The organism is Collinsella sp. CLA-ER-H7 (assembly GCF_040092345.1).
Taxonomy (GTDB): domain Bacteria; phylum Actinomycetota; class Coriobacteriia; order Coriobacteriales; family Coriobacteriaceae; genus Collinsella.
Genome location: NZ_JBBNLT010000009.1, coordinates 57672 through 115342, shown reverse-complemented (window position 1 = coordinate 115342; position 57671 = coordinate 57672). Strand labels below are relative to the sequence as shown.

Annotated in this window: 46 protein-coding genes and 3 tRNA genes (2 of these 49 cut by a window edge); 16 read left to right on the top strand and 33 right to left on the bottom strand. The window is 54.7% G+C overall.

Translation table 11 applies throughout. The features are described from left to right. The 10 genes from AAAX75_RS06770 to AAAX75_RS06725 all read right to left on the bottom strand — a co-directional run. Positions 1-1044, bottom strand: the 5' portion of a protein-coding gene (locus AAAX75_RS06770) for a DUF2142 domain-containing protein (RefSeq protein WP_349091548.1). Its footprint begins 498 nt before the window's first position; only the first 1044 of its 1542 coding nucleotides appear in the window; its start codon is at positions 1042-1044; its stop codon lies off the left edge, out of view. Between the two features lie 213 nt (positions 1045-1257). Continuing rightward, the gene (locus AAAX75_RS06765) at positions 1258-2052 is read right to left on the bottom strand and encodes a glycosyltransferase family 2 protein (RefSeq protein WP_349091547.1); all 795 of its coding nucleotides are present in this window, start codon (positions 2050-2052) and stop codon (positions 1258-1260) included. A gap of 4 nt (positions 2053-2056) precedes the next feature. Beyond that, entirely contained in the window at positions 2057-2410 is a 354-nt protein-coding gene (locus AAAX75_RS06760; protein WP_195520345.1) for a DUF2304 domain-containing protein, read from the bottom strand. Between the two features lies 1 nt (position 2411). Beyond that, the gene (locus tag AAAX75_RS06755; protein ID WP_195520344.1) at positions 2412-3116 is read right to left on the bottom strand and encodes a glycosyltransferase family 2 protein; all 705 of its coding nucleotides are present in this window, start codon (positions 3114-3116) and stop codon (positions 2412-2414) included. 300 nt (positions 3117-3416) lie between these two features. After that, positions 3417-4523, bottom strand: coding sequence for a UDP-N-acetylglucosamine 2-epimerase (non-hydrolyzing) (wecB, locus tag AAAX75_RS06750; protein WP_195520343.1), 1107 nt, complete (start codon positions 4521-4523; stop codon positions 3417-3419). Between the two features lie 127 nt (positions 4524-4650). Further along, a complete protein-coding gene (locus AAAX75_RS06745) occupies positions 4651-5895 on the bottom strand; it encodes a polysaccharide biosynthesis protein (protein WP_195520342.1) in 1245 nt (414 codons plus the stop codon). 3 nt (positions 5896-5898) lie between these two features. Next, a complete protein-coding gene (locus AAAX75_RS06740; protein ID WP_349091546.1) occupies positions 5899-6723 on the bottom strand; it encodes a LicD family protein in 825 nt (274 codons plus the stop codon). A gap of 14 nt (positions 6724-6737) precedes the next feature. Further along, positions 6738-7706, bottom strand: a complete 969-nt coding sequence (locus AAAX75_RS06735) for a hypothetical protein (protein ID WP_195520340.1) — start codon at positions 7704-7706, stop codon at positions 6738-6740. A 267-nt stretch (positions 7707-7973) separates the two neighbouring features. Then, positions 7974-10043, bottom strand: coding sequence for a L,D-transpeptidase family protein (locus tag AAAX75_RS06730; RefSeq protein WP_195520339.1), 2070 nt, complete (start codon positions 10041-10043; stop codon positions 7974-7976). A gap of 43 nt (positions 10044-10086) precedes the next feature. Next, positions 10087-12258 carry an NlpC/P60 family protein gene (locus tag AAAX75_RS06725; RefSeq protein WP_349091544.1) on the bottom strand — a complete coding sequence of 724 codons (2172 nt, stop codon included), beginning with the start codon at positions 12256-12258 and terminating at the stop codon, positions 10087-10089. A 165-nt stretch (positions 12259-12423) separates the two neighbouring features. Here AAAX75_RS06725 and AAAX75_RS06720 point away from each other — a divergent pair, with 165 nt between their 5' ends. Beyond that, the gene (locus tag AAAX75_RS06720; protein ID WP_271733289.1) at positions 12424-14196 is read left to right on the top strand and encodes a phosphotransferase; all 1773 of its coding nucleotides are present in this window, start codon (positions 12424-12426) and stop codon (positions 14194-14196) included. 2 nt (positions 14197-14198) lie between these two features. Next, on the top strand, positions 14199-15140 hold the full coding sequence (locus tag AAAX75_RS06715; protein WP_195520337.1) for a DMT family transporter: 942 nt from the start codon (positions 14199-14201) through the stop codon (positions 15138-15140). 64 nt (positions 15141-15204) lie between these two features. Here AAAX75_RS06715 and AAAX75_RS06710 read toward each other — a convergent pair whose 3' ends face one another. The 4 genes from AAAX75_RS06710 to AAAX75_RS06695 form a co-directional block, all read right to left on the bottom strand. Beyond that, entirely contained in the window at positions 15205-17346 is a 2142-nt protein-coding gene (locus AAAX75_RS06710; protein WP_349091541.1) for a C39 family peptidase, read from the bottom strand. A gap of 100 nt (positions 17347-17446) precedes the next feature. Continuing rightward, a complete protein-coding gene (locus AAAX75_RS06705; protein ID WP_349091539.1) occupies positions 17447-18400 on the bottom strand; it encodes a hypothetical protein in 954 nt (317 codons plus the stop codon). A gap of 1045 nt (positions 18401-19445) precedes the next feature. Then, on the bottom strand, positions 19446-21656 hold the full coding sequence (locus tag AAAX75_RS06700; protein WP_349091537.1) for a hypothetical protein: 2211 nt from the start codon (positions 21654-21656) through the stop codon (positions 19446-19448). An 80-nt stretch (positions 21657-21736) separates the two neighbouring features. Continuing rightward, on the bottom strand, positions 21737-22957 hold the full coding sequence (locus AAAX75_RS06695) for a hypothetical protein (protein ID WP_349091536.1): 1221 nt from the start codon (positions 22955-22957) through the stop codon (positions 21737-21739). A gap of 360 nt (positions 22958-23317) precedes the next feature. Between AAAX75_RS06695 and AAAX75_RS06690 the strand changes: the two genes are divergently transcribed. Both AAAX75_RS06690 and AAAX75_RS06685 read left to right on the top strand, forming a co-directional pair. Continuing rightward, a complete protein-coding gene (locus AAAX75_RS06690; protein WP_035138642.1) occupies positions 23318-23767 on the top strand; it encodes a DUF4869 domain-containing protein in 450 nt (149 codons plus the stop codon). Continuing rightward, positions 23767-24744, top strand: coding sequence for a translation initiation factor 2 (locus AAAX75_RS06685; protein WP_161194746.1), 978 nt, complete (start codon positions 23767-23769; stop codon positions 24742-24744). Before AAAX75_RS06690 ends, AAAX75_RS06685 begins: the two co-directional genes overlap by 1 nt. On the opposite strand, the gene AAAX75_RS06680 is transcribed toward AAAX75_RS06685, so the two are convergent. The 5 genes from AAAX75_RS06680 to AAAX75_RS06660 form a co-directional block, all read right to left on the bottom strand. Beyond that, positions 24741-27227: a glycosyltransferase family 2 protein gene (locus tag AAAX75_RS06680; protein ID WP_195520332.1), complete on the bottom strand. Its 2487-nt coding sequence runs from the start codon at positions 27225-27227 to the stop codon at positions 24741-24743. The two genes, AAAX75_RS06685 and AAAX75_RS06680, sit on opposite strands and share 4 nt — an antisense overlap. Then, positions 27228-28295: a glycosyltransferase gene (locus AAAX75_RS06675; protein ID WP_195520331.1), complete on the bottom strand. Its 1068-nt coding sequence runs from the start codon at positions 28293-28295 to the stop codon at positions 27228-27230. Positions 28296-28307: 12 nt separating this feature from the next. Further along, the gene (locus AAAX75_RS06670; protein ID WP_349091534.1) at positions 28308-29426 is read right to left on the bottom strand and encodes a glycosyltransferase family 2 protein; all 1119 of its coding nucleotides are present in this window, start codon (positions 29424-29426) and stop codon (positions 28308-28310) included. Positions 29427-29500: 74 nt separating this feature from the next. Continuing rightward, positions 29501-30541, bottom strand: coding sequence for a glycosyltransferase (locus tag AAAX75_RS06665; protein ID WP_349091533.1), 1041 nt, complete (start codon positions 30539-30541; stop codon positions 29501-29503). 6 nt (positions 30542-30547) lie between these two features. Then, entirely contained in the window at positions 30548-31651 is a 1104-nt protein-coding gene (locus AAAX75_RS06660; RefSeq protein WP_346978821.1) for a glycosyltransferase, read from the bottom strand. A 256-nt stretch (positions 31652-31907) separates the two neighbouring features. Here AAAX75_RS06660 and AAAX75_RS06655 point away from each other — a divergent pair, with 256 nt between their 5' ends. Continuing rightward, the gene (locus tag AAAX75_RS06655; protein WP_349091532.1) at positions 31908-32927 is read left to right on the top strand and encodes a glycosyltransferase; all 1020 of its coding nucleotides are present in this window, start codon (positions 31908-31910) and stop codon (positions 32925-32927) included. Positions 32928-32951: 24 nt separating this feature from the next. Here the strand turns inward: AAAX75_RS06655 and AAAX75_RS06650 are convergent, their stop codons facing one another. The 5 genes from AAAX75_RS06650 to AAAX75_RS06630 all read right to left on the bottom strand — a co-directional run bounded on the left by AAAX75_RS06650 (position 32952) and on the right by AAAX75_RS06630 (position 38027). Continuing rightward, a complete protein-coding gene (locus AAAX75_RS06650; RefSeq protein WP_349091555.1) occupies positions 32952-34736 on the bottom strand; it encodes an AAA family ATPase in 1785 nt (594 codons plus the stop codon). Between the two features lie 211 nt (positions 34737-34947). Next, positions 34948-36765 carry a hypothetical protein gene (locus tag AAAX75_RS06645; protein WP_349091531.1) on the bottom strand — a complete coding sequence of 606 codons (1818 nt, stop codon included), beginning with the start codon at positions 36763-36765 and terminating at the stop codon, positions 34948-34950. A 128-nt stretch (positions 36766-36893) separates the two neighbouring features. Then, on the bottom strand, positions 36894-37313 hold the full coding sequence (locus AAAX75_RS06640) for an HI0074 family nucleotidyltransferase substrate-binding subunit (protein ID WP_349091530.1): 420 nt from the start codon (positions 37311-37313) through the stop codon (positions 36894-36896). Next, on the bottom strand, positions 37300-37587 hold the full coding sequence (locus AAAX75_RS06635) for a nucleotidyltransferase domain-containing protein (protein ID WP_349091529.1): 288 nt from the start codon (positions 37585-37587) through the stop codon (positions 37300-37302). Before AAAX75_RS06635 ends, AAAX75_RS06640 begins: the two co-directional genes overlap by 14 nt. Before the next feature lie 8 nt (positions 37588-37595). Continuing rightward, on the bottom strand, positions 37596-38027 hold the full coding sequence (locus tag AAAX75_RS06630; RefSeq protein WP_349091528.1) for an Rrf2 family transcriptional regulator: 432 nt from the start codon (positions 38025-38027) through the stop codon (positions 37596-37598). Positions 38028-38207: 180 nt separating this feature from the next. On the opposite strand from AAAX75_RS06630, the gene sufC reads away from it, so the two are divergent. Genes sufC through sufU form a run of 5 tightly spaced genes read left to right on the top strand, consistent with a single transcriptional unit; the run spans position 38208 to position 43453 of the window. After that, positions 38208-39008 (top strand): Fe-S cluster assembly ATPase SufC, encoded by an 801-nt coding sequence (gene sufC / locus AAAX75_RS06625; protein WP_349091527.1) that lies wholly within the window; start codon positions 38208-38210, stop codon positions 39006-39008. 12 nt (positions 39009-39020) lie between these two features. Next, entirely contained in the window at positions 39021-40433 is a 1413-nt protein-coding gene (gene sufB, locus AAAX75_RS06620; RefSeq protein WP_349091526.1) for a Fe-S cluster assembly protein SufB, read from the top strand. Further along, complete coding sequence (locus AAAX75_RS06615) at positions 40433-41704, top strand: SufD family Fe-S cluster assembly protein (RefSeq protein WP_349091525.1); 1272 nt, start codon at positions 40433-40435, stop codon at positions 41702-41704. Before sufB ends, AAAX75_RS06615 begins: the two co-directional genes overlap by 1 nt. Beyond that, on the top strand, positions 41701-43026 hold the full coding sequence (locus tag AAAX75_RS06610) for a SufS family cysteine desulfurase (protein WP_349091524.1): 1326 nt from the start codon (positions 41701-41703) through the stop codon (positions 43024-43026). The genes AAAX75_RS06615 and AAAX75_RS06610 overlap by 4 nt, the downstream gene beginning before the upstream one ends. Next, positions 43019-43453: a Fe-S cluster assembly sulfur transfer protein SufU gene (gene sufU / locus AAAX75_RS06605; protein ID WP_349091523.1), complete on the top strand. Its 435-nt coding sequence runs from the start codon at positions 43019-43021 to the stop codon at positions 43451-43453. Before AAAX75_RS06610 ends, sufU begins: the two co-directional genes overlap by 8 nt. A gap of 661 nt (positions 43454-44114) precedes the next feature. Here the strand turns inward: sufU and AAAX75_RS06600 are convergent. Then, positions 44115-44927 (bottom strand): transposase, encoded by an 813-nt coding sequence (locus tag AAAX75_RS06600; protein WP_349091522.1) that lies wholly within the window; start codon positions 44925-44927, stop codon positions 44115-44117. Between the two features lie 403 nt (positions 44928-45330). Here AAAX75_RS06600 and AAAX75_RS06595 point away from each other — a divergent pair, with 403 nt between their 5' ends. The 4 genes from AAAX75_RS06595 to dinD all read left to right on the top strand — a co-directional run bounded on the left by AAAX75_RS06595 (position 45331) and on the right by dinD (position 49958). After that, the gene (locus AAAX75_RS06595) at positions 45331-46065 is read left to right on the top strand and encodes a nitrogen-fixing protein NifU (protein WP_006235554.1); all 735 of its coding nucleotides are present in this window, start codon (positions 45331-45333) and stop codon (positions 46063-46065) included. Between the two features lie 18 nt (positions 46066-46083). Next, on the top strand, positions 46084-47088 hold the full coding sequence (locus AAAX75_RS06590; RefSeq protein ID WP_006235553.1) for a GGGtGRT protein: 1005 nt from the start codon (positions 46084-46086) through the stop codon (positions 47086-47088). Positions 47089-47409: 321 nt separating this feature from the next. After that, positions 47410-48936 (top strand): FAD-binding protein, encoded by a 1527-nt coding sequence (locus AAAX75_RS06585; protein ID WP_349091521.1) that lies wholly within the window; start codon positions 47410-47412, stop codon positions 48934-48936. 161 nt (positions 48937-49097) lie between these two features. Beyond that, complete coding sequence (gene dinD, locus AAAX75_RS06580; RefSeq protein WP_349091520.1) at positions 49098-49958, top strand: DNA damage-inducible protein D; 861 nt, start codon at positions 49098-49100, stop codon at positions 49956-49958. A gap of 263 nt (positions 49959-50221) precedes the next feature. Here dinD and AAAX75_RS06575 read toward each other — a convergent pair. The 5 genes from AAAX75_RS06575 to AAAX75_RS06555 all read right to left on the bottom strand — a co-directional run bounded on the left by AAAX75_RS06575 (position 50222) and on the right by AAAX75_RS06555 (position 51034). Continuing rightward, positions 50222-50294: transfer RNA gene (locus tag AAAX75_RS06575), tRNA-Lys, on the bottom strand. 43 nt (positions 50295-50337) lie between these two features. Then, positions 50338-50413 (bottom strand) — tRNA-Lys (locus AAAX75_RS06570). 22 nt (positions 50414-50435) lie between these two features. Then, positions 50436-50512, bottom strand: a tRNA-His gene (locus tag AAAX75_RS06565). Positions 50513-50540: 28 nt separating this feature from the next. Then, the gene (locus AAAX75_RS06560) at positions 50541-50858 is read right to left on the bottom strand and encodes a hypothetical protein (protein WP_349091519.1); all 318 of its coding nucleotides are present in this window, start codon (positions 50856-50858) and stop codon (positions 50541-50543) included. Further along, entirely contained in the window at positions 50852-51034 is a 183-nt protein-coding gene (locus AAAX75_RS06555; protein WP_349091517.1) for a hypothetical protein, read from the bottom strand. The genes AAAX75_RS06560 and AAAX75_RS06555 overlap by 7 nt, the downstream gene beginning before the upstream one ends. Before the next feature lie 84 nt (positions 51035-51118). On the opposite strand from AAAX75_RS06555, the gene AAAX75_RS06550 reads away from it, so the two are divergent. Together AAAX75_RS06550 and AAAX75_RS06545 are read left to right on the top strand one after the other, a co-directional pair. Continuing rightward, positions 51119-51859, top strand: coding sequence for an aminotransferase class I/II-fold pyridoxal phosphate-dependent enzyme (locus tag AAAX75_RS06550; protein ID WP_349091554.1), 741 nt, complete (start codon positions 51119-51121; stop codon positions 51857-51859). 141 nt (positions 51860-52000) lie between these two features. Next, positions 52001-52891 carry an ROK family protein gene (locus tag AAAX75_RS06545; protein WP_022094812.1) on the top strand — a complete coding sequence of 297 codons (891 nt, stop codon included), beginning with the start codon at positions 52001-52003 and terminating at the stop codon, positions 52889-52891. Between the two features lie 113 nt (positions 52892-53004). Here AAAX75_RS06545 and AAAX75_RS06540 read toward each other — a convergent pair whose 3' ends face one another. From AAAX75_RS06540 to rho, 3 genes are all read right to left on the bottom strand, one after another. Then, positions 53005-53454, bottom strand: a complete 450-nt coding sequence (locus AAAX75_RS06540) for a VanZ family protein (RefSeq protein ID WP_346978810.1) — start codon at positions 53452-53454, stop codon at positions 53005-53007. A gap of 7 nt (positions 53455-53461) precedes the next feature. After that, positions 53462-54862, bottom strand: coding sequence for a hypothetical protein (locus AAAX75_RS06535; protein ID WP_349091516.1), 1401 nt, complete (start codon positions 54860-54862; stop codon positions 53462-53464). A 311-nt stretch (positions 54863-55173) separates the two neighbouring features. Beyond that, positions 55174-57671 carry the 3' portion of a transcription termination factor Rho gene (gene rho / locus AAAX75_RS06530; protein ID WP_232219741.1) on the bottom strand. The gene runs 58 nt beyond the window's last position, so only the last 2498 of its 2556 coding nucleotides appear in the window; the start codon falls outside the window, past its right edge — the gene reads right to left on this strand; its stop codon occupies positions 55174-55176.

The following is a 57671-nucleotide window of genomic DNA, read 5'->3' as shown; positions in this document are numbered from 1 at the left end:
CCCCGCTTCATGGCCCCGAGAGGAATCTGAAGTCTGAGAAACCAAGCTGCTCATCGATGCCAAACGTAAGGCCAATACAGAAAGCATAACGCAAAAGATCAACAAGAACCTGCTAAAACGCCCGGTCTTCTCATCAATGAACTGCGAAAGAGGGACGAACAATCCAAGTAAAATCAACCCTGAATAGATAACCTTGCACGGAGCCAAAAGAACCGAAATGATTAAATATATAATGATTTCTCTTTTTCCTATCGACCGCTGTTCGCCAAAAAAACCGCGCATCAAACATGCGAATACCAGAAGTGAATAAGCAATGATTCCAGAATCATAGGAATATGAAGCTGCCAAATGAAGCGTCATGGGCAACAATGAAACGAATACAATGACCGATTTGCCTTTAGGTGCGATTCGAAATGCCTGGAAAGCGCAGAAGCAAAAAACGAGAGCCGAACCAATTCGACCCATATAGAACGCGGGATAAGCTCCAAGCCCAAAGAACAACCCTATCTGCAAGCCAATGATAGAGCCCAGTTTTGCAGTAATATTCTCACCGCCGGCACTAAAAGAAAATTCACTGAAAGGAACCAGCTGTCCATTTCCAAATAGTGAAAAACCATCAATAACAGAATCAAATGAAGCTGAATTAATTGCATCGCCCGGTTGGCGGCTATTGTATAGCGCGTAATCAATATCTCGCACCAGAAAAGCACCGTCATTAGACACATGGGCATTAAATGGAAGGCTATCAACCAACCAATAAGTCGAAAAATAATGATGGCCCTCATCGGGCGCGGTGAACGGAGGGAATATAAAGCAAAATATGATTAAAAATGATATGAGCAGTACCAAGAATACCCACTCACTTTTAAGGCGATCCTTATCACTAGCAAATACGCTGCCGAGCGCGAGAATTATAATTAACGAAATCGCAATTGTAAGCAGAACAAGCAATCTAGGATTATTTAAGTACCAAAATACTGAATAGACTGCAAATAAACCAGCAAAAGCAAGAAAAGCAGGTTTGCATCTTACAAAACTCGTCATGCTAGAATCCTTAAATTTCAAAACTCACATAAGCGCAACTAAATATAGTGATAGCAAGTATATCAACAAGTTAATTATTATCTCAGAGCTTGCGTCGATGATATCAACGCAAGAACAGTGCCGTAGCATCCGACTTCGGAGGCTAATATCCGAATTCAGTCATACACGAAGCGCTCGTCAACCGACTCAGAGGAGACGTTCAACACAGAGACGTTAAAGAGTGTTGCTATTCATGCTGACTGAATATAGTCGATGGATTACTTTCGCAACCTTTTTAGGCCAAAATTTTTCAAGCATAGCAAGGTCTTCGGAGCTCCGTGTATTATCTTGGATCAAGGAAGTCGTCTCAGATTCTTTGTGAATTCGATGATGCATAAGAATCTCGGGAGAATAAACAAAAGAGCCTTCAAGTCGCGAAAATCTCTCCCACGCTTCCCAGTCCAAGTCACACTTCATCTCACTCGAAAACAAAGGTGTCTCGAGATTAGGCATAACATACGTGACCGAAGGGCAACAAATCGCAGATCCAAACCGCAAAGTCCGACGCTTGTCCCTGACTATAGATGAATTACCAACTCGAGCGAGTTTTCTTAGTATTATTCTTTTGACTTTAAGAATCGAGATGTCATCGAAATATTCCCCATTACGAATCTCCCCATAATTAGAAAAGAAGATCAGGGGATGATTGGAGGCGTTCACAGAGCGAAGCATTTCAATTGAATAATTAGGGGAATACAGATCATCTTGATGAGCAATGGTGACCAATGGAGTTTGAGCATGGGAAATTGCACAATTCCAGTCATGGCCAATCCCTGGCATCCCATTGTTAATAAATACAGGCAAGTTATAGCTAGAAGCAATCTGCTCAATATGCTTATTCGGAGTAGAAGTAGAGATAAAGATCCTACTGGCTTGCTTCTGGTTCATTAAAGACGATATACAGTCGTTCAAATACGGTGATTCGCCATAGGCGCAAACTACGAATGTATGATCATTGCACGTAAACATAGAACTACTTATCCCTCAGAATGCTCTCGATATCTTTTTCAAGCAATGCAACTCGTTGAGTTAAGTTCTTAATCGCATCGGCCTGTTTGCTGGCAATTAAACTAAGTGAAAGCATGATTAGGATTACAAAGACAAACCCCAGAACAAATATAAAATTGGAAGGCGTGGCAAACCCCATCGCCGACGATAAATAGCACAGGGGCTGCGGAAATAGAGCAGACAGGACTAGGACTAGGACCAGAGCCAGCCACAATAGAGAATACTTAAGTTGGAGCCTGCCACTCACAATAAGCTTAACTACATATGCAGCAAGTAAAATACAGGCCGCTGCGACAGAAACGCGAAGGGTTACCGGCACTTTAACACCTCGTTTTTGAACATGCAGAAATAATAATTGCAAGGGTAACTTTGATCATGTAATAGGCACTCGAAAAGCCCGAAATGGATGATGAGCCCCCTTGTCTCTCTTTCATGACAACGGGAATCTCAGATACAGACAGACCGCGAGCAAGCACTGAGACAATAGAATCGGGTTCAGGGTAATCAACTGGATAGTTCTTACAGAAATAGTCGATAGCTTTCGGTCCGCAGGCCCTAAATCCAGATGTCGGATCAGCTATGTACTTCCCCGTACACATTTTAATCACCCTAGTAAGCCATGAAATACCCACTCGGCGTAAAAACGTAGACTGAAACCCCCCAGTTCGCTCGAGAAACCTAGACCCGATAACCAAGTCATAGCCAGCTTCAATCTGCTCAACCATACTGGAAATAAAACAAGGATCATGCTGTCCATCGCCATCCACCTGAACGTCGATGTTATATCCATATTTTTTAGCGTACTTATGGCCGGCTTGTACAGCCCCTCCAATACCAAGATTCTGCGGTAGATCAAGTACATTGAGATGGTTAGCATGACAAATCTCAAGCGTATTATCAGTTGAACCATCATTGACCACGACATAATCATATCCTGAATCAATCACGGCTTTAACTGTCGCACAAATTGATTCAGCTTCATTATAAGCAGGCACAATAACTAGCACCTTATAAGGATTGCTCATGAACAACCTTTCAATGATAGCCCGTTATCCTTAGCTAAAAGTAAAAGTAGCACCAACAAGACGAACTACATGTTATGCAAGGAGCTAGCGTGATAGGCAACACAGTATCCACAACGGTCCTAGAACATATAAACACTATAGCTGTTATCACCATCGACAATCTGTGGTCTGCGTAGTGACCACTGTGATTGCCGCAAGGTGTCCTGCATCTGCCCTCTTGCAAATGCCACGAATCTTATAGAAAAGAACTAAACAGATGAATTGTTTAATCAAATATAGCTAAGTTTCTACTAGCACGGTTCATCGTAAATGACCGTCAGAAAGAACCGAAGCGATTCTTTCGCTTGCATGGCCATCACCATAAGGATTGGAAGCGTGACTCATCGATTCATACTCTGAGACATCCGAGAGCAACCTGCTAAACTCGTTGTAAATTACATCTTCCTCTGTGCCAACAAGTTTCAAAGTCCCCGCCTTAACGCCCTCAGGACGCTCAGTAGTGTCACGCATGACAAGAACAGGCTTACCAAGGCTTGGCGCTTCTTCTTGAATACCGCCTGAGTCAGTGAGTATCAGATAGCTTTTAGCCATAAAGTTATGAAAATCAAATACTTCAAGGGGGTCAATAATATGCAGTCGATCAAATCCATCTAGCTCTTCATGAGCAGCCTTGCGAACAAGAGGATTCATATGAATAGGGTATATGGCCTTGGTATCGGGATAATCTTCCATTACGCGACGAATAGCACGGAACATGCGATGCATAGGTTCACCAAGGTTTTCGCGGCGATGTGCGGTGATAAGAATCAAACGAGAACCCTTTGCCCAGTCAAGCTCATGATGTGAATACTCCGGATCCACGGTAGTATGAAGTGCATCAATTCCCGTGTTACCTGTAACCCAAATCTTTTCGGGTCTTTTTCCCTCATCGAGAAGGTTTTGTCTGCTCACCTCGGTTGGTGCGAAATAATATTGACTCACGATGTCAACTGCTTGGCGGTTAAACTCCTCTGGCCAAGGACTGCTGATATCATGTGTGCGTAAACCAGCCTCAACATGACCGACCGGAATTTGCAGATAAAAACAAGCTAAGGCTGCAGCAAAGCTTGTCGTGGTATCTCCATGGACAAGCACGACATCCGGTCTTTCCCCCTCAAGAACCTTCTTAATTTTAAGAAGGATGCTACACGTAACATCGAAAAGAGTCTGACCAGGCTTCATGACAGCTAGGTCAATATCGGGTACCACATTAAAGACATGCAAAACCTGCTCAAGCATCTCCCGATGTTGACCAGTCACGACAACAACGGTACTGAAATCATCCGGATGAGATTTGAGCACATTCACAAGTGGGCACATCTTAATTGCTTCCGGACGAGTTCCGAAAACTAGCATTACCTTTTTCATTTCAAGAACCAGCCCCTTAAAAAACCATTGAAATGCACATAGTCATTTAAATAAATAATAATCATTTAAATAATTCAGAGGAAGAAGTCAGGGAGAGAGCAATTCGCCCTGAAATCAAATGATGCAATTAAACGAGATTATTAAAATGACGTCTCAACAAGATAGACAATACGACCACCATATATACAAGTCCAAAAAGACAAGATATTAAGCTACACACTGTAACACCATTTAAATTGAATACTTCTACGGAATACTTCATTGAACTTAGCGAAACGATAAACATCAACACGCCAGCAACAAGGGTATGCGAAAAATACCTAAATGAAATCAACAAATCATTGACAAGCCACATCAGTCCAGTCAAAACAGCAGAAGCTATCAAAGGTGGAACTAAATACATGAAAGGTAGTATTTCCTCACCAAATACAAATGAAAATAAGCTATTTCCAATCACCTCAAAACCAATACCGAACACAACGGCGATGATTAACGCACCAAGTAAGCAGGCAAAGCATAGGCGAAAGAAAGAACACCTGTCTTTATCTGAATAACTTTTCGAGAAATAACCCAGCAGGGGGTTATACAAATATGAAACACCCATTTGAATGATAGCAATAGGAGCCGCAATAGACGAGTAGACCCCAAGAGCAGAATCCCCCAATGCAGAAGATAAATATTGGCGTGGAATTGACGATGACGCGGAAACCGCTATGCCAGCAACCACAGCCGGCAAGCATGTTATCAATAATCGCTTTGCCTTATTTCGGCTAATTCCAACAACAATGCTTGTTAGGGCGGTAGTTCGTGGCAAATCGTAAATCCATCCAACTAATACGACCGCAATAAACATTGCAAATATAGCTAGCGGCACCGAACGAAAGCAAGATAAAGCAACGCAGAAAAAAACTAGAGACAATGCTCCCTGAAGCGCAAGTGAGACTCCAACATAATCCATCCGGGAGAACTGCTGATCAGCAGCATGAAGGACATCTATCAATTGGTTGGCGCTTTTATATAAGCCGTAGAGAAAAATGCAGAAAACAGAAGCAGGGCGACAAGTAAATAGCGAATAAGCAAAAGTCAAAGCAAGTGATAAAAGTATGGTTAGTAATCTAAAGGAAAGATACTCCCCTACCGTGTTTTCCCCATTAACATCTGAAACTTGATATGTATACATCCTATATTGAGCAATTGGGAAAAAAATGCCATAGACAGACATCGAAAGCGAGTATAAGCCAGCATCAGAAAAACCAAAGGATAGGCGAACCACCAGCACGCTTATTAACCATTGGCAAGATAAACCGATAATCGAGCCAATAGAACTCCATAAAATATTAGACTTTATCGAAAGAACTTTATCGGAACCCAACAATTACTCCGTTCTTGAATTAACTGATGCAGTTAATTGATGAGACACCTGTTTATCAGCAGGAGGAATGGTCATATAGTCGCCATAAAGTTGAGTAAGCATCTCATCATAATGAGTTGGGATTTTAAATTGATGACCCTCAAATTCCGCATCCATTACATCCGTAAAATACCTATTTGGAAAAGCCTCCCTGAGACCAAACCCCCATCCGATTTGTCCCGCTCTCTTTGTTTCGCCAATATCATATTTTCTTGAAAGTTTATGTAAACGTTCGGAAGCCCATTTCTCTATAGGCAGTACTAGAGAAATGGGATAAAAAATAGCCATGAGAATTTTCATGCTAATCGGATGTGGATAATGGAAGTTGAGCCTTGATACAATACAAATCAAATCAAGCAATTTCACTTCGTAAAACATAATAGTGGCCTTTAGATTTGAATCGGATATACCGTCAATTGGGAACACATCTATCCAAAGCCATTCTGGAACTGAAGGGCGATCTCTCTCTGTCTGAACGGAGATCTTAGGATTAATTACTTTTGCGAATGAAGGTAAATACCCATCAATCTCTGTAGCCTGAACGCGAAGCCACGGAGAAAACCTACCGCTTTGAACTAGGCCAAGAAACCTATCGTAATCCTTCCGAGGCATGACAACATCTATATCATCATCCCAGGGGATAAAACCCTTATGACGCACGGCACCGATTAGAGTTCCATACGACAGCGAATAGCACAAATTATATTTCTCACAAAAATCGTGAAATTCCACCAAGATTTTCAGTTCTTCGTGTTTCACCGCATCAAAAGAAAGAATTTCATTCGTCATTAAAAAACCAAGCCTTAAGAAATGAACGAAGTATATCTATCCGAATAGTTCTGATTGTCATCATATGCATCGGTTAACAATTTCTCGCAACCCTTAATAAAGCTATTCGAATCTAGACCGGTATAGTATTCGAACAATAAATCGGGCCAATTAACATTTGTATTATCTAAATCAAGTGTAAAACCAATACCATAATCACTTGCCATTGTTTCCATTGCGGTATTCGGGCAAACAAGAATTGGCATATGAAGCTGGGCAGCTATATACATTTTGTTAGAAATAGCGTAATCGAGAAATGGATCCCCATTGCCGTACAGATTGTGGATTATGTTGACTCCTGTATATAAAGAGTACATTTTTTCAGGTGCAAACCTCCCTAACAGTTGGACGTTTTCTACGTGATTATTTCTACAATAATCCTTTAGCTTTTCAGATCCAGCTCCTGCAAACATCAAACGGAAACGTGAATCATTTTTAAACATATTGATCAACTTAACATGTTGCTCAATATACTGGCCAACACTACCAATGAATGCAATCACGATCGGTAAAGAAGGATTGCCATTTAAACTATTCACGCATGAACTAGCATCAAGATCAGAGAATGACGGTCGCTGCAGATTGTGGACATAACTGTATTCAGAAGGGGCGAGAAAAGCGGCATAAAAACGTGATGAAAGCACCACGATTCCAGCAAAGGACACTATAGCGCGAGACATGAGACCCAGAATCGGATTAAACTCTCCTCCGTAATCTCGAACATCCATTACATAGCGTTTGCGATACTTAATAAGTAGTGCAGGAAACGCAAAATAACCAGCAATAGTATTAAGTAAAACTATGTGATCAAAATCACTATTTAATAGCTGTTTATTTACAAACAACATATAGGCAAAATAACTGTAAAGCCTGCGTAATAAACCAGTATCTGGGCAGGGCTTAGCATATTCAATGCCCTTAATCGACCCTAGCGTCTCTTCCACGCCATCCCTATTCCAGTAGACAAGGTATTTTTCCCCGGGAGTATTATCGACATAAAAGTTAAACAAATAAGGACATAGATACGCATTACCACTAAGAACAAAACAGGTTTTTTTCATCTCTTGAATTACTCCAATGCCCAGACTAATTAATCCACTTAGTAGATATCTTTGATGAATCGTCCATTCATAAAACCAGTACGAAACTAGACCCTCTTACAAAAGACATGCGACTTATTCTTCCGTTGAAGATATTGATGCAGAAATCACTTAATACGTAACAACTTTTGTTCCATAAGGAATATTATCGTAAATCCATTTTGCGTTCTGAATCTCAAGGCGAACACATCCCGCAGAGGATGGAACACCCATCGTGGGATCCATCACGCGATTGCTGTTAACGTAGTAGGGCGAAGAATGGAACAGATAATCACCATAGAACTGCGTGTAGTAATAGCAAGTATATCCATGCCCAAAGGAATATCCCTTTCCGTAGACTTGATACTCCCCTATCACCGTAGGTGTGCTAGCTTTTCCCGTCGAACATACATATCGACGGTTTAAGGACCAGTTATTCCAGGATCCAGTGTAAATACTCGTAATGCAACGCGACGTATCGACAAGTATCAGCCAATTTGTATTGCTTGAATAACTTTGAGCTTTAGCATCCATATAGTCTGACACCCACGCGCCGTTTGCCATAAAGTAATTCCAGGACCCGTCCACAACGCGCCAGCCAGTAGCCATAGCGCCGCTAGCGTCAAGCCAATACCAGGTGCCGCCCAGATTGAGCCATCCCGTCTGCATGAAACCAGACGAATTCAGGTAATACCAAGATCCGTTAACGGCAACCCAACCGGTTTTCATAGCATAAGTGGACGGATCTAAATAGAACCAGGAGCCATCCTTGTACAGCCAGCCAGATCGTGCATAGCCAGCGGTCTCATCAAAAAAGTACCATTTTCCGTTAACGTTCTTCCATCCAGCGCAGGGGGAGCCATCGGTTGGATCAGCATAGAACTTACAGCCTCCAAGCATCACAAACCCGTGAGCTTCGACCAATTCGCCATCGCCGTTTGATGTAAACAGTTTTCCATTACGCAATGCTCCACACAATGAGCAATCAGAACCAGCAAAAGCCTTAGATGGCTCATCCTGAACCGAGTCCTGGACATCTACCCATTCACGACAAGCAACAGCGCCTGAAGCTTTTGCATAATAGCTTTTCCCATTTACAGAAAAATGACCAAGAAGCATTTTACCGTCGGCGGCAGGATCGAGATAATAGTATTGACCACCGTCCTTCAGCCATTCAGTCTTTATAATGCCCGACGCTTGAGAAGGCTCAGCGTAATACCAGTCTCCATCGCTCATAAACCAGCCAAGTGACAACGCTCCCGTTGAAGAAAAATGATACCGGTTGGATCCGATGACATAAAAGCCGGTAGCCATTCTATTGTCATTTGCGACATCGAGCCAATACCAAACGCCGTTCACCAAACGCCAGCCCGATGCAAGTGCGCCGGAACCGTCAGCGTAATACCAGTCCGTCCCATCAAACGCCCAACCAACAGCCATTGCGCCGGAATCCGATAAATAGTAAAGAGACGAACCGACAGAAACGATTCCTCTAGACATAGCACCATCATTGGCGGGATCAAGCCAATACCAATTATTGCCAGTTTGAAGCCAGCCGGTTAAGACTTCACCATTGTTTCCCCAATACCATAAACCGTTATCAAGGCACCAACCATTAATCAGTCCATAGGTTCCAAGAAGATAAGGGTGCCCATCAATAACACGTCGACCAGTAGCCATAGAACAGCTGTCAAAGGAGTCAAACCAGTACCATTGGCCTCCGATAAACTGCCAACCACTTGCCAAAGCGCCTGATGGACCCGCGTAATACCACTTATTTTCAGTAAAAATCCAGCCGCAGCTCATTGCGCCGTCACGAGCGGGGTCCAAGTAGTACAACGAGTCGTCAATATTCTGCATTCCGGTCAAACGACAGCCGTCTAGATAGTAGTACCAGGACAAACCGTTCCATTGCCATCCAGATAGTTTTTCTGTCGTCGACGGGTCTTGGCTTTCGACAACCTGTAGGCTCGAATCTTCCGTTGTTTTGCCGGCACAATCACTGGAGTCTTGAGAGCAACCGCCACCGACAAATGCTCCCGACCCTCCTGTCGAGTCGCGCTCTACGACACCGTTATCCGCCCCCTCTTCCACGGCATAGGCAGTGCAAGAAAATGCGGGGACGGAAACTGAGAGCAAGGCGGAAAATAGCATCAAGCCAATTACTCGCCAACAAATTCGATGTTCAATCCTGACATTCATTTCAGGCCCCCAAACCGATATCGATCGTCTTGCAGCAAATCAATTAAATAAACGGACGAGCTGCGCCGATTACATTTCCCCTTGCGCTAATAGGATGAATTCCGACACCCTGATGAGGCCAGGAGTCGATCATCATACCGCCGCCAAGTGCAATTGCGATATGCCCGCGATAATAAATTACATCGCCGCGTTGAATCGAGCTCGTGCTCACGGGCATAAAGATATTGCTTCGATACCAATTCATGGAATTGTAGGTTTGGCTTGGATCCCAGCGATGGTTATAAGGGTTGTAAACACCCATATCCATGCCAGTAGCATAAAGGCACTGCAAGACAAAACCAGAGCAATCAACAGCTCCACCGGGAGCGGTAGACCAAGGCTCAATATATTGCGTACCGATATACTCATAGGCGCGCTGGATAAAGGCGTTCACGCAATCTTCCCGCGTTGCTTCGACAGAAATGCGAGAAGGGGTCACATAGGTAAAGTATCCGGTGCAATAGCTAGGCAGCTGAACAGTCCAAGAACTGACCTGAGGATACTGGGATGGATTTTGCCAGCCAACTTTGTCGCACTGACCATCGCTCCAGAAAACTCGACGAACGCCATCGATGGTTCTTGCACCCGTTGCCATAGCGCCGCTACCGTCTAGCCAATACCACTTACCCGAATCTTTAAGCCAGCCAGCATGCATGCTGCCATTGGACTCAAGGTAATACCATGTTCCATTCAGGCATTTCCAACCAGTTGCCATTTTTCCGTCAGCGTTTAGGTAATACCATGCTCCGCCAGTAAAAACCCATCCGGTCTTCATTACGCCAGAATCAGCATCAAGCCAATACCAATCGCCGTCAATTTGTAACCATCCAAGATGAATGGCACCCGTTCCGGGCTCAGCGTAAAACCTTAGGTTTGCGACATTAACCCAGCCGGACGCAACCTGCCAGCCATCAGCTCCAGCGGTTTTTAGGATAGTGCCGTTTTCGCGAATCACATCCTTGCAAAGATATCCATTATCATCAGCGTATCTTTGAACGCCGTCATTAACGGTAACCCAACTTGAAACCACAAGCCTACCGCTCTGGTTTGCAAAACAATCGCTGCCGCCCACCTCAAATAAACCCGTTCTCATGAGATGGCTAACAGGGTCCAAGTAATACCAGCTCGAGCCATCTTTATACCAGTCAGAAATAAGCGCACCAGATTGAGAGGCTAGATACCAGCCATTCTCGGACTGAGCCCAGCCAACAGCCATAGCTCCATTGGGGTTCAAATAATATGCTGCGTTACCAAGGTCTAAATACCCAACGAACATTTTGCCGTCGGAAGCTGGGTCGAGATAATACCAAGCGCCGTTAACGAGTTTCCAGCCAGTAGCCGCAATACCGTTGGAGCAGTAATACCAATCTGATCCATCCTTGTACCATCCATTTGCAAGGCCATAGTCACCAAAAATGTAGGTGCATCCATCAATCTTTTGGCGACCCTTGAACATGATAAACGTCTGTGAGTCAAAACAATAGCGAGCCCCACCTATCGTCTGCCATGACGAAGCAAGGGCACCCGATGAATAAGCCCAGTACCAATTCCCGTCAACGAGAATCCAGCCGGTTTTCATAGCGCCCGAGGCATCTAAATAGTATTTCCCACTCCCGAGGTCGACAAAACCAACCTGCATTATATGAGTGACAGGATCCAGGTAATACCATGTGCCATCTTGATAAAACCAACCAGCAGCTAAATCGCCTCCAGCATTGGCATAAAACCAATTTCCATCTGTGTTACGTAGCCAGCAGTTCTGATATAGCGCGCCAAAAGGCGTTGCGGCATTACCGTCATTCGCATAAAACGAAGCAGTCAAACCGCCATCATCGGTCACATTGAAATAACCTGTCTGCATTGCACCATCATTGGCAGGATCAAGCCAATACCAATAGCCCCCGCTTTGCAGCCAGCCGGTTTGGTGTTTACCGTTTTTTCCGTAATGCCAAACTCCAGACGACTCGTCTCGTTGCCAGCCATCTTTTATGACGGAAGAATTATCAGGTTGCAAATCATCGGAAACCACAGAAGAAAAATCCGCTTTTGACTCAATACTCTGAGCCTCAACGGAATCCTGTGCAAACGCGACATTCGCACTCAGGGGCAAGCAGCAAGCAGTGATTAATGACGCAGCAGCACAAACAAGCGTGGCCTTCTTTTCGAATCGATACATAAGCGACCCTCCCAGATATCTCGTTTATTTATTTTAATCCACATTCCAGGATTGATTTTCGTTACTGTCTGTTCAGTCTATGTAGATTAATATATTAAATTGAACATAACGTTCAATCATTCTATTCTTTCCCTAAGCAATGAACATCTTAATTGGAGGCCTGCAGTGGAACTGACCAAGCGTAACTTTACAGTTCTGTACGAATACCTAAAGAACCCATATGCCAGCCAGCGAGAAGTTGCCGAGCGCACTGGCCTCTCACTTGGATCGGTAAACGCAGCAAATAAAGAGCTTACGAATGAGGGCCTTCTCGAATCGGACAGCCTAACCGACAGCGGTTACGAAGCACTTCACCCCTATAAGGTTGAAAACGCAGTGATATTGGCTGCGGGGCTTTCGAGCCGCTTTGCTCCCATTTCGTATGAAAAGCCCAAAGGCCTTTTAAAGGTACGTGGTGAGATTCTCATCGAACGTCAGATTAGGCAGCTGCAAGACGCAGGTATCAGCAATATCACCGTCGTTGTCGGCTATAAAAAAGAATATTTCTTCTATCTCGAAAGCAAGTTCGGCGTCTCGATTGTCGTCAACAACGAATATGCATCCAAAAATAACCACGCATCGCTTATGTGCGTAAAAGAGCGGCTTGGAAACACCTATATTTGTTCAAGCGATGATTACCTTCTAAACAATCCGTTTGAGGCATATGTTTGGAAAGCATTTTATTCTGCTCAATATGCTGAAGGCGCCACCAAAGAATGGTGCATTCAAACGGGAGCAATGGATAGAATCACCAACGTTACGATTGGCGGCTCCGACGCATGGTACATGCTCGGGCATGTCTACTTTGATAAAGCCTTCTCGCTTGCGTTTAAGCAGATTCTTGAAACGGAATATAACAAGCCGGAAACAACGGACAAGCTTTGGGAAGATCTATATATCGAGCACATCAAGGAGCTCGATATGGTGATCAAAAAGTATCCTGAGGGCGAGATTAACGAATTCGATTCTCTTGATGAGCTGCGTGTCTTTGATCCGCATTTTATCGAAAACGTTGACTCCGACATTTTCGATAACATCGAGCAAGTGCTCGGCTGTTCCAAATCAGAGATTCACGACGTTTATCCCCTTAAACAAGGCCTTACGAATCTATCGTGCCACTTTAGAACCAATGATGGAGAGTACGTTTACCGCCATCCGGGAGTCGGAACCGAACTGCTTATTAACAGAAATGGAGAAGTAGCCGCACTTAAAAAGGCCAAGGAACTCGGCCTTGACGATACGTTCATTCATGAGGACCCAAAGCGCGGTTGGAAAATTTCGAAGTTTGTACCCAACGCAAAGCAGCCTGATCCGCATGATGCTGCCCAAATGAATCGAATGATGCAGATGTGTCGTTCGCTTCACGAGAGCGGTGCAAATGTCGAAACCGAATTTGACTTCTACCTCGAAGCGAAGCGCTACGAATCACTTCTTCTGGAAAAAGGTCCCATCGACATTCCAGGCTACAGGGAAATGGCCGCCGAAATCGATGAATTGGAGCACTTTGTTCAGGCCGACAATGCGCCAAAATGCCTTTGTCACAATGACTTCTTTTACCTCAATTTCCTTATCGATGAGAACGACAAGTACTATCTCATTGACTGGGAATATGCTGGCATGAGCGATTACGCAAACGATTTTGGAACGTGCAGTGTCTGCTGCGAGCTTTCCGAAGATGAAGTCGATCGCGCGCTTGATGCATATTTTGGGCGCAAGGCAACAAACAACGAAGTTGCGCATAACTATGCGCACATTGCGCTTGCAGGATGGTGCTGGTACCTCTGGTCTCTTCTGAAAGAAGCCGAAGGTGACTTCGTGGGCGAGTGGCTCTATATCTACTTCAATTACGGTGCCAAATACCTTAAAAAGGCACTGGAGATCTATCGGAAAGGTGAGTAACGATGCAATTCGGCTTTTTTAGCGGCCTTCTTTGGGGCCTTGATACAGTAATTCTTGGAATCGGTTTGGCACTCGCGCCCTATATTGGATCGGCGGAAGCGCTTGCATGCGCCTCCATTGCGGGATCTTTTCTCCATGATGCCTTCTGTGCAATCTGGCTCTTTGGATACATGGGAGTTCGAGGCAGATTAAAAGACACGCTCGCTGCACTTAAAACTCGTTCTGGCAAGGTCGTCATCGCCGGCGCACTGCTCGGTGGACCTATCGGAATGACCGGATACGTATTGGCGATTAATAATATCGGAGCAGCCTACACGGCAATTATCTCCGCCTTCTATCCCGCAGTCGGAGCATTCCTTTCGTTCGTGCTGCTGAAGGAGAAAATGGGCAAAGGTCAGATTCTTTCCCTTCTTGTTGCCCTTTGCGGCGTAATGACGATGGGCTATCTATCGGCCGGATCGAGCGAGATTGCAAATGCCCCTCTCGGCTTACTCGGCGCGGTGCTTGCCGTTATTGGGTGGGGATCCGAAGCGGTGCTGTGCGCATGGGGAATGAAAGATGATGCCGTTGATGACGAAACGGCTTTGCAAATCCGCGAAACTACAAGTGCGCTTGTTTATGGAGTGCTTGTACTTCCCCTCTTCGGAGCATGGCATTTCACGCTGGGCGCAATCCCGAGCATGCCCACATTGATTATTGCACTCGCCGGGCTCGCAGGAACTGCATCCTATCTGTTCTATTACAAGGGCATTGCGGCAATCGGAGCAGCGCGTGCGATGGCTCTGAATATCTCCTATTCGGCATGGTCGGTGGTCTTTGGCCTGATCTTGCTTGGAACAATTCCCGACATGGCATCCGTAATCTGCTGCGTTGTAATTGTGTGCGGAACAGTTTTGGCAGCTAGTAACTGGGACGAACTATTTGGACGTAATAGGACAGCGTAGCTTGATTAAAAATGTAGTAAAAAGGGGAGAGCTCATCGAGCTCTCCCCTTTTTTAACATCATGGCTATTCAATTACCACGGCCTGGCTATCCATCTGTTGCCACGTACCGAAGAACACCTGGGCATTTCGCGTAACATTGCCGTTAATCGAATCCGAAAGATAGACAATTCCCTGCTCGTCATCATAGCCTTTAAGGACTACGGCATGATTACCGCCCCACAGGCCATAGGAATGCCCGTTATACCAACGCGCAGCATAACGGCCTCCTGGCCAACTTCCCCACTCGGTATTCCACATCTCAACAGGTTGACCACAGGTCAGTCTGTTCTTAATGGAAGAAATTGACGAGAAAGAGACGTCTTTTGCCTGCTTGCCACTTCCAGCAGCACGCAGAAAGTTATTACCAGCTATAGTAATCGCAGGGGCGACGCATCCCATGAGACCCCCGCTGCTACGCCTTGGATTGCCATCAAAAGCGGTAACAAAATTGCCATTGCTTCCCTTGGGCAAATAGTAATCCGCAATAATCGTCTTACCTAAACCGAAACCATAGTAGTTAAGCAAGTTTGTAAGGGCAACCGACTCACAGTCAGTAGGAAGTTCCGGGTACTGCGAATAGCACGGGACATCGACCCAAGCGCCAACCATTGCGCCGGATGAACTGAACTTGTAGTCAGTAGAGCCGATCCAATACCAACCGTTGCTCAACATTACTCCCCCACGTGCGGCATCAAGGTAATACCATGTGTCCCCACGGGAAAGCCATCCCGTTTTCATTATGCCAGAAGCGGAATCTAGCCAGTACCAGTTACCGCCATCGTTAAGCCAGCCGGTCGCCATTCGACCATCCGAGTTAAAGTAATACCAAGACCCAGCTATTTGCTGCCATCCAGTCAGAATTACCCCATCAGCAGAACAATAATATCGAGAACCCTGACTCTCAATCCAGCCCGTTCTAACATTCCCGCCATCGTCAATCAGCTGGATTCCCGAATCGGTCATTATGCCCTTAAGGTCAATTGCACCGCTGGATGAAGAATGATACATACAGGACCCATCACCGTTTGACCAGCAATTAGCCATCATCTTGCCGGAACTATTAAATATGTATTCACATGATCCAATAGTTTGAAAGCCCGTTGCCATGGCGTGCGTCGCGGGGTCGAGCCAGTACCACGCACCGTTTAGGCTGAGCCAGCCGGAGGCCAGCGCGCCGGAGCCTGTCGCGTAGTACCAGGTGCCGCCGTCGAGGACCCATCCGGTCGCCATCGCGCCGGAGTCATTGAACCAGTACGCGGAGCCGTGGCACGAATGGAGGCCCGTCGCCATGGCGCCGCCCGCGTCGGGGTCGAGCCAGTACCAGGAGCCGCCGGTGTAAAGCCAGCCAGTCGAGGCGATACCGTCAGCGAACCAGTACCAGGAGCCGTCGACGAGGCCCCAGCCGTTAAGGGGACCGCAGCTGCCGAAGTAGCGGCGGACGCCCTGCGCGTCCGTCTGGTAGCCCGTCAGCATGGCCCCCGTCCGGGCGTCGAAGCAGTAGGGCACGCCGCCGACGGAAACGGGGCCGCGCGCCAGCGCGCCGGAGCCAGTCGCGTAGTACCAGGTGCCGCCGTCGAGGACCCACCCGGTCGCCATCGCGCCGGACGAATTAAACCAGTACAGGGAGCCGTTGCACTCGTGAAGGCCGGTAGCCATGGCATGGGTGGAGGGATCAAGCCAGTACCAGGCGCTGCCGACGTAGGCCCAACCGGAGGCGAGGGCGCCGGAGCCCGTCGCGTAGTACCAGGTACCGCCGTCGAGGACCCACCCGGTCGCCATCGCGCCGGAGGCGTCAAACCAGTACGCGGAGCCATTGCACTCATGGAGCCCGATGGCCATGGCATGCGTCGAGGGGTCGAGCCAATACCAGGCCCCATTGGTATAGAGCCAGCCAGAATGCAACGAGACCGGATTGACTGAATCCACATAGAACCAGTTGCCGTCAAACGAATTCCAACCCAGATTCCATTTAACGGATTCTTGAGCAGGACCATCATCGATTGAATCGGAAGGAGAAAGAGTCGAGGGGACGGATTGCCGCTCAAAATCAGTAGGGATGGAGGAGCTTATGGGTTCTGCGTTCGCGATATCAACCACACCGGGTCCAGCGAGCAGTAGAGTTGAAAGAATGATTAGGATTAATGTTATTTGCTTTTTCCTTGCCATGTGCAGCCCCCAGTAGTTACCAATTTTTATATAAACATAGTCTACAAATGGATAGCTAAGAGCAATATGTAATTAGAAAAAAGCAATTAAGGAAGAGTTGCTAGCCGAGCCAAGCGCCATTACTAGCAAAAGAGTATTTCACCCCATCGATTTCTTGAACACCCGTAGTCATAGCGTGCGTCGAGGGGTCAAGCCAGTACCAGGCGCCGCCGACGTAGGCCCAGCCGGAGGTGAGGGCGCCGGAGCTCGTCGCGTAGTACCATGTGCCGCCGTCGAGGACCCATCCGGTCGCCATCGAGCCGGAGCCGTTGAACCAGTACATGGAGCCGTTGCACCCATGGAGCCCGGTGGCCATGGCGTGCGTCGAGGGATCGAGCCAGTACCACGTACCGTTTAAGTTGAGCCAGCCGGAGGCGAGGGCGCCGGAGCCCGTCGCGTAGTACCAGGTGCCGCCGTCGAGCACCCAGCCGGTCGCCATGGCGCCGGAGGCGTTGAACCAGTACGCTGCGCCGTTGCACGCGTGGAGGCCCGTCGCCATGGCGCCGCCCGCGTCGGGCTCGAGCCAGTACCAGGAACCGCCGGTGTAAAGCCAGCCGGTCGAGGCGATACCGTCAGCGAACCAGTACCAGGAGCCGTCGACGAAGCCCCAGCCGTTAAGGGGGCCGCAGTTGCCGAAGTAGCGGCGGACGCCCTGCGCGTCCGTCTGGTAGCCCGTCAGCATGGCCCCCGTCCGGACATCGAAGCAGTAGGGCACGCCGTCGACGGATACGGGGCCGCGCGCCAGCGCGCCAGAGCCCGTCGCGTAGTACCAGGTCCCGCCGTCGAGGACCCATCCGGTCGCCATCGCGCCGGAGGAGTTGAACCAGTACAGGGAGCCGTTGCACTCGTGGAGCCCGGTGGCCATTACACCGCCCGCGTCGGGGTCGAGCCAATACCAGGCTCCGCTCTGGCGCAACCATCCGGTATACGCTTTGCCGTCAGAGGTTGCGTAATACCAAGTGCCCTCTTTTAACTGCCAGTAATAAAGAGAGACATCAACATACGCGTAATTCATATCAACGTTTCCGCTAATACCAGAAACTTTTCCGCGGCTTGTATACTGCCAAAAGCTGTAACTGCCGGTATAGTGACATTGGGAGTTGTATTGAGCAATCCAATGATCCCAAGAACCGCTCTTAAATACAGGGTCGGTCAATATATTGTTAAACCAATTTAGGTTTGCATAAATGCCTGGCTTATATCCAGCACTAGAAATCTTATTACAGAATGTCTGAGCTCTAGATGCAATTCCGGATTGACGACCATCTGCAATAATTGTCTTGTCCTCAAGATCGTAATACACCGGTAGCCTAGGATTGTGCCCCGATAGGCAGTCAATCACCATGGACGCCTCATCGGCTGCCTGTTGATTATCAAAAGCATATGAATAGACATAGACGCCGTAGGGAATTCCGAGTCGCTCGCACTCAGAAATATTTCGATTAAATTGATAGTCAATTCGACCGCCGAAAGACGGAGCGCCAAACCCAACGCGCAGAATAGCGAAATCGATGCCAGAAGCTTTAACTGCGTCCCAATCAATACGCCCTTGGTGCTCGCTGACGTCAATGCCCTGAGCTGTAACCCCATCGGGAAGAGTGTCCATAGACAATAAAGCTATTCCGTCTTCTTCGGAAGAAGCATCATCTGAAACTAATTGTCCACCCTCATAACGCCAAGAATTCTCAACCAGAGTCTGAGCAGTCCCTGCATCCGCAGGGCATACAAACATAGAAACGGGCGCAAGGAGCATCAGCACCAACAATGCCGAAAACAACTTAAAATGTTTGTTCATGTAAACCTCGTCATTCGCTCTTGATTGCGTCTAGCTTACAGCATAGCTATGAAAGATTCCCGAACATCTAACAGGACAAGATGCCATCTAGGACAATAAATAGTTGGGCGCAATGCTGCAAAGAAAAGAAGAACTTACCGGCAGGGTTGAACCCGCAGGCTCATTGCCCCCTCCTCTTGCCCCCAAGAATACCGACTTCAAATAAACTTTCAAACCAGATGTCAAAAAGGTAGGGGGCCCAGAGAGTCCCCTACAACTCGGAATTCTAACGAATCAGTATTACTTTCGATGGGCCCAAAGCGGTCAAACCGGAGATGCGATTTCCATAACCATCACTATGCCAGAACAAATTTTCGCTCGGCGAATTGCCCCAGAAAAAGCCAATGTGGCTATCGTCCGCATATGGGTTGTAAGGATTAAAGAACACAATGTCCCCCTTACGAGCCAAACCACTACGCAGTAACTCATCAATAGAATTGAAATAAGTCACGTTCGCGCACGTATCGATAGCGTAGCCGTACCAACGATAAGCGTTTACGCAGCCGCCCCTTCCGGGACCTCCACTCCAAGGGGAATGACTCTGCTCGGCGGCAATGGGAGCTAAATTCCCGCCCGCTTTCATATATGCATGCGATACAAATCCGCCGCAGTTCATACCGGTATACCCGTCCCAACGAGGATCACCCTTTGGATACATGCATGTTTCTTGGCTAAGATGCGTATCATAGCGTGTTCCACGGTAATAGCCGTCGTTTTCGTGGCTCATAAGCCAATTGACCAGACTGGACCTATTGACCCCCAAAACAGAACCAGACGTATTCAACCATGCACCACTTGCATTGAAGTAGTAGTCAACGCCATCGATTTTCAGCCACCCATTAGCAAACATGGCGCCCGATGGCTGGAGCCAGTACCACGTACCGCCGTCATTAAGCCATCCAGTTTTCATCTTGAATGTGGAAGGATCCATCCAATACCACGCACCGTTGACATATTGCCAACCAGACTTAAGGACACCATTGGAAGATGCGTAGTACCAAGTATTGTCGTTTTCGTCAGAAGCGTCATTCGGCATAATCCAACCAGATGCCACATTAACGACACCGTTTGCGTCCGCATAGAAAACCGCGTCTCCAATATGAATTGTACCTGGCAATGAAGACAAGTCGGCACGATCAGCGATTACGGGAGATCCATCAGATGAAGCAGGCAACGGCTCGCTCAGCGCTCCAGACGAATTCGCCCATGACATACTGTCGCTCAAGTTAATCCAGCACGAAGATGCCATCGCACCGGAATCATAAGAATAATAGCGCGTGTCGCCTACCGTATATTCACCAGTACGCATTGCGCCGGATACATCATCAAGGTAATACCAGGCGCTTCCGGACTTTATCCATCGCCCTCGTTGAATAGCTCCGTTTGATGCGGCGTAATACCAAGTATCATCAGCAAGTGCCCAGCCTGTTGCCATGGCACCTGAACTCGTAAGGAAATAGGAGGTTGTACCCACTCGCACAAAGCCCGTGAGCATAATATGGCTTCCTGGATCCAGGTAATACCAAGAATTCCCTAGAAGCAACCAACCTCCATGCAGCAAGCCGTTGGAGTCAGCGTAATACCAGTTGTTGTCAATAAGCGCCCACTGGGAGGAGAGCATGGCCCCCGATCCGTTAAAGATATAAGGGGTTCCATTGCATGCATTCAGCCCGGTGGCCATAGAACCGTCCGCAGGATCAAGCCAATACCAACGGCCCCCATCCGAGAGCCAGCCCTTTACCAGGGCGCCAGAGCCGGAGAAATAATGCCAAACGGAAGCATCAAGATGCCATCCGATAAGCATTGCGCCAGAAGAGGAGAATCCATACGTGGCTCCCCCGATCTGCAGCATCGAGTCGTGGACCATCTTGCCTTCATCATCCAGCCAATACCAGTTGTTGCCGTCTGAAAGCCAGCCTTTTAACATGGCGCCAGAACCGGAGAAATAACGCCAAGCAGAAGTGGAGCCCGTAGAATCTAGGTACCAGCCGACACGCATTGCACCCGAAGAGGAGAATCCATAAGTCGCACCCCCGACTTGAACCAACCCATCCTGAGCCATTCGACCTTCGTCGTCGAACCAATACCAGCTACCGTTTATATGTCTCCAAGAAGAAACAGCGACTGTTCCGTCAGACAAGCCCCAACGCCAAAAACCAGCCCCCTCTTCGGGCGATATCCATCCTTGATGCCAAACAATTTGATTCGAAACCTCAGAAGAGACCTCATTATCCACCTGAGAGTTCTGCTCAACGGCGAAGGCCGATTCGCGCTGAGCATCAACACCTGACTCGACAGAAGCAATGGCAACGTTAGATGCGGGACCTTCGTCAATGTTATTCGAATCAAGGGCGTATAACATCGAAGGCGAACCCAAAAGGAGCCCAAAAGAAATGAAGCCCGAAAAAGCCAGCACTCCGAATGACCATTTCTTCATAGCAGCACAGCATCCAATCACGCAGCGGCCCCGTCGCTTCAGGGCAACGGGGCCTCAATCAAAACTAGCTCAGTAATGTACTAGCCAATTTGCTGGCAGTTTTTGCACTCTCGTGAAGCGCCACGCCTCTGGGCCTCCTGGATAGAGATCTGCGAATAGCCCTTTGCGTCCTTGCCAACGGTACGGCATTTATGCGTATGGTAAACATGGCTACCGCTCTTGTACCAAACTAAACCGTAGCCCGGAATCCACTTGCCGTCCTCGCCGACATAGTAGGAGCCAACCCAGGCATTCGTAGCCATGGCACCGGAAGACCGGAGGTAGTAGTCGCCGACCCAGGCGTCGTGGGCCATAGCGCCGGAACCGCTAAAGTAGTACCAGGTGCCGCCGACCTGACGCCAGCCGGTGGCCATCGCGCCGGAATCGTCGAACCAGTACCAAACTCCACCAACGTTAGCCCAAGAGTTAGAGGCCATAGCGCCCGAACCTCCGAGCCAATACCACGTGCCGCCATTGCTGAGCCAGCCGGTTGCCATGGCGCCCGAACCGCTCGCATAGTACCAAGAGCCGCCTGCCAAGAACCACCCAGTGGCCATTGTACCGGAGTCGCCGAACCAGTACCAGGAGCCGCCGAGGCTGCGCCAGCTGTTAGCGACCATGGCGCCCGAGCCGTCGAGGTAGTACCACGTACCGCCGATGTTGAGCCAGCCAGTGGCCATCGCACCGGAAGCGTTGGCGTAGTACCACGTCCCCGAAACGTTGATCCAGCCGGTCAGCATGACACCATACTCGTCGAAATAATACCAAGTTCCACCGATATTATGCCAACCGGTCAGCAGTTCGCCACTGGAGGTCGCATAGAACCACTTTCCATAGATGGAGTCATAGAGCCAGCCGCTATGCTGCATGCGGCCATCGGCGTTGGCACCAGGGGTGTTCAGGAAGTAGTTCTTGCCGTCAATCTGAACTCGGCCGTATGCCATATCATGGCTTTCGGGGTAGAAGTAATACTTGTCCCCACCGATAGACTGCCAGCCCGACACCGCGATCCCGTCAGCGCCAAAATAGTACCAAACAGCTTCGTATTCGTTATGCCACTGGTTCGTGACCATGGCGCCAGTTTCGGGATCGAAATAGCGAAGGTTGCCGTCCTCGCACCGAACGAGTCCAGTCTTCGGACGACCGTCGGAACACCATTCCGTAATCGGTCCACCGCCTCCGCCACCGCCAGCAATATCAGCAAATGAGGGCGCCGGGGCAACCGTCATGCAGGCAGCGGCAAATGCAACAACTCCCAGCACTGTTAGTCCGTGCCATCTTTCTCGAAGGTTTTTCATACGACATCCTTTTTCCGAGATTTAAGGCTCTCTTAAGTTATTTTTAAACTATCAATTCAGTATTTCAACGGGAAATCGATAAAAGGTGTCTTTGTGACTGCAATTTAAATATGAGTCGCCACACCTCAACCGTTACGCTAAATAGCTTCTAAGGCAAACTTAGCGCATGAACGAACTGATTAAACGAGTGAACTGATTAATAAAGCAACAAAATACAAACCTTGGTCATCAATCACATCTACCGCGGGCCGATAACGCCCGCCTAATGTGCTGCGATATAATCAATCTCACTAAATGCCAAATCAGCAAGCCGAAGGAGCTAACGTGCTAACAATTCACTATGGTGATATGGAAAACGTTATCTACAACACGTCGGTTTACTTCGATAACGTCTATTCGCCCCAGTGGTTTCAAGACTCCTTTGCCCAAAGAGTCATTAAATCCATCGATAAAGGCACCGTGGTAGGCCCCAATGCAATCGATACCAAGATTCTAGGCGTCATTCCTCCCGAGAAACTATCCAGCGGCACCAAAACACTACTGCTTATGTACTTTATGCCGCAGAATATATATAACGCCTCAAATTGCGGTGATAATTGCGCCTACTGGATTCTGAGGATCGCCGCGCAAAAGGATCTAACAATCAATCTCTACCATTTAATGGATTTCGGAAACGGCAAATTCACGGCTGCCATTGCGAACACAGGCGATGTCGTTCACACGATGTTTGACCTTGTCCCCATAGCTGGAAAATGCCTAAGGGAGAACTCCTGATGCGCGGATCATACAAGGTAACTATTCAAAATAACCGGGTTCAGTTTAAACTGACCATCAATCGAAATCTGACCATCATCCAAGGCAACAGTGCTACAGGCAAGACAACTTTGCTTGAAATGGTGGCAGCTCACGAAGATCTTGGGGCACAAAGCGGCGTAACAGTAAGTTGCAAAGTGCCCTGTAAAACAATATCTGGAAAATATTGGCGCAGAGATCTCCAAGAAATTTCCAGCAGTATTGTTTTTATTGATGAGGGCAATACTTTTGTTCGATCAAGAGAATTTGCCCATGAAGCAAAACGTAGCTCAAACTACTACGTAATCGTCGCCAGAGAGTCACTGCGTCAACTGCCCTATAGCGTTGATGAAATCTACGGTCTTAAGAACACCAACCGAACCACAACGAAGTATCCCGTTTACTCTCGTGTCTACACCTCTACATATCGTATTTACGGTGATACTGATTTTAGAGGCGAGAGGCCCGAGCTTGTCATCGTCGAGGACACAAATTCGGGCTACGAATTCTTCAGTTTGCTATGCAAAAAGAGCAGCATTAAGTGCATCAGCGCGGGAGGAAAATCAAACATTTGCAACTGCATTATGGACGCACCGGAAAACGACATCCTCGTGATTGCCGACGGCGCCGCCTTTGGACCAGAAATTGCGGAAGCAGCTGCTCTATTGCGCCGAAAGAACATCAAGCTATTCCTACCGGAATCGTTTGAATGGCTCGTGTTGAAGTCGGGATTATTCAACAGCAAACACATTAAGGACATGCTGCTTAACCCCGCTGAACATATCGAAAGCTCAAAGTTCTTTAGCTGGGAGAAGTTCTTTACTGCAGAACTCATCGAATGCTCACGAGACACACGTTTTCGATATGACAAGAGCTGCTTGAACGAGGAGTACTTGAACCCCACCGCTCTTGCGGCTCTTGAAGATACTTTGCCGGAACTTGGCATTACTTCGCACTAAAACGAGAAGTACTCACTGTCAGAGGATAGGTTTGGTCCGAGCCACGGGTCGCCATCGAGGAAGAACTCAGGCCAGCGCTGAATGAACAGCGCTTGCTCGCGCTTCCAGCGGCGCAGTTTTTCCTCGTTGGCCTCTTCCCTGCCGCGCGAGGTGAACTCGTAGTGGTATAGCTCGGCATAGGGCGTATAGATCGTGCGGTAGCCCGCCTCCCACACGCGCAGGCAAAAGTCTGCGTCGTTAAAACCGACGGCGAATTCCTCGTTATAGCCTCCGACCTGCTCAAATTCGCCGCGTCGGACCATCTGGCAGGCACCCGTTACGGCGCTAAAGTTGCCCGGGCGCACGGCACGGGCAAGATAGCCCTCGCGCTTTGCCGAGAAGTCCTGGTTGGCGTGGGCAAGTGCACCACGCACGCCAACCAAAATGCCGGCATGCTGCACCAGATGATCGGCAAAGTAGAGTTTGGCGCCCACCACGCCCGCATCGGGACGCTGCAGATACCCCATCATCTCTTCTATAAAGTCGGGACTTATGACCTCGGTATCGTTATTAAGCAGCAACAGATAATCGCCCTTAGCGTGCTCAACGCCAAAGTTAATGATCTGGGAGTAATTGAACTCGCCCGGCCAGAACACAACGCGCGCGATACCCTTGCCTTTGGATGCTGCAGCCACGCGCTCTGGCAGGGTTTCGTAATACGCAAACGTCTCCGGGTCTTCGCTGTTGTTCTCCACCAAGACGATCTCGTAGTTGGCATACGTGGCTTTCTGGGCGATCGACATCACACAGGCATCGAGCGTCTCAACGTGGTCCTTAGTGGGGATCACAATGCTCACCAGCGGCGCAGGCTCCGGCAGCGCATAGCGCATGCGGTAGACAAACGGCGTCTCGGTCTCCTCGACCGTTCCGTGAACGCCCAGCGAGTCAAAGTGGCGCTGCAGAGCCAGGCGCCCGGCCTCGATGGCATACGGTTTGCTGTCGGCGGTTCCGTCGGCGGTCGACCCCGGATGCACGCGCCAGTGATACAACATGTGCGCAATATGCTCAAAGCGCGCACCCGCTGCAAGGCAGCGAAGCGTCAGGTCATAATCCTGGGCGCCCGCGACGTCTTCCGGCGATATGCCAATGCAATCGATGAGCGCCTTCTCCACCATCAGGAAATGCGTCACGCAGTTATGGCTATAGAGCAGGTCGACGTTAAGCTTGGTCTTAAAGACCGGCTGGCCCCACTCCCCTGCTTTCTGGAACATGTCCTCGTCGCAGAACAGGACCTGGGGACGCTCGCCCTCGGCCGCCTTATTCAGCGCGGAAACATACTGGAATAACGCGTCCGGTTCCAGAATGTCGTCATGGTCCAAGAACGCGATGTAGTCGCCCATCGCTTGCTCAATACCTGCGTTGGTGTTGACCACAATGCCGCCGTTGCCGGGCAGCCCAATGCGACGAACGCGCTCGTCGTTGGCACTTGCCGCAAGATTGGCCACCGCATCCCATTCGGGCGAGGCGTCCATAAGCAGCAATTCCCAGTTGTCATAGCTCTGGGCTAGCACCGAGTCCAGCAGCTCGCGCAGGTAGACCCGATCGGTCTTGTAGCACGGCACCACAATGCTCACGAGCGGCCTATAGGCAAAGGCCGCCGAAGCGACACGCTGGCACGCCAGATCGCCCGGCTTTGCGCGATGCTGCTCAAACCAACGTCGATAAGCTGCGTCGTCAGCGCGTGCATCCTTCATGCGGTTCCAGCTGTCGTCGACCATGCCGTTGTACAGGCGACCATCCATGGCGCAAAACCCGCTCTGGATCTGCTCCGTGGGATCGCTCACAATCGCGACAAAATCTCGTATATCCTGAGGCATCTCAACGCTCAGATACGTTTTATTGACGCGACATCCGTTTTGCTGGAGAACATCGACCTGTGACTCAAACATATGCACGGTGGCATCAATCGCATTCATGTGCGTATCGAAGATCTGGAGCTCGGGGGCGCACTGGGGATCTCCCGCCCACTTGGCCTCATAGCGCCAGACGGCGCCCTCATCTGCCGGTAAATAACGAACGGCATCGATCTCGTAGCGACCGCAGCACTCGCCGCGCTGCGCATCGCGAACGAGCGCGCACATCGCAGGCTTTGCTTTGTAGTTAATCTTGGATTCCAATTTGGCCACGCGGCTATCGAGGCGAATAGAGCCCAACCTTTGGCCACCGGATGCAAAAACGACATCCATCGACGAGCCATCCAAAAACGGAAGCACCAAAACGGCGAGCTCGCGCTCGTAATCGGAAACGAAAGGGCAAAGCGCCAGCACACGGCCATGATCGACCGGGAGCACCAGCGACGGCACACAAGAACCGCTTGTCGTCGCATGGGCAAACGCTTGAGAACCCTCCCGCTCAATAAGCGCGGCGACATCCTGACCGGCAAAACGAAGCAGCACAAATAGACGGCCCTGACTGCGGCAAAGTGCCAAACGCTTGATACTCATCTACACTTCTCGCTTTCCCAAGGCGTTCGCTGCCATGCGTTTGCAAGCACCCAGGCGCCCAAACCTCAAGACGTCGTAATCGAACATGAGCTTTTTGCACGCACGGGCATTGGGGGCCTTGCTGGTAAGCGCCGCACGCACCATAGCAGCAACAGAAGAAGCGCATTGTGCGAGCGCAGCATCGTTGCCCACGGCAGAACCGGCAAGCGCTGCGGCAACGGCAGCAAACACCTTGCCGCAGCCCGTACCCAGAAGCCTGAGCGCATCGTACAGCACAAGATCGCAGAGGAAATATGCCAGGTCATCGGCATGTTGGACATCAAGACCGTCGCGCTGCCAGTCAGCCAGCACCGCGGAGTAAATCTTCACGTGCTCCAGCAGACGTGTCTCGTCGTCGTAGCGCATGGTGTCCATGAGCGAACCCTTGCGCGCCACGCGGTAGTCATACAGCTTGTTCGAGATAAGCGCGGTCTTGCGCGAACGACCGTACACGGCAAAATCGAAGACCTGGTCCTCACCATACTTAACGGTTTCGTCGAACACGATCCCGTTGCCCAGCAAAAACTCACGCTTGCAGGCGGTGCGCCATGCAAAGGGGCGAGATGCTTCCTTAAACAGCAGATCGGAGCTATAGCCTTCAAACGACACATCGCGCGGGCTCAGCACATAGTTAAGCCACGGATACCCCGCCTCCAGCGGATACGGGTTCGCGCCAAAGGTCAAAACGTCGCAGTCCTCGCGCTCAAAGGCATCGACGATCACGCGGCATGCATCGGGCGTAAAGCGGTCGTCGGAATCCAAGAACGCGACGATAGGCGCCGTGGACGCAGCGATGCCGGCATTACGTGCACTCGACAGGCCACCGTTCTCCTTATCGACCAGGGTAAAGCGCGCGTCCTTTTCGCAATAGGCAGCCGCAATATCGCGCGAGCCATCCGGCGAGCCATCGTTGACCAGCACGCCCTCCCAATCGGGCATGTCCTGCGCAAGCAGGGAGTCCAGGCACCAGGTCAGGCATTCCTCCACCTTATAGATGGGAACGACAACGGAAATCTTGGGGTTAGCCATAGTCACTCGCTCCTACTGTGCGACCGGAACGTCATCAGGGTGTGGGTTGTCGCCGTAGGTGCGCTGATACGTCAGCACGCGCCAGACCAGCGGCAGGCCGCCAATCTTAAAGTAATGCTTAAACGTATTGAGCTTACCCGGCTTCTTAAAGTCAAAGCGCGAATCGATATAGGCGCGGGGCGACTTGACCATCAGGCGCAAGTCGGTCGCGCCACGCGGGTCGAACAGCGACAGATCAAAGCGACCAGCATCCCAATCGGCCTTGAGCTCGGGCGAGGCCTTCTGCCAAAACTGCTCGCGCAGCTCATCGACCAAACGCTCGTCATTCCAACGATACGTATCGACCTTCATGCGCATTAAAATCCCCTGGAGCTGAGCCTTGAGCTCGGGGCGCTCATCCAAAAAGCGCTGCATCTCGGCATATTCGTCGCATACGCAAAACACCTTGTTGGGCGAATTAACGGAGCTCTTCTCGTTATCCTGGCGATAGCACAAAATGGGGTCCGCAATAAACGCGGCACGCTCGGCGCAAGCCCAAACCTTAAAGTTAAAGCCTGCGTCCTGATACGAGGCGCCCGGCGTGGAGAGAAAGCGAACCTGATTGTCGTTGAGGAACTCGCGTCGATAGATAGCCGACCAAATGGAAGGTTTGCGGTAGAAAATTCCCGGGCGATCGACGGGGCGATACGCGGCGCCCGTCATATGCTCGTCGATAATCCCAAACAGCTCACGGCGTTCGCTGGGCGTGGACCAATACAGGTAAAAGTCGCCCTTCACCACATCGGCATGCTCAGCATCGGCCTTGGCGACCAGCTTTTGGAGCGAATCCTCAAACATAAAGTCGTCGGACTCAAGGATGCCCACGTACTCACCGCGCGCCATCTCCAGGCCGCGGTTCATCGAGTCGCCGTAGCCGCTGTTGGCTTTGTCGATCATCTTGACACGGGAGTCGCGCTCCATGTACTCGCGGATAATCGCCGGCGAGCTGTCGGTCGACCCGTCGTTAATGCAGATGATCTCGATGTCCTTGAGCGTCTGAGTCACGGCAGAATCGAGGCACTCGCGCAGGTAGCGTTCGACATTGCAAATGGGAACAAGCAGCGAAACTTTAGGGGTATCAGAGTTCTGCAAGAGAACCTCCTGTTGAATAGCGTGTAACAGGGTTATTTTAGCAGCCGGGTTGCGGCGGGCGGCAGCGCTTGGAATTATATAAAGCGCTCCAGGCAGGCTTTGAGACCGCGAGTCGAAAGATAGAACAGCGTGGCATCTGCCATCGAAACGCCCGGGGTCGCCGCAACGAGCTTGTGGGCAACACGGCGAACGGCGCCCTTAGCAGGCATATCCGCCCACTCCGTTCCCAAAAACGTCGTGAGGTCCATGTTGACGCGAGCCGCCACGCGATGGAAGTCATCGGAATCCAAGCGCGCCAAATCAAACACGATAAGGTCCAGGAACCAGGTGATCAGCTCGCCGGGACACAGGTCCATAAGACCGTAGCCCGCCCAGTCCTCCAAGACCTCCTCGAGCATTCTCATATGGGCATCGAGCTTTTTGGCGCGAGCCTCGACACTGTTGAACTCGTGCGTCGCCGATTCGCTCTCCATCACGTAGTGGTAGAACTTGTCCGGCATGACGACGGTCTTGTGGGCAAGCGCATAAGCCGCAAATTGGAAGACGACGTCCTCGCCCAAAGCCAGACCGGGGGCGAAGCGAATGCCTTCGCGATTGAGCAGCTCGCGCGAAAAAGCCGCACGGCAGGCATAGGGCTGCGCATTCGAATGGAACAGCAGTTGGGGATCACGGGCGCCGAAGGTGCCAGCTTTGGGGCTCATGAGTTGCTGGACACGTTTGGGGGCAGCATCGGCAGGTTCACAGACGCCGCCAAAAACGGCGGCCTCGGCATCCGCAGACTCCATGGCATGCAGCACGCGCTCGACCGTCTGGGCATCGATGTAATCGTCGGCGTCCACAAAAAAGACGGTCTCGCCCTCGGCGACATCGATACCGGCATTTCGAGCACACGAGACACCCGCATTTTCCTGGTCAATCACCAGTACGCGATCGTCAGCCTGCGCGATCTGGCGCAACACGTTCAACGAATCATCAGTCGACCCGTCGTTGACGCAGACAACCTGAATCGAGCGCTCGGACTGGGCCAACAGCGAATCAACGCATCGCTGAATGGAGCGCGCAGAGTTGTAAACGGGGACGACAATGGTAGCTTTAGGACACGAGGCCTCTCCCATGCCGACCTACCCCCTCAGCGATTCGATGAGGAAGGCGGCGACCACACCTGGGCCTCCAACCGAGGCGTAATACTTAGCACGCCCCAAGGCACCATCCGTCGCAAAACTCGGATGCTCGTCAACCCAGCCCTCAGGATCTTTGAGGATGGCAGCGAGGTTCGCGCGCTTCCACGGCTTGAGGTCGTCAAGCGAAAAGTCCCCGGCATCCAAGGCCGCCTGAAATTCCTTGGCCATCTGAGCCAGGAACTCCTTATAGAACTTAGGCGCCAAGCGCACATAGTTCCACATATACGAGTCGTACTTAATGAGCTGATTGAACTTGAGCATGCGCGCGACGTCATCGCTTGCGTGATCGCGGGCAAAATCCTCTCGGATCCAACGTTCGATCTCGGCATACTCGGTATTGACGCAAAAGACCTTAGCCGAAGAATTGACCGAGGAGTTCTCGTTGTCCTGACGATACGAAAGCACGGCATCGTGCAGGTAAACGGCCTTGTCGGCGCAGGCAATCACCTTAAAGGCAAACGACGTGTCCTGAAAGGATGCTCCCGGAGTCGGCAAGAACTTGATGCCGTTGCGCTCAAGAAAATCGCGACGGTACACAGCCGACCAAATCGACGGTTTCTGCTTAAAGAACTGCGTCGTGTCGCTCGGGTGCACCGGCTTACCGCAGTCCTTGGCCTTAAACATCTCGTGCAGCGAACGGCGCTCCTCGGGCTTAGACCAGTAGAAATCAAAGTTCGCCTTCGCAAAGTCGGCATTATTGCTATCGGCGGCCGAGACAAGCTTTTCGAGTGCGTCGGGCGCCATAAAGTCATCGGACTCCAAGATGCCAACGTACTTGCCACGCGCCATCTCCAGACCGTGGTTCATCGAGTCGCCGTAGCCGCTGTTGGCCTTGTCGATCATCTTGACGCGCCTATCGCGCTCCATATACTCGCGGATAATCGCCGGCGAGTTGTCGGTCGACCCGTCGTTAATGCAGATGATCTCAATATCCTTGAGCGTCTGCGCCAGGGCGGAATCGAGGCACTCGCGCAGGTAGCGCTGAACATTGTAAATGGGAATAAGCAGCGACAGAACAGGGCTGCCAGAGGCGTTAGTAGACAAATGTGCTCCTTAGGAAATACCTGTCGTTTCATGGTATCAAAGGGTCAGCGCGCCAGCGGGCGTTTATATAATCTATGGAGCCTCTTGCGGGCAAAGCAGCCCCACGTCATGCGGCGGGCCCATGGCAGGTTCCTGCGTTTTATTCAAAGCTTGCCGCCAAGGTGCGCCGAGCCTTTACAATAGGACAGTCCCAAGGACGTATTCGATAGCTTCCGTGCAGCGCATGCGCGCCGCACGTGAAAGGATATATTGCCCCATGCCTTCAACCCTTCCCGCTCCCATCGACAAGCTCGCCATCGTCGTCGTAACGTACAAGCGCCAGGAACTCCTGGCCAACTTGTTCGACTCCATGACCGAGCTCACGGCAGCGCCCTGGCGCATCGTGATTGTCGATAACGAAAATTCGCGCGAGACCGAGGCCATGTGCTCCGCATTCAACGAGCGCCTGGCCAACCTGTGGGGCATCGACACCGAGCAACCCGACGCGCAGGGCGGCACCGACCGTGTCATCTACGCCCCGCAGCTCGAAAACGGCGGCGGTGCGGGCGGCTTCTCCGCCGGCACTAAATGCGCCTACGACCTGGGCGCCCAATGGTTCTGGGTGATGGACGACGACGTGCTCGTCATCCCCGAAGGCATCGAGCGTCTTGCCAAGTGGACTGACCGCTACGATGTCATCCAGGGTTCGCGCCTGGACTTTGACGGCGGAGCCTTCTTTTGGCAGTACCAGCTCATCCTTTCACTCGGCATCCCTAACCCCATCGCCAAGTGGGACCTGGGACCCGAGGGCTACCGCGCCATGAACCAGCTGTGCTTTGAGGGCGGCATGTTCTCGCGCCGCGTGGTCGACAAGATTGGCCTGCCCGACGCGCGCTTCTTTATCTACGGCGACGATGCCTGCTACGGCTACGTAGCCAGCCAGCACTTCCCCGCCGCCGTGGTCGCCGACGTGGTGCTCAAGCGCGCCCGTGCCGTCTCTAACTGGGATATCGCCGGCAAACGCCAGCTCAACTCTACGAGCGACACCAACCGCTACTACATCATGCGCAACCGAGGCTTCCTCGCTCGCTATATGCAGATCTACGGTGACTACCACCCCATGTTGTTCCGCCTGGGCAATGCCGCGACCTTCTGCAAGGAATTCATTCGCCTGGCTGCCGTTGACAAGTGCTTTAAGACCGGTATTCCGGCGCTGCGACGCGGCATGAAGGACGCCCGCAAGATCATCAAGGATCCCAACTGGAAGCCCATGCCGCCCATGAAGGATACCGAGTAACGGAAGCCGGAAACATCTCGGCGCTTAAAGCCGCTGGCACACCGTAGCCACATGCTGCCCATCAAAACCGAACCCCCAGCGCATGCGACCCACGCCGGGGCGCGGTACACGGATTTCGTCGATGCCATCGCGCTCTATGTCGAGTAGCGACTGCACGGCCAGCAATTCCAACCCCAGCGCATCCACATCGGGGTCATACATCATATTGATCGTTATAAGCGGGCGCTCGTCCAGCATGCCAATCGTATCGGCTATGTCGAACACAGCGCCCGTAGGAAAAACCTGGATGTCCCAGCGACCCGCGCCACACTTTCGCCTCGAAGCAGGATTGGCATAGCCCGGCAAGCCAAAGCAGAGCCCCTGCAAGAGCAGATGATATGGCAGCGGCTTATCTGGGTCGGTCTCACCGATTCCCGCATCCCCCAGGATGCGGCTTAGCGCCCGCTTCACGGTATCCTCGTTCCCACGGCACAGCCCGTCGCGAAACGCATCGACGTCTCGAATGTCTTCGGCAGCGCACTCAAACCACTCAACAATCACTAGACGCAAGGCCTGGCGAAGCTCTTTATTGGGCAATCGCAAAGCACGGAGGCGATCGCCATGCTCTGGCTCCTCAGTCATATCCGTCGTCAGGAAACCGGACAAATATAGCGCTGTCCACATGCCATCGTCAGGCGAGACATCTGGCTCTGCAGTGCCCAAACAAAGCGGGACCTCAGCGCACCCATGGGCCTCGAGCAAATCGAACAAGACCGAAAGGCGGTCGAGATTCCACCCGGCAACTACCTTACTCAGGCAATCGGCATATCCATACAGATCGGCACACACGGGCGCCGTGCAGCCTCGGTCCAGAAAACCGATCACACGCGCTGGATTCGAGCAATAATCCCTACCAAACCGATATCCCTCGAGCCATTCACGCGCATCATCAAGGTATTCCTCGCGCCCAGCATGATTCAACAGAGCCTGGACCTCGGCATCCGAAAAGCCGAACCAACGGTCACACCACGTCGAAAGCGGCGTCGTCAGATAATACGAGCAGCCGTGCAAAGAAAGCGCCGCTTCGGCAGGGCCGGGACACTCCCCCATCAGACATGCGAAGCGTAGCGAATGGCCCGCGGCAGCAATGGCGTCAAACAGCACACGGTCAAGTAGCCCTGCCGGATCGGCGCCGGAAGCGCCCCTTGCGCTCGCACGGCCCAACCACGCCGCGTCGTACCCATCAACGAGCAATACAACTTGCTCATCGCAGGCAATCTCCAGCAACTCAATGAGCACGCCAAGCACCGAGGCGACCTCGTCCTCGCTCGCCGCGCCACGCGCAACACGTTCGATGTGACGCACCTTATCTCGAGCTAAATCCGGGGCCTCCAAGAGCGCCAACAAGCGAGCGCACTCGCCCGAAAGGGCATCGCGCACGACGCCGGCAACAGCGGCGCCACGCCTCGCAGCGCCAGAAAAGTCCAGCGATATCACCGGATAGCAAGCGTACTCATCCCGATAACGCCCGCTGTCCGCATCCCAAATCTGAGCATCGGCAAACGAGATCCGACCGGCGCGACCGACCGCTGGACGCTCCAGAAAAGCCCTGAGCATCGACAAGTTCATGCTCTTGCCAAAACCCTCGGGTCGACAGCACACCACAACGGACGCGTCGCAGTCCAACACATCGGCAATAAACATGGTTTTATCGATGAGTAAACACCGATTAATTGCATCGGAAAAGTCGTGTACATCAACCGGTAGAGCTGCGTTATCCGCATGATTGAGCAACCGCGCACCAAACGCATGAATAAAACCACAATTCACCTGTTCAGACACCGTAAACTCTCCCTCTAACGCAGCACGATGCCCATTGTAACGAGCAGGCGGAGCGCAACAATATCGACTTGCAAAGGTTTCGGGCAACGGTAGCAACTGACGCCCCGAGGGGGCATAACAAATCGTTGTGCAACAAAAACGGGATCCGATGCGGCTGCACCGGACCCCGTCTCAAACGCTTTGAAAACAATCTGAAAGGCTACTCCTCCGAGCCATCCTCCCCAGAAGCCTTCTTCTGCTGATCGAGCTTATGCTTACCACTTACGATAGACGTAGCGCCCAGTGTGGCCAAGCTCGCGCTGGCAAGGCTCGCCATCACAATCAGATCGCCCGTCTTGGGCATATTGCCGCCAGATGACTTGGTTGTGGTGGTCGTCGTGGTCGTAGTGGTCACCGTTTTGGAGTCATTTTGCTCATGGACCTGTTTGTCGGTGTTGCTCTTACCGCCGTCCTCGCCCTGCTGCTTTCCGTCCTCGGTCTTGTCCTTGTTCTCGTCCTTCTCCTCAGATTCAGACTTCTTACCCTCGTCCTTCTTCTGAGTGGACTTGTCGTCCTTCTCCTCAGAGCTAGAACCCTTATCGGATTCGGTCTTCTCGGAAGCCTTGTCCTTGGAGTCGCCCTTTACGGCTTCGGTCTTTTCCGTGGAAGCCTGATCAGAGTTGTCCTTGTTCTGGGCCGAACCGTTATTAACGCCAGCCATCAGCGAAGAACCCAGCGTAGAACCAAGCTGCTCGGAGAAAGAAGGCTTCTTGTCCGGCGAAGCAACGGGAGCGTCCGGCGCCTTATTCGAATCGTCCTTGGAAGCATCGGAATCAGGGGTTGCGTCAGAGCCGGAGCCGTTGTTAGAGCCGGTGTCAACGGACGAATCGCTCGAGCCGGTAGATGAGTTAGAGGTGTCAGCGCCGGTCGAACCAGAAGCGTCGCTGTCCGTATTGCCGGCAGAGCTTGAAGGCGAATCGCCCGCAGCAGAGCCGTTCGAATCGGAGCCGTTCGAGGTAGAGCCGTCGTTGGTAGTGCCACCAGCAGAGCCATTGCCGTCAGCATCGGTCGAGGGCGCATCCATCCTGTCATCGTTGGCATCGTCACTCGAGTCGTCATTCGAATCAGGTGTCGGCGAGGGCGCCGGTGTGGGCTCGGGCTGCACGGGCGTCGCGGCGGCAGCCTCGTCCTCAGCGATATAAACCAAGCAGTCCTTTAGCTCGTTGCGGTAGCGGTTCTTCCAGCCCTCATGATACTGGGGTTGGCTCGAATACTTGGTCGCCACGTTATTGACCACGCTGTTGGAAAGCGCCGTCACAAACTCGCGATCGGACATATCGTTGGAAAGATTCGCCCAGCGGAAAAAGTCCCTGCAGCCACCAGTGCCGCACATGTTGGTAATGCTCCACACCATGCCCTTGACGCAGTCGGCGCGGCCCGAAATGTCAATACCCAGGCCGCTCTTGAGCCACGCCTCGGTCACCGCATAGTACGAGTTGTACGCATAAGCATCTTGAAGTGCTGAGAACTCAACAGGATCGGTGTTGTAAGCACCCTGAAAGGCCTCCTGCGCAATACGGCCCAACTCGGTGAGCTGGCCGTTCTCATACATGGCATTGCTCGTGTTGGAAATCTCGCTGCCGCGATCAATCGCATCCTTGAGCATGCTGTACTTGGCAGAATCGTAGTTGTAAACCTGCTTCATAAACGGAATGAGCGACCAGCGGCGATCAAACTGATAGTAACCCAGTGCGTTATAGCCGTCACCATACGAAAATCCCTGGTTGTAGTTACCATGGCTCTCGTACTTGGTAAAGTACTTCATCTCGGGAGTCACGTTGACAAACGAAACGCCCTGGACCGACCTCAGCACGCCCGAGAAGGACTGCTGGGTGTAGAGACCCTTATCGATATCGGTGGCATCCGAGGCAACGCCCGGCGTGGGCTCCTCGGCAGCGACAGGTGCCGGCGCGGAAACGGCGCCAAACGAAAGCGCCAACGTCAGGCCCGCGACAATAGCAGAATGCTTGGGCTGCATAAGATCCTCCCTGCATTGGTGTAGTTAAAGTTCAGTTTGCAAAGATAACAATAAGTATTGCAGCTCGCCCGTTGTTGCACAACAACCCCTCGGTAAACGGCAACAACCCTCCGCGAAATCTTAAGGAATTAAACAAACTGGTCGTCGGGCGCCAACAGAAGCTCGCCGTAACGCTCCATCAGCCCGTCCCTCAGCTGGCAGAATGCGGGGATATAGACGTTCAAGATGCGCTGAATCAAATCTTGAGCGAGCTTGTTGTCATAGATATGGACGTTCGTATTGCGGTCTCTGAGCATATCTAGCCAGGCTGCCTCATCAATAAAGTCGTAGAATCGGTACGACTCCTTCAAGATGGCGCGAGGAGACCCCGACGCGGCAAGCGTGGCGCCCTCATACTCGAGCAGACGCTTAAGAAGCTTCCAGCTCAGTTCAAATTGAAGATTGAACTTATTAATCAATCCACTCTGAACAAAATCATTGTTGAGATCCTGATTGGGCGCATCCTCAAGATTCGCCAAGGCGCTGACAAAGTTCTCATATTTTTTCATACAGAATCACACCATCCCTGGCAATTTCATCGAGCAATTGCTGCGATAAGGACTCGTCGAGATTGACGACATCTACATCTAAAAGAGTATCAAGACGTTCATCGATCAAATATGAGAAGCGGCCGAAATCCCGGCAACCTGCTACGGCGATGTCAATATCGCTCTTGGGCAAGTTGTCACCTCGAGCGCGAGACCCAAACAGCACGACCTTCTCGGCGTCACATTCCCGAGCAAAAACTTCGATTTGCTTGTACACCTTGTCGAGAGATGCCATTTGCACCCCTACAGCTTAATGTCAAAGTTGATCTCGGGAACGGTGGCCAGGTCGGCCAACGTCACGCCGTCGACGTACTTTTCGATCACGTCGTCCAGACCACGCCAGAACTTGACGGTCGAGCAAAGATCGCTGCGGGTGCAGCTGTTGTCGATGCCGTCGCACGCCACCGGAGCCGTGCTGCCCTCGACGGCACGCAAGATATCGCCGGCGCGCACCTCAGCCGGGTCCTTGGCCATCATGTAGCCGCCGCCCTTGCCGCGCACGCTCTTAAGCAGGCCAGCCTTCATAAGCGGACGCACCAGCTGCTCCAAATACTTTTGCGAGATATGCTCGCGGTCGGCGACCTCGCGCAGGGCAATCTTGCCCTCGGCGTCGCCAAGCGCTGCGATATAGATCATCAATCGGAGGGCATAGCGGCCCTTGGAAGAAATGAGCATACCTACCCTTCCATAACGCTGGGGACATACATAACCGATGAATTTGTCCCACATCTAGAAAAGTCGAGTGGATTAGTCGGGTTTTCCCTTGACTAACGCCGAACCCATAGTAACTTTATTCCGAGAAGATTCCTAGGGTTTAGTACACCTATGAGTACACCATATACAGAGAGGAACAGCATGAGCGCAAATCCGCTGCTTTCCATCGAAGGTCTGACCGCCTCCGTGGACGAGAAGACCATCCTCCACAACGTCAACCTCAACGTCGCCGCCGGCGAGACCCACGTGCTGATGGGACCCAACGGCGCCGGCAAGTCTACCCTTGGCCACCTGGTCATGGGCGACCCCGTCTATACCGTCAACGACGGCCGCATCGTCTTTGACGGCCAGGACATCACCGAGCTCACCACCGACAAGCGCTCCCGCGCCGGCCTGTTCCTGAGCTTCCAGGCCCCGGTCGAGATCCCGGGCGTGCCGCTATCGAGCTTTTTGCGTGCCAGCATCGCCGGCCGCCCCGGCCTGGAGATGAAGGGCAAGGAGTTCCGCCGTCGCGTCAAGGAGCTCGCGGCCGAGCTCAACATGGACACCGCCTACCTCAACCGAGAGCTGGGCGTGGGCTTCTCGGGCGGCGAGAAGAAGAAGGTCGAGATGCTCCAGCTTCTGCTGCTGCAGCCCAAGCTCGCCATCCTGGACGAGACTGACTCGGGCCTGGACGTCGACGCCCTCTCCACCGTCAGCCATGGCATGGACGCCTACCGCAAGAGCTGCAACGGCTCCATGCTCATTATCACGCACAACACGCGCATCCTGGAGCACCTGGATGTCGACCGCGTCCACGTTATGGTGAAGGGCCACATCGTGCGCGAGGATGACGCCTCGCTGATCCCTTGGATCGACAAGAACGGCTTTGAGACCTTCGAGCGCGAGGCCGCCGATCAGCGCGCCCAGGCCGAGGCCGCCGCTGCCGAGCAGCAGGCGTAAAGGGGCGACGCAATGACCAAGAACCGCACCGAGGTCGCGGACATCGACCGCAGCCTCTACGACTTCACCTATGGCGAGGAGGGATTCGAGCGCCTCGACGCCGGCATCACGCCCGACATCGTGCGCGAGATCAGCGCCAAGAAGGACGAGCCGCAGTGGATGCTCGATCTGCGCTTAAAGTCCCTCGAGATTTTCAATCGTTTTCCCGACCCGACGTGGGGCCCCTCCATCGAGGGCCTGGACATGGACAACATCGTCACCTACGTCAAGCCCAACACCGATCAAAAGCACGACTGGGAGTCGGTGCCTGACGACATCAAGAACACCTTTGAGCGCCTGGGTATCCCCGATGCCGAGCGCAGCTACCTGGCGGGCGTCGGCGCGCAGTACGACTCCGAGCTCGTCTACCACAACATGCAGGACACCGCGTCCAAGATGGGCATCGTCTACTCCGGCATCGAAGAGGCCCTGCACGACCCGCAGTGGGAGCCGCTCATCCGCGAGAAGTTTATGACGCTCATCCCGCCCACCGACCACAAGTTTGCGGCCTTGCACGGTGCCGTGTGGTCGGGCGGCTCGTTTGTCTACGTGCCCAAGGGCACCAAGCTCGACTTCCCGCTGCAGAGCTACTTCCGCCTCAACGCCAAGGGCGCCGGTCAGTTTGAGCACACGCTCATCATCGTCGAGGACGATGCCGACCTGCACTTTATCGAGGGCTGTTCCGCGCCCAAGTACAACGTGGCCAACCTCCACGCCGGCGCCGTCGAGCTCTTTGTGGGCAAGCGCGCGCACCTGCGCTACTCGACCATCGAGAACTGGTCCAAGAACATGTACAACCTCAACACCAAGCGTGCGCGCGTGGACGAGGATGGCGACATCGAGTGGATCAGCGGCTCCTTCGGCAGCCACGTGGGCTACCTCTACCCCATGAGCGTGCTCAACGGCCGTCGCGCCCGCTCGAGCTTTACCGGCATCACCTTTGCCGGCGCCGGGCAGAACCTCGACACCGGCTGCAAGGTCGTGCTCAACGCGCCCGAGACCTCGGCAACCGTCGAGACCAAGGGCATCTCCAAGAGTGGCGGCATTCAGACCTTCCGCAGCTCTATTGTGGCGACACCCAAGGCCGAGGGCTCCAAGGCAACCGTGAGCTGCCAGTCGCTGATGCTCGACGACCAAAGCCGCTCCGACACTATTCCGGCCATGGACATCCGCGCCAAGAACGTCGACATCGGCCACGAGGCCACCATCGGCCGCATCGGCGACGACAAGGTGTTCTACCTGATGAGCCGCGGTATCTCGGAGGAAGAGGCCCGTACCATGATCGTCAACGGCTTTGCCAACCCGGTCTCCAAGGAGCTGCCGCTGGAGTACGCCGTCGAGATGAACAACCTGATTAAGCTCGAGATGGAAGGAGCGATCGGATAATGAAACAGGAAACCAACACCGCTGCTACCACGCTCGAGCAGGTCAACGCGATGCCGGCTGCCACTTGGGGCTGGCTGAAGATGAATCAGACCAAGCTCGAGCTCTCTGACGAGCTTGCCGCCGCTCCCACCGAGACCATTGAGGTCGAGGGCTTGGACGAGCAGTTTACCGGCGTGGCAGACGCGTTCGACGCCGCCATGGACGCCATGGCCGAGCGCTTCCCCGAGCGCCGTGCCTCCGCCCCCGGTGATGCCGCCGGCCGCGCCCGCATCACGCCCGAGACCGAGCTCGACGTGCCCGCAACCTCCGTCTACCAGGCCGGCGCCATTAAGCTCGAGGAAGAGCTCTCCCCTGCTGAGGCCTTCGAAACCGGCATGGGTGAGGCTGCCTACGCCTACTTGGCCGAGCACGCTACCAAGCGCATCGTCATCGATGTGCCCGCATACAAGCACGCCACGGTTACCGTGCGCGTGAGCGGTGTCGATGCAGCCGCGGCCATCGCCGCCATCGACGTCGTCGCCCGTCCCCAGTCGACGCTCGATCTGCTTATTGCCCTGGACTCCCCCGTTGCCGGCGAGGGCGTCGTGGGATCCGTGCTGCGCGTGTGCGCCCACGAGTACGCCACCGTCAACGTGGCCTGCACGCAGACGCTCGACGATAGCTGGATCGCACTCGACGACACCGGCCTGTTCCTGGACGAGGGCGCGCGCGTCAACGTGCAGCACACCGTCCTGGGCGCTGGCGCCAGCGCCACCGGCCTTGCCGGCGACCTGCTGGGCGATACCGCCAAGGTCACCATCGATACTGACTACCTGGGCGCCCGAGAGCAGGTGCGCGACTTTAACTACGAGCTGCGCCACCGCGGTCGCAAGACCGAGTGCGAGATCGACGCCAACGGCGTGCTGACCGGCACGTCCAAGAAGGTCTACCGTGGCACCATCGACCTCGTGCACGGCTGCAAGGGTGCCGTCGGCACCGAACGCGAGACGGTGCTCTTGGCCAACAAGGGCGTCGACAACAAGACCGTCCCCGTCATCCTCTGCGACGAGGACGACGTCGCCGGCAACCACGGCGCCACCATCGGCCACGTCCGCGACGAGCAGCTGTTCTATCTCGCCTGCCGCGGCCTTGACCAAAACGCCGCCGAGGACCTGTTCATCCGTGCCAAGCTGGAGGACGCTGCGCTTTCCGCGACCGACGAGCGCACCCGCGCCGCCGTCGTCCGCTTGGGCAACAACCTGATCGACAATTTCGAGGAGGAGCTCGCATGATCGACACCGAGCACGTTAAATGCGACACCTGTACCGCACCGGAGCCTATGGAGCTCGACGCCAGCGACGAGGCCTCACGCGGCTGGCCCACCGTAGACATCGAGACCAATCCCTACAAGGCGCAGTTCCCGCTGTTCCAGCAGCACCCCGAGATCGCCTTCCTCGATAGCGCCGCCACCGCGCAGCGCCCTGCCTGCGTGCTCGACGCCGAGCGCGACTTCTACCAGCGCATGAACGCCAACCCCCTGCGCGGCCTGTACTCGCTGTCCGTCGAGGCCACCGAGGCCATCGCGAAGGTGCGCCAGCAGATTGCCAACCTCATCGGCGCCCCCCGGGCCAACGAGGTCGTCTTCACCCGCAACACGAGCGAGTCGCTCAACCTGGTCGCCAAGAGCTTTGCGCCAACGGTGCTCGAGCCCGGTGACGAGGTCGTCATTACCATCATGGAGCACCACTCCAACCTGATTCCGTGGCAGCAGGTCTGCCGCGAGACCGGCGCCAAGCTCGTCTACCTCTACCCCACCAAGACCGGCCAGCTCACCACCGAGGAAGTTCTTGCCAAGGTTGGTCCCAAGACCAAGATCCTGGCCGTGGGCCAGGTCTCCAACGTGCTGGGCGTCGAGAACCCGGTCAAGAACCTCGGCAAACTCGTGCACAAGTACGGCGGCTACCTGGTCGTCGACGGTGCGCAGTCGCTGCCGCACATGCCGGTCGATGTGGCCGACCTGGGAGCCGACTTCTTTGCCTTTAGCGCACACAAGGCCATGGGCCCTATGGGCATCGGCGTGCTGTGGGGCAAGATGGACCTGCTCAACGCCATGCCGCCCATGCTCACCGGCGGCGAAATGATCGACTCTGTCACCGAGCAGGACGCCGTCTGGGCGCCCGTCCCCGAGAAGTTCGAGGCCGGCACGCAGGACGCCGCCGGCATCTTCGCCACGGGTGCGGCACTCGACTACCTGGTCAACACCGTGGGTTACGAGAACATCCAGGCCCGCGAGCAGGCACTCGTCCACTACCTGATGGGCGAACTCATGCAGCTCGACTTTGTCCAGATCATCGGCTCCATCTATTGGGACAACCACCACGGCGTTGTGAGCTTTAACGTCAAGGGCATCCACCCGCACGACGTCGCGAGCATCATGGACATGGACGGCGTCTGCATCCGCGCCGGTCACCACTGCGCGCAGCCGCTGCTTACCTGGCTGGGCGTCGAGAACCTTGCCTGCTGCCGCGCCAGCGTGGCCTTCTACAACGACAAGGCCGACATTGACAAGTTCATCGCCGGCCTGCATCACGTTTGGAGCACGTTCAATGGGTAATCTGTACACCTCCACCACATTTATGGAGCACAACTCGCACCCCGACTACAAGTACGAGATGGATGCTCCCACGCACGAGCACGACGGCATCAACCCCAGCTGCGGAGACGAGCTCACTCTGCAGCTGCGTGTCGAGAACAACGTGATCGAGGAGGCCTCCTTTACCGGCCACGGCTGCGCCATCAGCCAGGCCAGCGCCGACATCATGGCCGACCTCATCACCGGCGAGACCGTCGAGGAAGCTCACCGCCTGGCAGAGCTCTTCCTCGCCATGATCCGCGGCGAGCAGCTCTCCGAGGAAGACCTGGAAGACCTGGACGAAGCCGCCCAGCTCCAGGACATCTCGCACATGCCCGCCCGCGTCAAATGCGCCGAGCTCGCCTGGCGCACCCTCGACGGCATGCTCGAGGGGCAAGCTAACCAGTAGTTTATGCCCCGAATCCAAGGTTTTTGATTGCCGAGCCGCCCGATACGGGCGGCTCTGTTTTTACCTAATGAGCGCGAACGCACAAAGTCCGCGCGTCCGGCGCCCCGTCTGACATTTGCCACACAGCCAGACGCGAGCACGGGCGTTTTCCACAGCACCAAAGGCCTGCGGCAGGGCCCCGGGCCCGCCAAGCAATGCGCCAAGCCCCGTTCTGCGAAGCTCCGACTCGCTTCGCGCCTGCCGCAGACGGGTCCCATAGGGAGCGGCGTGCATTTTTGCGAGTATTCAGCACGCCAAGCTGTGTGTATACGCATCGAAAGCGTTAATCAACGTCTTTAGGCGCATATATATTGTGCTTTAGAACAAGCATCGCGGTCTGACGGGACGCAGGCACGCGCTTCGGGGGCGCAACGGCGGGAATCAATAGCTTCGGGACCCGTATGTTGCAAGATTGCGGCGGTGCCGACAGCAACACGATGCTGAAAACTCCGTTTTTTGCACGGCGCAGACGGGGGTAGGCACGGGCAAACCCGGACCGAGCCGTTATTTTATGCAAGATGGCGATTTTTCTATGCATATTAAGAAGTGCAGTTACCGTACCAAGCTTTTAGAACAATGGTTGTGGCATATGGGCGACCCCAGCTGCGGTGCACAGGCAGTCCTACGCCACGTTTCGGCCAGTCTGCACCGCCGTTCGTGCACAGGCACGCACGATACGAGAAACGGTACTTTTGCCAATCCCCGTATATCGCTCAATCTGACGCACCGTAAAACCGGCATCGTGCAATCCAAGAATGACGATATTGCGCTGCGCCGACGGCGCGGCTTTAACCCCGTGGAGCGGAACCCCGAGGCTCTTCGCCATCTTGTCGGCAAAGGCGTGGCGTTCCCACTCCGTCTCTTTCATATCGCCCAGCGCTGGCTCGCCGCCGTCGGGCGTCGAAAGCGAATGGGTAATAAAGCCCTCGGCAGAACCAAAAAGCTCAAGCACGCAAGAAGGATCAGAAAATCCCCTCGCGACATCAGTCGCGTCACCGTCGTAAGCGCGCAAATGCTCGGCAAAGCTGCTCCAGGGATAACGCTCGATTAAGCTGATGCCAGCCTCCTGCGGATCGGCGTGTACGGAACGAATAGCCTCCATCACCTGCCAGTCGGTATCGAGCGAACGCCGGTCAAAACGGTTCTGGAACAGATGGCCTGTGCGCCCCGTGCGTTTATTGAACCGCCGCGCGTACGTCAAAAGCAACCGGTGCATCGCCGCGCTCATCCTGTCCTCGTAATCTGCAAGCACCAAATGCACGTGAGTGCCCATAAGACACCAGGCGATAACCGTCACGCCCTCCTCGCGGCAGCACTCGCGCATCAGCTCCAAAAACTCCCATCGGTCTTCATCGCCCTCAAAGATGAGCTGCTTGCCCGTACCGCGGGCACAGACATGGTAAAAGCCGGTAACCGTTCTCCAAACGCGCTGCATGGCGCTCCCTTCGCCGGGATCTGCTTACCATCCAATACAGCACGATTGAAGCGTGCCATCAAAACATTCACGCAAAACAATACACTCGCGCGGCCAAAGGCAGCAAACAGGCGGCGAACGGCACCGTTGCAACAGGTCAACCACTGCAACGCTTGCAAGAGCGGACCAAAAGCTTGCCCAAGACGGACCCCCTCTACGGAAGTTCATGACCACAGAACATAGAGTTAAACCGTTTCAATTAAAACTTCAGGACTTCTCGCTACGAAAACTGAGCCGTTCGCCGAATATTCCGTGCATTTCGCGGTATTATAGGGGCTGCATGTCATGTCCCTTTCGAAGGGTCGCCCGGCAATCGCCAGCCACGACCCCCAGACGGGACGCCAACACGATAGAGAGGAGAGGCATGCAGTACTCACAGGAAGTGGAGAACATGTGCCCCGTTGCCAAGGGTGCATACCACGGCCCCGCACCCATCCCCGAGGAGGGCAAGTGGGTCCAGGCTAAGGAGATTTCCGACATCTCCGGTCTTACGCACGGTGTGGGTTGGTGCGCACCTCAGCAGGGCGCCTGCAAGCTCACGCTGAACGTCAAGGACGGCATCATCGAGGAGGCCCTCGTTGAGACCATCGGCTGCTCGGGCATGACCCACTCTGCCGCCATGGCTTCCGAGATTCTTCCCGGTAAGACCATCCTCGAGGCCCTCAACACCGACCTCGTCTGCGACGCCATCAACGTTGCTATGCGCGAGATCTTCCTGCAGATCGTTTACGGCCGCAGCCAGACCGCGTTCTCCGAGGGCGGCCTGCCCGTGGGCGCCTCCCTCGACGACCTCGGCAAGGGCCTTCGCTCTCAGGTCGGCACCATGTTCGGCACCAAGGCCAAGGGCGCTCGTTACCTCGAGCTCGCTCAGGGCTACGTCACCCGCATGGCTCTCAACGACAAGAACGAGATCATCGCATTCGAGTTCCTGAACCTCGGCAAGTTCACCGACGCCGTTAAGGCCGGCAAGACCCCCGAGGAGGCCATCGCTGGCGCTATGGGCCACTATGGTCAGTGGGAGAACGCTGCCAAGTACATCGACCCGCGCACCGACGAGGAGACTCACTCCGTCGCCAGCGTGTTCCCGGTTCACGAGTAGAAAGGGAGGGAAATAACTATGACTGTTACGTTCGAAGGTTACGAGCGCCGCGCTGACAAGATCAACAAGTGCCTCGCCGACAACGGCATCGCCTCCCTCGAGGAAGCTCTGCAGATCTGCACCGACAAGGGCTTCAACCCGCGTGAGATCGTCAACAACACCCAGTCCATCGCCTTCCAGAATGCCGAGTGGGCCTACACCCTCGGTTGCGCTCTCGCTGTCAAGCGTGGCGCCAAGTCCGCTTCTGAGGCTGCCGCCATCATCGGCGAGGGCATCCAGGCCTTCACCGTTCCCGGCTCCGTCGCCGAGGACCGCAAGGTCGGTCTGGGCCACGGCAACCTGGGCGCTATGCTGCTCTCCGACGACACCGAGTGCTTCGCCTTCCTGGCCGGTCACGAGTCCTTCGCTGCCGCTGAGGGTGCTATCGGCCTGGCTCTGAACGCCAACAAGGCTCGCAAGAAGCCGCTGCGCGTCATCCTCAACGGTCTGGGCAAGGACGCTGCTCAGATCATCGCCCGCATCAACGGCTTCACCTACGTGAAGACCCAGTTCGACTACTTCACGGGCGAGCTCAAGGTCGTCGAGACCATCCCCTACTCCGATGGTCCCCGCGCCGCCGTTAACTGCTACGGCGCCGACGACGTCCGCGAGGGCGTTGCCATCATGTGGCACGAGAACGTCGACATCTCGATCACCGGTAACTCCACCAACCCCACGCGCTTCCAGCACCCCGTCGCTGGCACCTACAAGAAGGAGCGCCTCGAGGCTGGCAAGAAGTACTTCTCCGTCGCTTCTGGTGGCGGCACTGGCCGTACCCTGCACCCGGACAACATGGGCGCCGGCCCTGCCTCTTACGGCATGACCGACACCATGGGCCGCATGCACTCCGACGCCCAGTTCGCCGGTTCTTCCTCCGTGCCTGCGCACGTCGACATGATGGGTCTCATCGGCATGGGCAACAACCCCATGGTCGGTGCCACCGTCGCCTGCGCTGTCGCCGTCGAGGAGGCCCTCAAGGCCTAATCGCGCCCGCGCGATGCTCATATAGTTGAGCTTTGGAGCCGCTACCTTTCGAGGTAGCGGCTCTTTTTGTTTGCCCCGTCTCAAATTGGTTACTCTTATTAGAAGGTCCGATGTATCAGTTGCGGTGAAATACGGACTGAATTGCATCCATACAGGCCAAAACAGTCCGTATTCCACCGCAACTTATCAAATAGGCCGACCGAAGTGGCCGAGTCCATCTGACGCCCACCTGCCATATTTACCCTTTACCGATTTGCCGAGTCTTTGCGGCCCCATTGCCGATCACCCGTGCGACAATGCGCCGGACGAGAAAGGAATACGATGGAATCGACTGATGCACTGGTAATTGGATCTGGCATTGCGGGCCTTTGTGCCGCCATCGAAGCGGCACACACGGGTACAGCCGTCACCGTGGCAAGCGCCGGCAAGACCATGAGTGGATCGAGCTTCTTCCCGGGTACCTGGGGCCTCGGCCTCATCGGTCCCGTCGACGAAGACGACGAGCAGGACCTCATCGACACCATCTTGGCCGTCAGCGGCGGCGTTGCCGACCCCGAACTCGTCCAAGCGTTCGTCCACGGCATTCCCCAAGCGATTGACTGGCTCGAGCAAGACCTGGGCGTTGAGCTCCAGCGTCCGCAAAGCGCTGAGAGCGCTCAGCAAAATCAGTTTATCCCCTGCTTTGACCACAAGACGCGCATGTGGCGCGGCCTCACCCGCAAGCCCCTTGAGGACGCTCTGACGACCTGGATCGAGTCGCTCGGCATTCGCCTGCTCCCCCGCCATGAGCTTATCGACCTTGTTGAGGACACGAACGGCAGAATAACCGGAACCGCACTCTACGACCTTACCGAAAATCGAATCGTGCCCTTTGCTGCCAAGGCCACGATCATCGCAGCCGGTGGCACAGGCGGCCTGTTCGAGCGCAGCCTTACGTCGGCTGATGTACTCAGCTCCTCGCAGGCCATCGCACTGGCGCACGGCGCATCGCTTACTAATATAGAGTTCATGCAGATGATGCCCGGCTTCATCGAGCCCAGGCGTAACTTGGTCTTCAACGAGAAAACCTGGCGCTACGTACATGTAGACCAGCCGGTAGATATTGCCGACGACAAGCTGGACGACCTGCTCGAGCAGCGCTCTGGATATGGTCCCTTCACGTCACGCTTGGCCTCCCGTGCTATCGATCTCGTCATCGATCAGGCAGGTGCCGAAGGCCTGGCACTCCATTACGACTTCCCCTGCGAGGATGTCCCAGAGTTTGTGCAGACCTTTGCCACCTGGCTGCAAGACGAGCACGGCATCGCCCCGACTGACGAGATGCGCGTTGCGATGTATGCCCATGCCGCTAACGGCGGCATCAAGATCGATAAGACCGCGTACACGGGCGTTGAGGGCCTCTACGCTTGCGGCGAGGCGACAGGCGGCATGCACGGCGCCGACCGCATTGGTGGCTTATCAAGTGCCAACGGCATCGTATTCGGACGTATCGCAGGCGCATCGGCAGCCCTTGCAGCGCAGAAAGAGCCTGAGACAGCCCTGAAGGCGGATATCACCCTCCCCCAGTACGGCATTGCCACAACAGATGCCGAACGCCTGACACACAGCCTTAGGCACACGATGAGCACCTTTTGCATGATCAACAGGACCGAAACAGGCCTATCCGAGGCACTACACGAGCTTGAGGGCTTGAAGACGGAGGCAACGACCTTGAGCACACAGAAAGCCCAGGACAGCGAAGTCGCAGCCCTCGCCCGCCTGCAATCGCAGATTCAGCTGGCACAGGAAATGGTCAAAGCCATGCGCAAGCGAACCGAAAGTCTCGGGTCGCACTATCGAGCGGATTAAACCGGACACCTATCTAAAGCAGAACACAACCAATCGATATCCATGGGCCCCGTGAGCTCGAAGCAGCACGGGGCCCATTCGTGTCCGCACGACAGCGTATCCTTATTCTGAATACAGAGCGGAAAAAGCCCGCATAGAAAATAGACCAGCGAGGAGGAGATATGGACAGTAGAGATATCGAGAAGTGGCGTATCGAACTTGATAGCTACGCCAATGTGGAAGACGGCGTTGAGTATTGGCTCGCACGCGATTTAATGGAACCCATGGGGTACACTCGATGGGAGAACTTCGCCGAAGTTGTTAAGAGGGCAAAAGTCTCATGCGAAACAAACAAAACTCCAGTTGATTCCCATTTTCGTGACACCACGAAAATGGTAACTGCCGGTGTCGCCGCTCGCGCGGTTAAAGACTACAAACTTACGCGCTATGCATGCTATTTAATCGCACAGAACGGAGATTCAAACAAGCCAGAGATCGCGCTCGCCCAGGCATACTTTGCCGTGCAGACGCGCCGCCAAGAGCTCATAGAGCAGCGCTTCGCAGAGATTCAGCGCTTGCAGGCGCGTCACTCGCTATCCGATTCAGAGAAACAGCTCTCGGGTATTGCGTTCAAACGCGGCGTGGACTCCAAAGGATTCGCGATCATCAAGTCGAAGGGCGATGAGGCGTTATTCGGCGGCAGAAGCACGGCGGAAATGAAGCAGCAGCTCGGCGTACCCAAGAGAGCGGCATTGGCGGACAGGTTAGCCGATGTCCTCATCAAAGCAAAGGACCTTACGAACTCGATGACGGCCTTCAACGCCGAGGAACACGACCTGTACGGCCTGGACCAGATCAAGCAAGAGCACGTCGAGAACAACACAAGCGTGCGTGGCAGCCTCATCGACCGCGGAATTGTCCCCGAGAACCTACCGCCTGCCGAGGATACAAAAAAGCTCGAGCGTCGCGTGAAGACAGACGAGAAGAAACTCAAGGAGGGTACTGACGGTTTTACCGATCCCCAGGGTAGGCTCGATCTGTGAAAGCGGCTGTGCCCTTTCGGGTTCGACCCCATGCGAGGTCAACAAAAAACGACCAGCCTGAGCCAGTCGCTTTAACAATCTTTGGGTGGGCCGTCAGGGGGTCAGCCTGCTGCGCAGGCGGTCACTGCGGCGCTTCGCGCCTTGCGCGCTGCGCTGGCAAATGCTTACGCATTTCCTCAGCTCCGCGCCCCGACGGGTTCGACCCCGTGCGAGGTCAACAAAAAAGCGACCAGCCTAAGCCAGTCGCTTTAACGATCTTTGGGTGGGCCGTCAGGGGGTCGAACCCTGGACCTTGGGATTAAGAGTCCCCTGCTCTACCAACTGAGCTAACGACCCAAAGCTAAAGTCCGTTATGGCGGACTTTAGAGGAGATATCGTGTGGTGGGCCGTCAGGGGTTCGAACCCTGGACCTTGGGATTAAGAGTCCCCTGCTCTACCAACTGAGCTAACGACCCGATATCAACACGAAGCAAGAACTGGGGTGGGTAAAGGGACTCGAACCCTCGACCTACGGGACCACAACCCGTCGCTCTAGCCAACTGAGCTACACCCACCGTGTCCTGTGCGCTTCGCGCTCGACTATTATTGCAAGGAACGCCACGCGATGCAAGCCCCAATTTTCAAGAATTTTGAAAAGAGTTTTTCGAGCGCGTTTCGAGCAATTCCCACCGGTTCCATAGGAGTAAACTTGCCCCACTGCAAATCCTCGAAAGGACCGGCATGAAAGAACTCTCCAACCGCACGGCAACATTTACCGATTCGGTCATCCGCCGCATGACACGCATCTCCAATAAGTACGATGCCGTCAATCTCTCGCAGGGCTTCCCCGACTTCAATCCTCCGGCGCAGCTGCTCAACAGCCTGAGCACCATCGCCGCCGACCCCAAGCCGCTCTACCACCAGTACTCCATTACCTGGGGCTCCCAGGCCATGCGCGAGGCGCTCGCCGCCAAACAGGAGCACTTTATGGGCATGCCGATCGACCCCAACCAGAATATCGTGGTCACCTGCGGCTCCACCGAGGCCATGATGGCCGCCATGATGACGGTTACGAACCCCGGAGACAAGGTCGTCATCTTCTCGCCGTTCTACGAGAACTACGGCGCTGACACCATTCTCTCGGGTGCCGAGCCCATCTATGTACCGCTCAACCCGCCCACATTCGATTTGACCGCGAGGCGCTCGAGGCTGCCTTCCGCGACAACGACCCCAAGGCCATCGTCCTGTGCAACCCTTCCAACCCCTGCGGCAAGGTCTTTACGCGCGAAGAGCTCACCTTTATCGCCGACCTGTGCAAAAAGTACGACGCGTACTGCATCACCGACGAAGTCTACGAGCACATCGTCTACGCGCCCCATGAGCACGTCTACATGGCCACGCTGCCCGGCATGTTCGAGCGAACCATCAGCTGCAGCTCGCTGTCTAAGACGTACTCCATCACCGGCTGGCGTCTGGGCTACACCATCGCCCCGGCCCAGATCACCGAGCGCATCAAGAAGGTCCACGACTTTCTCACCGTGGGTGCCGCCGCTCCCCTGCAGGAAGCCGTTGTCACCGCCCTCAACTTCGACGACAGCTATTACGATGAGGTCCTCGACCTCTACACCGCCAAACGCGACCTGTTCTGCCAGGGGCTCGATAGCATCGGTCTTGAGCATAACGTGCCGCAGGGCGCCTACTACGTCATGATGGACATCTCTGAGTTTGGCAATGACAGCGACCTCGAATTCTGCGAGGACCTCGCATCCAAGGTGGGCGTGGGCGCCGTGCCCGGCTCGAGCTTCTTCCGCGAGCCCGTCAACCATCTGATTCGTTTCCACTTTGCCAAGCGGGACGAGACGCTTAACGCGGCACTGGAGAACCTCAAGTCGCTACGTGATAAAATCAAGCCGCGCGGGTAAGGACGGCCCGGCAACTAAAGCAACCAAAGAAGCCCCGCACCGCCCGCCACGTTGCGAGGCTTCTTTTTATAGCGCTTTCTTAAATGGTTTAGAGCCCTATACTTTAGTCACGGAGCAACTCGTCCCAGAGAGAGGAATACTATGGCAGAACAGCAGCTTATCGGAGCGCTCGAGGCCGGCGGCACCAAGATGGTCTGCGCCACGGGCTATGCAGACGGTACGGTCCTGGAGCGTGAGCAGATCGCGACCACGACCCCGCAGGAGACCGTTGAGGCCGTCAATGCATGGTTTGCCGACAAGGGCATCGCCGCGCTGGGCATCGGCGCCTTTGGCCCCACCGCAGTCAACCCTGCCTCGCCCCAATACGGCAAGATCCTGGAGACGCCCAAAACGGCATGGCGCTACTTTGACCTGCTGGGCACTATCCAAAACGAGCTCAATATCCCCTGCGGCTACGACACCGACGTCAACGTCGCCTGCCTGGGCGAGGTCACCTTTGGTTGCGCCCAGGGCCTCACTGACGTTGTGTATCTGACCATCGGCACCGGCGTGGGCGCCGGCGTGCTCTCGGGCGGTAAGCTCGTACACGGCATGATGCATCCCGAGGCCGGCCACATCCTGGTCACGCGCGACCCGCGCGACACCATTGGCGAGCACAGCGCCTGCCCCTTCCACGACAATTGCCTCGAGGGTCTCATCGCCGGCCCCGGCGTTAAAAAGCGCTGGGATGGCAAGAGCGCCGGAGACATGGCCGATGACCCGGAGGCCATGGACCTGCTCGCAGGCTATCTGGCACAGGCGCTCATGACCTACACGCTGTGCTACGCGCCGCAAAAGATCATCATCGGTGGCGGCGTGGCCGACCACACCCCCATCGTGCCGCTCGCGCGCAAGAAGTGCGCCGAGATGCTCAACGGTTATATCGTCACGCCCGAGGTCAACGACATCGATACCTATATTGTCAACAACAGCCTTGAGGGCAAGCAGGGCATCATGGGCTGCCTGGCCCTGGGCGCGCAGGCGCTTCAGTAACAGACGCACCCACAGGGCGTGGCGCGCCCGGCAAATCCAACCTACGGAACGACGCCACCACGCCCTATATAAGCCCTCTAATAAAAAAGGCCGCCTAGCACCAAGCATACGTCCTAGGCGGCCTTTTTGGCACATATGAGCGATCGTAGTAGATATCGGAGCACAACGCCCGTTGCCGCTCCACAGCAGTCGATCATCACATCGGTGATCATGCCGGCGCGTCCCGGCACAAAGAGCTGAATCGTCTCGTCGATCGAAGGAATCAGCAGCAGGAACACCGCCGTGGGCAGCAGCACGTCAAAGGTGCGCCGGCCCTCAAAATCAAAGGCGTGCGTTGCCAAGATGCCGAGCACCATATACTCGGTAAAATGCGCGCACTTGCGAACAACAAAGTTGGTCACCCATTCATATGGAAGTCCCACGCCGTGCAGGAAACCGCGGATAGCTTCCATGACCGTTAGGCTCAGCGAGCCCGACCCCGAGCCGGGAACCAGCGAATTGCCCCAGATCAAGAGCGCCATCAGGCAGGTCACGACCGCCCATTTTCGATTGATCTTAACCATGCAGAAGTTATGCCTCCGCGCGGAGCGGCGCGAAGCTGGCGGTACCGCCCTCGATAACGCTCAGGTAGGCACGGCCCGTACGCTTGGCGGTAGAGGACTGCAGGCGCTCGATCTCCTCCTCGAGGATCTGATTGACGCGCTCGTGACGACGGTTTTCCATAATGCCGGCGGCAATAGCCTCGGCCCGCTCGATGCTCTCGCGCGAGATACGGGCAGTATCCTCGGGGAACACAGCGCTGTGACGGCCGACATAGGCGGGGGCAGCAGGCTGAGGGGCAGCGACGGGAGCGGGGGCTGCAACAGGAGCAGGCTCGTCAATCTCATCCAGAATCGCGGTGGCGGCGGCCCACATGTCCTCGTGGCCCGAGTAATCAGCCATGGGGACATCAACCTCGAGTGAGGCATCCGGAAGGTCGCCGGTGTCGATGCGATCTTGGGCATCAATCGATGCGGTGATGGCTGCAGGCTCATCGAGGTCATCGAGATCGATGTCCGCGGCACCGGAGATGATAGGCATGCTGGCGAGGTTTGCATTGTACGGCGCAGCCTCAGCCGCCTGCTGCTGGGCAGGAGCGCCCCACAGCGAGCTTTCGGCGGCACGGCGGGCGGCAACGGCCTCCTCGTCCGCAGTCATGGCTTCATCAACGTACGAATTGTCGGCAGAAGCGTTCGCGTCCGCCGAGGTAGCGCTGTAGGCGTTATTGGCTGCCGCGTTGGCGACGAGTGCCACGAAAGCCGCCGTGCTGCCCGCAGGGGCGGCCTGGGAGCCAGACACGGCGCGTGCCGCGGCGGCGATGTCGTCGCGATTGAAGGAGCCGGTCTGCCCGCCGTTGGTGAGCTCGTCGATGGCGACTTGATAGACGTCGCGCGAGTGTGCAGGGTCGCAGCTCACCGGCGAATCGTCGTCGAGCATACTGTCGATCATGGACCAAGCCTCGTCCTCGTCCATAGCGTCTGCGGCTCGAGCGATGGTAGGGACACCATCATCGGCATGACGGCGCTGGAACGCACCAGTCAGGCCGGAAAGGAATGCCGAGGTAGACTGCTCCGCCTGAGCCTGAGAAGCAGAAGCCGCAGCGTAAGGAGTCGCATCCTGCTGCTGAGCTGGAATCGAGGCGGTCTTGAACTCGCTTTGATGCTGATTGAGATTGGCGGCACCGCCCATGACATCGGGCTGGAACAGACGCTCTTCACGCTGCGCACGATACTCGGAGATACCCAGCGAGGCGGCATAGATACCCACGCCCGCCACCGCGCCCACGGCGAAGGGAACCGCACCCGCCACGACCGTCTCGTTCACAGACGAAAACGGCAGCGTCGCGGCATACATAACCACGGGAGCGGCAAGGCCGATCCCGCACGAAAGTCCGGCAAGGACTGCTCGTTGTGTTGCATCAGAAGAAGCCATGAGCTCTCCCCATCTTCCAGCACCCAAATCGCATCATTCAGTTGGCTGCGCGAGAGAAGATGAAGCGGGGCTATGCCCCAAAGCAACGGTATATGGTTCGTTTCATCTGCGTTTTCCGTCGCGAAGCTTTAAAGCTATTATGCGAAACCGCCCTGTCGATTGCAAGCGACGATGTCGGATTGAAACGGGAAACCTGCTGCTTGCCAGTCTTATGGTCAAAAAAGCGCGGAGCGGCGATATAGAAAAGGGCCGAGGCTCAAAGCCCCGACCCTTTATTGCATTGATGACTATCGCTGCGTGTGGATGACAACCTAGAACGTCTGCTCGTAGTCGCTGTGCTTTTTGGCCGAACGCACCAGGAACTCCTGGTTGGTGTTGGTGCCCTTAAGACCCTTGATAAACGACGCAGCTGCGCGCTCGGTGTTGTTCATGCCGGCAAGAATGCGACGCAGGCCAAAGACAAACGGACGCATCTGCTCGTCAACCAACAGGTCCTCGTTACGCGTACCGGAGGCAACGGGGTCGATAGCCGGGAAGATGCGGCGGTCGGCCAGGTCGCGGTCGAGCTTGAGCTCCATGTTGCCGGTGCCCTTGAACTCCTCAAAGATGACCTCGTCCATCTTGGAGCCGGTGTCGATGAGGGCAGAGGCCAGGATGGTGAGCGAGCCACCGTTCTCGATATTGCGGGCTGCGCCCAGGAAGCGCTTGGGCGGATACAGTGCCGCCGAATCGACGCCGCCCGAAAGGATGCGGCCTGAGGCGGGCGCCGCCAAGTTGTAGGCGCGGGCAAGACGCGTGATGGAGTCGAGCACCACCACGACATCGCCGCCCAGCTCCACGATGCGCTTGGCGCGCTCGATGACGAGCTCTGCCACACGAGTGTGGTTGTCGGCGGGCATATCGAAGGTCGACGCCACAACCTCGCCCTTGATGGAACGCTGCATATCGGTAACCTCTTCGGGGCGCTCGTCGACGAGCAGGCAGATGAGGTGCACCTCGGGGTTGTTAATCGAGATAGACTGGCAGATCTTCTTGAGGATTGTGGTCTTGCCGGCCTTGGGCGGGGACACGATCAAGCCACGCTGACCCTTGCCGATCGGCGACACGATGTCGATGGCGCGACCGGTAATGGAGTCCTTGCCATGCTCCATGCGCAGCGGCTCGTTGGGATAGACCGGGGTGAGGTCACCGAACTTGGGGCGGTTGCGAATCTGCTCGGGGTCTAGACCGTTGACGGTCGTGATTTTGGCGAGGCCGGCGCGCTTGTCGCCGCCGCGCGAAGGACGAAGCGAGCCCTCGATGACGTCGCCCGTGCGCAGACGCGCGGAGCGGATGAGGTAGGCGGGCACGAAGGCGTCGTCGTTGGACTTCATGTAGCCATGGGCATGGATGATACCGGAGCTGTCCGGACGAATCTGCAGGATGCCCTTGATGTCGCGGAAGCCCTCGGCCTTCGCGGCGGTGACGTAGATCTCCTCGACGAGCTCGGCTTTCTTCTTGCCGGTCGTCTCAATCTCGAACTCCTTGGCCTTCTCGCGCAGCTCGGCGACCTTCATGGCCGCGAGCTCCTCGCGCGAAAGCGTGGGCTCGGTGGGAGCGGCATTACGCTCCTTGTTGCGCTGCTTGCGATCGCGCTGGCGGTTGCGGCGGTCGTTGTTGCGCTCGTCCTTGCGCTCGTTGCGCTCGTCGTTGCGCTTGTGCTGGCGACGGTTGGGGCGAGCGCCGTCTTCGGCCTCGGCGGGCGCGGCGCCATCGGTTGCGGCGGCATCGGCGTTAGCCGCAGTATCATCGCTGGCCTCGGCCTTGGAATCGCCCTGCAGCTCGGCCTCGGCCTGCTGCTCGGACGCCTTGGCCTTAGCGGACTTCTTACGACCGCGCTTGGGCTTCTCGGACGCAGACTGTTCGACGTCTTGGGGCTCGGCGGCATCAGTCGATGCATCGGCGGTCGTCTCGGCGGAATCCTCGGACGCACCCTTCTTGGCAGTCTTGGCCTTGGACGTGCGCTTAGCAGCAGTACGATGGCTGCGACCAGGACGGACGTCGGCGGGCTCGACATCGGCGGGAGCGGCCTCGGAAGTCGTAGCATCCTGGACGGGTGCATCGGCAGCGGTTGCAGACTCGGCGGTCGCCGCAGCATCCCGAGCGGCTGCAGCTGCGGCTGCGGCCTTCTCTGCCTCGACGAAGGCCTTGGGCTTGCGACCGCGACGGTGCGGGCGCAAAGCCGGATCGACAACGGGAACTTCGCTGGCCTCGACAGGCGCAGCGGACTCAGCAGGCGATGCGCCCTCCCCTGCCGCGGAACGAACCGAAGCCTCGGTGAGCTCGAGGGTTACCTGATCGGCAACCTGCTCGGCCTTAGCAGCCGTGCGACGGCGTGTGCGCGGTGCCGGCTTCTCGGTCGGCTGGTCGGCGGCAGGTGTCTCGGGCACAGACGGAGCTGCAAGCTCGGTCAGAGCCGCGGCCTCGCGCTCGGCAGCACGACGGCGGGCGCGCACCACCTGAGCCTCGCTAATCTGCGCCAACGCACGCGCCTGCGCGACCTCATCGGAAATCGGCTCCGAGGAGTCAGCTGCAACGGTGCGCTTGACGCGCGTCGTGCGCGTGGTACGGCGCTTGGGCTTGGTGACCTCCTCGCCGTCAGCAGCAGACTTGGCCGTGCGGCGCGTACGCTTGGGCTTTGCCGGAGCAGCCTCCTCACCAGTTGCAGGCACGGCCTTCTCAGCCGCTGAAGGCGTAGGCGTCGAAGCAGCCTTAGGCGTCTCAGGAGCCGAGGCTTGCGCGGGCGCCGCGACCTGGTCCAACGCAACCG

Bases quoted from the DNA above. Each gene is read 5' to 3' on its own strand.
- AAAX75_RS06585 (WP_349091521.1), top strand. From the start codon at position 47,410: ATGGAATCGACTGATGCACTGGTAATTGGATCTGGCATTGCGGGCCTT.
- AAAX75_RS06665 (WP_349091533.1), bottom strand. From the start codon at position 30,541: ATGGGAGAGGCCTCGTGTCCTAAAGCTACCATTGTCGTCCCCGTTTAC.
- AAAX75_RS06755 (WP_195520344.1), bottom strand. From the start codon at position 3,116: ATGAGCAATCCTTATAAGGTGCTAGTTATTGTGCCTGCTTATAATGAA.
- AAAX75_RS06765 (WP_349091547.1), bottom strand. From the start codon at position 2,052: ATGTTTACGTGCAATGATCATACATTCGTAGTTTGCGCCTATGGCGAA.
- AAAX75_RS06705 (WP_349091539.1), bottom strand. From the start codon at position 18,400: ATGAATTACGCGTATGTTGATGTCTCTCTTTATTACTGGCAGTTAAAA.
- AAAX75_RS06555 (WP_349091517.1), bottom strand. From the start codon at position 51,034: ATGACGACCTTGTCTCCGGGGTTCGTAACCGTCATCATGGCGGCCATC.
- AAAX75_RS06655 (WP_349091532.1), top strand. From the start codon at position 31,908: ATGCCTTCAACCCTTCCCGCTCCCATCGACAAGCTCGCCATCGTCGTC.
- AAAX75_RS06730 (WP_195520339.1), bottom strand. From the start codon at position 10,043: ATGAATGTCAGGATTGAACATCGAATTTGTTGGCGAGTAATTGGCTTG.
- AAAX75_RS06675 (WP_195520331.1), bottom strand. From the start codon at position 28,295: ATGGCTAACCCCAAGATTTCCGTTGTCGTTCCCATCTATAAGGTGGAG.
- AAAX75_RS06725 (WP_349091544.1), bottom strand. From the start codon at position 12,258: ATGTATCGATTCGAAAAGAAGGCCACGCTTGTTTGTGCTGCTGCGTCA.
- AAAX75_RS06630 (WP_349091528.1), bottom strand. From the start codon at position 38,027: ATGCTCATTTCTTCCAAGGGCCGCTATGCCCTCCGATTGATGATCTAT.
- AAAX75_RS06740 (WP_349091546.1), bottom strand. From the start codon at position 6,723: ATGACGAATGAAATTCTTTCTTTTGATGCGGTGAAACACGAAGAACTG.
- AAAX75_RS06685 (WP_161194746.1), top strand. From the start codon at position 23,767: ATGCGCGGATCATACAAGGTAACTATTCAAAATAACCGGGTTCAGTTT.
- sufB (WP_349091526.1), top strand. From the start codon at position 39,021: ATGACCAAGAACCGCACCGAGGTCGCGGACATCGACCGCAGCCTCTAC.
- AAAX75_RS06680 (WP_195520332.1), bottom strand. From the start codon at position 27,227: ATGAGTATCAAGCGTTTGGCACTTTGCCGCAGTCAGGGCCGTCTATTT.
- AAAX75_RS06535 (WP_349091516.1), bottom strand. From the start codon at position 54,862: ATGGCTTCTTCTGATGCAACACAACGAGCAGTCCTTGCCGGACTTTCG.
- AAAX75_RS06635 (WP_349091529.1), bottom strand. From the start codon at position 37,587: ATGGCATCTCTCGACAAGGTGTACAAGCAAATCGAAGTTTTTGCTCGG.
- AAAX75_RS06545 (WP_022094812.1), top strand. From the start codon at position 52,001: ATGGCAGAACAGCAGCTTATCGGAGCGCTCGAGGCCGGCGGCACCAAG.
- AAAX75_RS06595 (WP_006235554.1), top strand. From the start codon at position 45,331: ATGCAGTACTCACAGGAAGTGGAGAACATGTGCCCCGTTGCCAAGGGT.
- AAAX75_RS06615 (WP_349091525.1), top strand. From the start codon at position 40,433: ATGAAACAGGAAACCAACACCGCTGCTACCACGCTCGAGCAGGTCAAC.
- sufU (WP_349091523.1), top strand. From the start codon at position 43,019: ATGGGTAATCTGTACACCTCCACCACATTTATGGAGCACAACTCGCAC.
- AAAX75_RS06645 (WP_349091531.1), bottom strand. From the start codon at position 36,765: ATGCAGCCCAAGCATTCTGCTATTGTCGCGGGCCTGACGTTGGCGCTT.
- AAAX75_RS06715 (WP_195520337.1), top strand. From the start codon at position 14,199: ATGCAATTCGGCTTTTTTAGCGGCCTTCTTTGGGGCCTTGATACAGTA.
- wecB (WP_195520343.1), bottom strand. From the start codon at position 4,523: ATGAAAAAGGTAATGCTAGTTTTCGGAACTCGTCCGGAAGCAATTAAG.
- AAAX75_RS06640 (WP_349091530.1), bottom strand. From the start codon at position 37,313: ATGAAAAAATATGAGAACTTTGTCAGCGCCTTGGCGAATCTTGAGGAT.
- AAAX75_RS06540 (WP_346978810.1), bottom strand. From the start codon at position 53,454: ATGGTTAAGATCAATCGAAAATGGGCGGTCGTGACCTGCCTGATGGCG.
- dinD (WP_349091520.1), top strand. From the start codon at position 49,098: ATGGACAGTAGAGATATCGAGAAGTGGCGTATCGAACTTGATAGCTAC.
- AAAX75_RS06700 (WP_349091537.1), bottom strand. From the start codon at position 21,656: ATGAAGAAATGGTCATTCGGAGTGCTGGCTTTTTCGGGCTTCATTTCT.
- AAAX75_RS06610 (WP_349091524.1), top strand. From the start codon at position 41,701: ATGATCGACACCGAGCACGTTAAATGCGACACCTGTACCGCACCGGAG.
- AAAX75_RS06710 (WP_349091541.1), bottom strand. From the start codon at position 17,346: ATGGCAAGGAAAAAGCAAATAACATTAATCCTAATCATTCTTTCAACT.
- AAAX75_RS06600 (WP_349091522.1), bottom strand. From the start codon at position 44,927: ATGCAGCGCGTTTGGAGAACGGTTACCGGCTTTTACCATGTCTGTGCC.
- sufC (WP_349091527.1), top strand. From the start codon at position 38,208: ATGAGCGCAAATCCGCTGCTTTCCATCGAAGGTCTGACCGCCTCCGTG.
- AAAX75_RS06590 (WP_006235553.1), top strand. From the start codon at position 46,084: ATGACTGTTACGTTCGAAGGTTACGAGCGCCGCGCTGACAAGATCAAC.